At 63.6% G+C, this 57671-nt stretch carries 51 protein-coding genes and 1 pseudogene (1 of these 52 running past the window's edge); 34 read left to right on the top strand and 18 right to left on the bottom strand.

Going from position 1 to position 57671, the window contains the following annotated elements:
- Positions 1–532: the 3' portion of an ornithine carbamoyltransferase gene (gene argF / locus CRO75_RS08230; protein ID WP_009045370.1), read on the top strand. Its footprint begins 389 nt before the window's first position; the window shows 532 of its 921 coding nt (coding positions 390–921); the start codon falls outside the window, past its left edge; it ends in the stop codon at positions 530–532.
- Positions 529–1638, top strand: coding sequence for an ABC transporter ATP-binding protein (locus tag CRO75_RS08225; protein WP_097134955.1), 1110 nt, complete (start codon positions 529–531; stop codon positions 1636–1638). The genes argF and CRO75_RS08225 overlap by 4 nt, the downstream gene beginning before the upstream one ends.
- 43 nt (positions 1639–1681) lie before the next feature.
- On the opposite strand, the gene CRO75_RS08220 is transcribed toward CRO75_RS08225, so the two are convergent.
- Positions 1682–2464 (bottom strand): PhzF family phenazine biosynthesis protein, encoded by a 783-nt coding sequence (locus CRO75_RS08220; RefSeq protein WP_097134954.1) that lies wholly within the window; start codon positions 2462–2464, stop codon positions 1682–1684.
- A gap of 115 nt (positions 2465–2579) precedes the next feature.
- A complete protein-coding gene (gene ybaK / locus CRO75_RS08215; protein ID WP_097134953.1) occupies positions 2580–3050 on the bottom strand; it encodes a Cys-tRNA(Pro) deacylase in 471 nt (156 codons plus the stop codon).
- A 374-nt stretch (positions 3051–3424) separates the two neighbouring features.
- On the opposite strand from ybaK, the gene CRO75_RS08210 reads away from it, so the two are divergent.
- From CRO75_RS08210 to CRO75_RS08145, 14 genes are all read left to right on the top strand, one after another.
- Positions 3425–4276, top strand: a complete 852-nt coding sequence (locus tag CRO75_RS08210) for an MIP/aquaporin family protein (RefSeq protein ID WP_009045374.1) — start codon at positions 3425–3427, stop codon at positions 4274–4276.
- Positions 4277–4354: 78 nt separating this feature from the next.
- Positions 4355–5860 (top strand): glycerol kinase GlpK, encoded by a 1506-nt coding sequence (glpK, locus tag CRO75_RS08205; protein ID WP_097134952.1) that lies wholly within the window; start codon positions 4355–4357, stop codon positions 5858–5860.
- A 95-nt stretch (positions 5861–5955) separates the two neighbouring features.
- A complete protein-coding gene (locus CRO75_RS08200; RefSeq protein ID WP_007922413.1) occupies positions 5956–6711 on the top strand; it encodes a DeoR/GlpR family transcriptional regulator in 756 nt (251 codons plus the stop codon).
- Positions 6712–7007: 296 nt separating this feature from the next.
- Entirely contained in the window at positions 7008–8546 is a 1539-nt protein-coding gene (gene glpD / locus CRO75_RS08195) for a glycerol-3-phosphate dehydrogenase (RefSeq protein WP_097134951.1), read from the top strand.
- A 437-nt stretch (positions 8547–8983) separates the two neighbouring features.
- Positions 8984–9898, top strand: a complete 915-nt coding sequence (locus tag CRO75_RS08190; RefSeq protein WP_097134950.1) for a glutamate/aspartate ABC transporter substrate-binding protein — start codon at positions 8984–8986, stop codon at positions 9896–9898.
- Positions 9899–10087: 189 nt separating this feature from the next.
- Positions 10088–10834: an amino acid ABC transporter permease gene (locus CRO75_RS08185; protein WP_038576239.1), complete on the top strand. Its 747-nt coding sequence runs from the start codon at positions 10088–10090 to the stop codon at positions 10832–10834.
- Positions 10834–11505 (top strand): ABC transporter permease subunit, encoded by a 672-nt coding sequence (locus CRO75_RS08180; RefSeq protein WP_038576238.1) that lies wholly within the window; start codon positions 10834–10836, stop codon positions 11503–11505. Before CRO75_RS08185 ends, CRO75_RS08180 begins: the two co-directional genes overlap by 1 nt.
- A complete protein-coding gene (locus CRO75_RS08175) occupies positions 11502–12236 on the top strand; it encodes an amino acid ABC transporter ATP-binding protein (protein ID WP_007927141.1) in 735 nt (244 codons plus the stop codon). The genes CRO75_RS08180 and CRO75_RS08175 overlap by 4 nt, the downstream gene beginning before the upstream one ends.
- A gap of 145 nt (positions 12237–12381) precedes the next feature.
- Positions 12382–14283: a sensor histidine kinase gene (locus tag CRO75_RS08170; protein ID WP_097134949.1), complete on the top strand. Its 1902-nt coding sequence runs from the start codon at positions 12382–12384 to the stop codon at positions 14281–14283.
- Positions 14280–15605, top strand: a complete 1326-nt coding sequence (locus CRO75_RS08165) for a sigma-54 dependent transcriptional regulator (RefSeq protein ID WP_007927143.1) — start codon at positions 14280–14282, stop codon at positions 15603–15605. The genes CRO75_RS08170 and CRO75_RS08165 overlap by 4 nt, the downstream gene beginning before the upstream one ends.
- A gap of 30 nt (positions 15606–15635) precedes the next feature.
- The gene (locus tag CRO75_RS08160) at positions 15636–15965 is read left to right on the top strand and encodes a GlpM family protein (protein WP_162096444.1); all 330 of its coding nucleotides are present in this window, start codon (positions 15636–15638) and stop codon (positions 15963–15965) included.
- Positions 15966–16206: 241 nt separating this feature from the next.
- Entirely contained in the window at positions 16207–17127 is a 921-nt protein-coding gene (locus CRO75_RS08155; protein WP_097134948.1) for an arginase, read from the top strand.
- Positions 17124–17498 carry an EamA family transporter gene (locus tag CRO75_RS08150; RefSeq protein WP_053262459.1) on the top strand — a complete coding sequence of 125 codons (375 nt, stop codon included), beginning with the start codon at positions 17124–17126 and terminating at the stop codon, positions 17496–17498. The genes CRO75_RS08155 and CRO75_RS08150 overlap by 4 nt, the downstream gene beginning before the upstream one ends.
- Before the next feature lie 31 nt (positions 17499–17529).
- A complete protein-coding gene (locus CRO75_RS08145) occupies positions 17530–17928 on the top strand; it encodes an EamA family transporter (protein WP_097134947.1) in 399 nt (132 codons plus the stop codon).
- Between the two features lie 169 nt (positions 17929–18097).
- On the opposite strand, the gene CRO75_RS08140 is transcribed toward CRO75_RS08145, so the two are convergent.
- Both CRO75_RS08140 and CRO75_RS08130 read right to left on the bottom strand, forming a co-directional pair.
- Positions 18098–18964, bottom strand: a complete 867-nt coding sequence (locus tag CRO75_RS08140; protein WP_097134946.1) for a fatty acid desaturase — start codon at positions 18962–18964, stop codon at positions 18098–18100.
- 207 nt (positions 18965–19171) lie between these two features.
- On the bottom strand, positions 19172–19954 hold the full coding sequence (locus CRO75_RS08130) for a MipA/OmpV family protein (RefSeq protein WP_097134944.1): 783 nt from the start codon (positions 19952–19954) through the stop codon (positions 19172–19174).
- A gap of 230 nt (positions 19955–20184) precedes the next feature.
- On the opposite strand from CRO75_RS08130, the gene CRO75_RS08125 reads away from it, so the two are divergent.
- Genes CRO75_RS08125 through CRO75_RS08100 form a run of 6 tightly spaced genes read left to right on the top strand, consistent with a single transcriptional unit; the run spans position 20185 to position 27486 of the window.
- Positions 20185–20904 carry an MtnX-like HAD-IB family phosphatase gene (locus CRO75_RS08125; protein ID WP_097134943.1) on the top strand — a complete coding sequence of 240 codons (720 nt, stop codon included), beginning with the start codon at positions 20185–20187 and terminating at the stop codon, positions 20902–20904.
- On the top strand, positions 20897–22291 hold the full coding sequence (locus tag CRO75_RS08120; protein WP_097134942.1) for an aminotransferase class III-fold pyridoxal phosphate-dependent enzyme: 1395 nt from the start codon (positions 20897–20899) through the stop codon (positions 22289–22291). The genes CRO75_RS08125 and CRO75_RS08120 overlap by 8 nt, the downstream gene beginning before the upstream one ends.
- Complete coding sequence (locus CRO75_RS08115; protein ID WP_009045387.1) at positions 22288–23169, top strand: alpha/beta fold hydrolase; 882 nt, start codon at positions 22288–22290, stop codon at positions 23167–23169. The genes CRO75_RS08120 and CRO75_RS08115 overlap by 4 nt, the downstream gene beginning before the upstream one ends.
- 14 nt (positions 23170–23183) lie before the next feature.
- Complete coding sequence (locus tag CRO75_RS08110) at positions 23184–24311, top strand: GNAT family N-acetyltransferase (protein ID WP_097134941.1); 1128 nt, start codon at positions 23184–23186, stop codon at positions 24309–24311.
- The gene (locus CRO75_RS08105; protein ID WP_097134940.1) at positions 24308–26092 is read left to right on the top strand and encodes an ATP-binding protein; all 1785 of its coding nucleotides are present in this window, start codon (positions 24308–24310) and stop codon (positions 26090–26092) included. The genes CRO75_RS08110 and CRO75_RS08105 overlap by 4 nt, the downstream gene beginning before the upstream one ends.
- Positions 26089–27486, top strand: a complete 1398-nt coding sequence (locus tag CRO75_RS08100; protein ID WP_097134939.1) for a sigma-54 dependent transcriptional regulator — start codon at positions 26089–26091, stop codon at positions 27484–27486. The genes CRO75_RS08105 and CRO75_RS08100 overlap by 4 nt, the downstream gene beginning before the upstream one ends.
- A 17-nt stretch (positions 27487–27503) precedes the next feature.
- Here the strand turns inward: CRO75_RS08100 and CRO75_RS08095 are convergent, their stop codons facing one another.
- The 4 genes from CRO75_RS08095 to metE all read right to left on the bottom strand — a co-directional run bounded on the left by CRO75_RS08095 (position 27504) and on the right by metE (position 32904).
- Positions 27504–28409 (bottom strand): hypothetical protein, encoded by a 906-nt coding sequence (locus CRO75_RS08095; RefSeq protein WP_097134938.1) that lies wholly within the window; start codon positions 28407–28409, stop codon positions 27504–27506.
- Entirely contained in the window at positions 28406–29101 is a 696-nt protein-coding gene (locus CRO75_RS08090) for a hypothetical protein (RefSeq protein ID WP_009045392.1), read from the bottom strand. Before CRO75_RS08090 ends, CRO75_RS08095 begins: the two co-directional genes overlap by 4 nt.
- A gap of 221 nt (positions 29102–29322) precedes the next feature.
- Positions 29323–30357 carry an alpha/beta hydrolase gene (locus CRO75_RS08085; RefSeq protein WP_097134937.1) on the bottom strand — a complete coding sequence of 345 codons (1035 nt, stop codon included), beginning with the start codon at positions 30355–30357 and terminating at the stop codon, positions 29323–29325.
- Between the two features lie 234 nt (positions 30358–30591).
- Complete coding sequence (metE, locus tag CRO75_RS08080) at positions 30592–32904, bottom strand: 5-methyltetrahydropteroyltriglutamate--homocysteine S-methyltransferase (protein ID WP_097134936.1); 2313 nt, start codon at positions 32902–32904, stop codon at positions 30592–30594.
- A gap of 108 nt (positions 32905–33012) precedes the next feature.
- Here metE and metR point away from each other — a divergent pair, with 108 nt between their 5' ends.
- A complete protein-coding gene (gene metR / locus CRO75_RS08075) occupies positions 33013–33930 on the top strand; it encodes a transcriptional regulator MetR (protein ID WP_007930536.1) in 918 nt (305 codons plus the stop codon).
- A gap of 33 nt (positions 33931–33963) precedes the next feature.
- Here metR and CRO75_RS08070 read toward each other — a convergent pair whose 3' ends face one another.
- The 4 genes from CRO75_RS08070 to CRO75_RS08055 all read right to left on the bottom strand — a co-directional run bounded on the left by CRO75_RS08070 (position 33964) and on the right by CRO75_RS08055 (position 36123).
- Positions 33964–34473, bottom strand: coding sequence for a GNAT family N-acetyltransferase (locus CRO75_RS08070; protein ID WP_007930535.1), 510 nt, complete (start codon positions 34471–34473; stop codon positions 33964–33966).
- Positions 34474–34512: 39 nt separating this feature from the next.
- Positions 34513–35151, bottom strand: a complete 639-nt coding sequence (locus CRO75_RS08065; RefSeq protein WP_007930534.1) for a LysE family translocator — start codon at positions 35149–35151, stop codon at positions 34513–34515.
- A 27-nt stretch (positions 35152–35178) separates the two neighbouring features.
- Positions 35179–35613 carry an NUDIX domain-containing protein gene (locus CRO75_RS08060; protein WP_097134935.1) on the bottom strand — a complete coding sequence of 145 codons (435 nt, stop codon included), beginning with the start codon at positions 35611–35613 and terminating at the stop codon, positions 35179–35181.
- A 237-nt stretch (positions 35614–35850) separates the two neighbouring features.
- Entirely contained in the window at positions 35851–36123 is a 273-nt protein-coding gene (locus tag CRO75_RS08055) for a type B 50S ribosomal protein L31 (protein ID WP_009045397.1), read from the bottom strand.
- 134 nt (positions 36124–36257) lie between these two features.
- Between CRO75_RS08055 and CRO75_RS08050 the strand changes: the two are divergent.
- The 3 genes and pseudogenes from CRO75_RS08050 to CRO75_RS08040 form a co-directional block, all read left to right on the top strand.
- Positions 36258–36418: pseudogene (locus CRO75_RS08050) on the top strand (LuxR C-terminal-related transcriptional regulator); the annotation flags it as partial.
- Between the two features lie 129 nt (positions 36419–36547).
- Entirely contained in the window at positions 36548–38167 is a 1620-nt protein-coding gene (locus tag CRO75_RS08045) for an FMN-binding glutamate synthase family protein (RefSeq protein ID WP_009045399.1), read from the top strand.
- Positions 38168–38233: 66 nt separating this feature from the next.
- A complete protein-coding gene (locus tag CRO75_RS08040) occupies positions 38234–38518 on the top strand; it encodes a putative quinol monooxygenase (RefSeq protein ID WP_097134934.1) in 285 nt (94 codons plus the stop codon).
- A gap of 22 nt (positions 38519–38540) precedes the next feature.
- On the opposite strand, the gene CRO75_RS08035 is transcribed toward CRO75_RS08040, so the two are convergent.
- From CRO75_RS08035 to CRO75_RS08025, 3 genes are read right to left on the bottom strand one after another with little or no spacing between them, the layout of a single operon-like run.
- Complete coding sequence (locus tag CRO75_RS08035; protein ID WP_097134933.1) at positions 38541–40049, bottom strand: glucosyltransferase domain-containing protein; 1509 nt, start codon at positions 40047–40049, stop codon at positions 38541–38543.
- A 1-nt stretch (position 40050) separates the two neighbouring features.
- Positions 40051–40992 carry a glycosyltransferase family 2 protein gene (locus tag CRO75_RS08030; RefSeq protein WP_097134932.1) on the bottom strand — a complete coding sequence of 314 codons (942 nt, stop codon included), beginning with the start codon at positions 40990–40992 and terminating at the stop codon, positions 40051–40053.
- Positions 40989–41363, bottom strand: coding sequence for a GtrA family protein (locus tag CRO75_RS08025; RefSeq protein ID WP_062824766.1), 375 nt, complete (start codon positions 41361–41363; stop codon positions 40989–40991). The genes CRO75_RS08030 and CRO75_RS08025 overlap by 4 nt, the downstream gene beginning before the upstream one ends.
- 370 nt (positions 41364–41733) lie before the next feature.
- Here CRO75_RS08025 and CRO75_RS08020 point away from each other — a divergent pair, with 370 nt between their 5' ends.
- Together CRO75_RS08020 and CRO75_RS08015 are read left to right on the top strand one after the other, a co-directional pair.
- Positions 41734–42330, top strand: coding sequence for a papain-like cysteine protease family protein (locus CRO75_RS08020; RefSeq protein ID WP_009045403.1), 597 nt, complete (start codon positions 41734–41736; stop codon positions 42328–42330).
- Positions 42331–42340: 10 nt separating this feature from the next.
- On the top strand, positions 42341–42940 hold the full coding sequence (locus CRO75_RS08015; RefSeq protein WP_097134931.1) for a hypothetical protein: 600 nt from the start codon (positions 42341–42343) through the stop codon (positions 42938–42940).
- A gap of 125 nt (positions 42941–43065) precedes the next feature.
- On the opposite strand, the gene CRO75_RS08010 is transcribed toward CRO75_RS08015, so the two are convergent.
- Positions 43066–44487 (bottom strand): amino acid permease, encoded by a 1422-nt coding sequence (locus tag CRO75_RS08010; protein WP_007923136.1) that lies wholly within the window; start codon positions 44485–44487, stop codon positions 43066–43068.
- Positions 44488–45069: 582 nt separating this feature from the next.
- On the opposite strand from CRO75_RS08010, the gene CRO75_RS08005 reads away from it, so the two are divergent.
- From CRO75_RS08005 to CRO75_RS07995, 3 genes are all read left to right on the top strand, one after another.
- Positions 45070–48177, top strand: coding sequence for a transglycosylase domain-containing protein (locus tag CRO75_RS08005; RefSeq protein ID WP_097134930.1), 3108 nt, complete (start codon positions 45070–45072; stop codon positions 48175–48177).
- Positions 48178–48477: 300 nt separating this feature from the next.
- Positions 48478–49053 carry a PadR family transcriptional regulator gene (locus CRO75_RS08000; protein ID WP_009045406.1) on the top strand — a complete coding sequence of 192 codons (576 nt, stop codon included), beginning with the start codon at positions 48478–48480 and terminating at the stop codon, positions 49051–49053.
- Entirely contained in the window at positions 49050–49835 is a 786-nt protein-coding gene (locus CRO75_RS07995; protein ID WP_097134929.1) for a siderophore-interacting protein, read from the top strand. Before CRO75_RS08000 ends, CRO75_RS07995 begins: the two co-directional genes overlap by 4 nt.
- Before the next feature lie 71 nt (positions 49836–49906).
- Here the strand turns inward: CRO75_RS07995 and CRO75_RS07990 are convergent, their stop codons facing one another.
- Complete coding sequence (locus CRO75_RS07990; protein WP_097134928.1) at positions 49907–50575, bottom strand: Pr6Pr family membrane protein; 669 nt, start codon at positions 50573–50575, stop codon at positions 49907–49909.
- 9 nt (positions 50576–50584) lie between these two features.
- Positions 50585–50815, bottom strand: a complete 231-nt coding sequence (locus tag CRO75_RS07985; RefSeq protein WP_007923118.1) for a VF530 family protein — start codon at positions 50813–50815, stop codon at positions 50585–50587.
- A 349-nt stretch (positions 50816–51164) separates the two neighbouring features.
- On the opposite strand from CRO75_RS07985, the gene CRO75_RS07980 reads away from it, so the two are divergent.
- The 3 genes from CRO75_RS07980 to CRO75_RS07970 all read left to right on the top strand — a co-directional run bounded on the left by CRO75_RS07980 (position 51165) and on the right by CRO75_RS07970 (position 57432).
- On the top strand, positions 51165–53204 hold the full coding sequence (locus CRO75_RS07980) for a TonB-dependent receptor (RefSeq protein WP_097134927.1): 2040 nt from the start codon (positions 51165–51167) through the stop codon (positions 53202–53204).
- Positions 53205–53507: 303 nt separating this feature from the next.
- A complete protein-coding gene (locus CRO75_RS07975; RefSeq protein ID WP_097134926.1) occupies positions 53508–54881 on the top strand; it encodes a carbohydrate porin in 1374 nt (457 codons plus the stop codon).
- Between the two features lie 130 nt (positions 54882–55011).
- Positions 55012–57432, top strand: a complete 2421-nt coding sequence (locus CRO75_RS07970; RefSeq protein WP_097134925.1) for a glucose/quinate/shikimate family membrane-bound PQQ-dependent dehydrogenase — start codon at positions 55012–55014, stop codon at positions 57430–57432.
- Positions 57433–57671: the final 239 nt, after the last annotated feature.

The following is a 57671-nucleotide window of genomic DNA, read 5'->3' as shown; positions in this document are numbered from 1 at the left end:
GCACCCGTGCCAGTTGCTGGCCGACATGCAAACCTTCCTCGAACACCGCGGCTCGATCCAGGGCAAGACCGTGGCCTGGATCGGCGACGGCAACAACATGTGCAACAGCTATATAGAAGCGGCGATCCAGTTCGACTTCCAACTGCGCATCGCCTGCCCCGAAGGCTACGACCCCAACCCTGAATTCGTCGCCCGCGCCGGCGACCGGGTGAGCATCGTGCGCGATCCGCAAGACGCGGTGATCGGCGCCCACCTGGTGAGCACCGACGTCTGGACCTCCATGGGCCAGGAAGAAGAAACCGCCCTGCGCCTCAAGCTGTTCGCGCCGTTCCAGGTCAATCGCGCGTTGCTCGACCTGGCCGCCGAAGACGTGCTGTTCATGCACTGCCTGCCCGCCCACCGCGGCGAAGAAATCAGCCTCGACCTGCTGGACGATCCACGCTCCGTAGCGTGGGACCAGGCAGAAAACCGTCTCCACGCACAAAAGGCCCTGCTCGAGTTTCTGGTCGAGCCGGCGTACCACCACGCATGAGCCAGCCATTACTGCTTAACCTGCGCAATCTCGCCTGCGGCTACCAGGACCAACGGGTCGTGCAGAACCTCAACCTGCACCTCAACGCCGGCGATATCGGTTGCCTGCTCGGTTCCTCCGGCTGCGGCAAGACCACCACCCTGCGCGCGATTGCCGGTTTCGAGCCGGTGCACGAAGGTGAAATCCAGCTGGCCGGCGAAACCATCTCCCGCGCCGGCTTCACCCTGGCGCCGGAACGTCGGCGGATCGGCATGGTGTTCCAGGACTACGCCCTGTTCCCGCACCTGAGCGTGGCGGACAACATTGCCTTCGGCATCCGCAAGCACCCGCAGAAGAACCGGGTGGTCGAGGAGCTGCTGGAACTGGTCAACCTGAAGAACCTCGGCAAGCGCTTCCCTCACGAGCTGTCCGGCGGCCAGCAACAGCGCGTCGCACTGGCCCGGGCCCTCGCGCCGGAGCCGCAGTTGCTGCTGCTCGACGAACCCTTTTCCAACCTCGATGGCGAACTGCGGCGCAAGCTCAGCCACGAAGTGCGCGACATCCTCAAGGCTCGGGGCACCAGTGCGATACTGGTGACCCACGACCAGGAAGAAGCCTTCGCCGTCAGCGATCATGTCGGGGTGTTCAAGGAAGGCCGCCTGGAGCAATGGGACACGCCATACAACCTCTATCACGAACCGCTGACACCGTTCGTGGCGAGCTTTATCGGCCAGGGCTATTTCATCCGTGGCCAGCTGGACAGCCCGGAATCAGTGCAGACCGAACTCGGCGTACTGCGCGGCAACCGTGCCTACACCTGGCCCCCCGGCGGCGCGGTGGATGTGCTGCTACGCCCGGACGACATCGTTTATGCACCGGACAGCGCCCTCAAGGCGCGGATCGTCGGCAAGAGTTTCCAGGGCGCGTCGACCCTGTACCGCCTGCAGCTGCCGACCGGCAGCCAGCTCGAGTCGATCTTCCCAAGCCATGCCGATCATCTGATAGGCGCTGACGTCGGAATCCGCGTCGCCGCCGAACACCTGGTGCTGTTCCAGGCCTCTGGCAGCACCGCGGCGCAGCTGCCACAGGCTGAATCGGGCGTTCGCCGCTACAGCAGCGCCCACTGATCCAGCGGAAAGCGCAGGCGCCGCTCAACCGGCGCCTGCGGTTTCAATCCAGGAACAACTTGCCGCTGGCCACCAACGTCGCCTGGCCGCCAATCTTCACCCGCTCCCCCTCCAGTCGACAGAACAACGCCCCTCCGCGCTTCGAGCATTGATAAGCCGTCAGGCTCGCCTTGTCCAAGCGTTCGGCCCAATACGGAATCAGGGCGCAGTGGGTCGAGCCGGTGACCGGGTCTTCGTTGATGCCAATGGCCGGCGCGAAATAGCGCGAGACAAAATCATGCTGGCTGCCCTGCGCGGTCACGATCGCGCCAGGCCAGGGCAGCTTGGCCAGCGCCGCCATGTCCGGCTGACAGTCGAGCACCGCCTGCTCGGACTCCAGCACCGCGAACAACTCGTTGGCCCCCAGTAACGCCACGACCCTCGTGCCCAAAACGCGCTCCAGCTGTTCACGGCCATCGATCGCGCGCGGCGCACGAACCGGGAAGTCCAGCCAAAGCTGCGCGCCTTCGCGACTGACGCTCAAGGAGCCTGACTGGCAGATGAAGTCGATACGCGGCCCCTGTTCGCCATACACCTCGAACAGTACATGGGCGCTGGCAAGGGTGGCATGGCCGCATAAGGCGATTTCGGTGGTCGGGGTAAACCAGCGGATACGCCAGCCTTGAGGCTCGCGCACGACAAAAGCGGTCTCCGCCAGGTTGTGCTCGGCGGCGATGTTCTGCATCAACTCATCGGCCGGCCAGGCCGGCAGTCGATAGACCATCGCCGGGTTGCCGCTAAATGGACGATCGCTGAACGCGTCGACCTGATGAAACTCAAGCTGCATAACATTTCTCCTTGAACATGCCGCGCAAGCATGGGGCTGCCCGTCCTGACGCCGACAGCCACAGAGAAGGTTATTTTTTGCCATACAGCGCCGATACTTATCGGCGCACTGACGGTCAGTCGCGCCCGATATCGGCGAAGGTCGCCTGAGTGTGCTCGGCCAGCACCGCAGCCGAGAGTTCGACCTCAAGCCCACGCCGACCGGCACTGACGAAGATGCTGGCAAAGGGTTGCGCACTGTTATCGATAAAGGTGCGCAGGCGCTTTTTCTGGCCCAGGGGGCTGATCCCGCCCAGCAGGTAACCGGTCGCTCGCTGCGCGGCGGCCGGGTCGGCCATCTCGGCTTTTTTCACCCTCGCCGCGTGCGCCAGGGCCTTGAGGTCGAGACTTCCGACGACCGGCACCACGGCCACCAGTAATTCGCCCTTTTCACTGCTGGCCAACAGTGTCTTGAACACCTGCGCCGGGTCGAGACCAAGCTTTTCCGCTGCCTCCAGACCATAGGAGGCCGCCTTCGGGTCATGTTCATAACTGTGCACCCGATGTTCGGCGCGAACTTTTTTCAGCAGATCCAGTGCAGGGGTCATGGCAACTCCATAGGCAGGGAAAAGAACACCGGCGATTCTAGGATATCCGCCAACAAAAGGCTCTATTCCAAGGTCCATACCTCAGCCTCGGCAGCCGCCGGCACCAGGCTGGCCGCGCCTTTTGCCCAAAACCCATGCGCTTCCCGCAAGATCATTCACACAACTGATAGTTATAAAATGACCAATGGTTCACTTTCGACCTTTGACAGTAATGTTTCTTGTCTATATTTTTTCGTTTGCGAATATCATGTGGTAGATCCAATAGCCGTACCCAGCAGTAAGCCGCGTCCAGGATGGGGATCCTGCCGACGGTGAAAATCGCGCTCGGCGCCCTTCACGCCAGTGCCAGACAACAACAAAAACCGAGGTTTTCCATGACAACTGCGTTACAACAACCGTCGCTTTCCGGCCAGTGCATGGCCGAGTTCCTGGGTACAGCCTTGTTGATCTTCTTCGGTACCGGTTGCGTCGCCGCGCTCAAGGTCGCGGGCGCCAGCTTCGGCCTGTGGGAAATCAGCGTCATCTGGGGGATCGGCGTGAGCATGGCGATCTACCTCACCGCCGGCGTTTCCGGCGCGCACCTCAACCCCGCGGTCAGCATCGCGCTGTGCATCTTTACCGACTTCGAGAAACGCAAACTGCCGTTCTACATCGTCTCCCAGATCGCCGGCGCCTTCTGCGCGGCGCTGCTGGTCTACACGCTGTACAGCAACCTGTTCTTCGATTACGAACAAGCCCACCAGATGGTCCGCGGCTCCCAGGCCAGCCTTGAACTGGCGTCGGTATTCTCCACCTATCCCAACCCGGCGCTGTCCACCGCCCAGGCGTTCCTGGTCGAAGTGGTGATTACCGCAATCCTGATGGGCGTGATCATGTCCCTGACCGACGACAACAACGGCTTGCCGCGCGGCCCGATGGCGCCGCTGCTGATCGGCCTGCTGATCGCCGTGATCGGCAGCGCCATGGGGCCGCTGACTGGTTTCGCGATGAACCCGGCGCGGGATTTTGGCCCTAAACTGATGACATTCTTCATGGGTTGGGGCGAGGTTTCCTTTACCGGCGGCCGCGACATTCCGTACTTCCTGGTTCCGATTTTCGCGCCGATTATCGGTGCCTGCCTCGGCGCCGTGGCTTACCGCGGGCTGATTGCCCGCCATCTGCCAACCGTCGCCCCTGCTCCAACGGATGCCGAAAAAGCCATTGACGGCAAAGTAAGAACTTCTTGAAACCGGCGGCGCAAGGTCCTGCCCAACCCCGACCTGCGCCTCTTGCCCACTTCCTTATTTTTGTCCAAGGCAATCGTCATGACCGACATTCAGAATAAGAACTACATCATTGCCCTCGATCAGGGTACGACCAGCTCGCGCGCGATCATTTTCGATCGCGACGCCAACGTCGTGTGCACCGCCCAACGCGAATTCGTCCAGCATTACCCGCAAGCCGGCTGGGTCGAACATGACCCGATGGAAATCTTCGCCACCCAGAGCGCGGTGATGGTCGAGGCCCTGGCGCAAGCCGGCCTGCACCATGACCAGGTCGCCGCCATCGGCATCACCAACCAGCGCGAAACCACCGTGGTCTGGGACAAGACCACCGGCCGGCCGATCTACAACGCCATCGTCTGGCAGTGCCGCCGCAGCACCGAGATCTGCCAGCAGCTCAAGCGTGACGGCCTGGAAGAGTACATCCGCGACACCACCGGCCTGGTCACCGACCCGTATTTCTCCGGCACCAAACTGAAGTGGATCCTCGACAACGTCGAAGGCAGCCGCGAACGCGCGCGCAACGGCGAACTGCTGTTCGGCACCGTCGACAGCTGGCTGATCTGGAAATTCACCGGCGGCAAGACCCACGTCACCGACTACACCAACGCCTCGCGCACCATGCTCTTCAACATCCACACCCTGGGGTGGGATGCGAAGATGCTGGAAGTGCTGGATATCCCGCGGGAAATGCTGCCGCAAGTGAAGTCCTCCTCGGAAATCTACGGCCGCACCAAAAGCGGCATCGCCATCGGCGGTATCGCCGGCGACCAGCAGGCGGCGCTGTTCGGCCAGATGTGCGTCGAGCCGGGCCAGGCGAAGAACACCTACGGCACTGGCTGCTTCCTGCTGATGAACACCGGCGACAAGGCGGTCAAGTCCAAGCACGGCATGCTCACCACCATCGCCTGCGGCCCTCGCGGCGAAGTGGCTTACGCCCTCGAAGGCGCGGTGTTCAACGGTGGTTCCACCGTGCAGTGGCTGCGGGACGAACTGAAGATCATCAACGATGCCCACGACACCGAATACTTCGCCAGCAAGGTCAAGGACAGCAACGGCGTGTACCTGGTCCCGGCCTTCACCGGCCTGGGCGCTCCGTACTGGGACCCCTACGCCCGTGGCGCGCTGTTCGGCCTGACCCGTGGCGTGCGCGTGGACCACATCATCCGCGCCGCGCTGGAATCGATCGCCTACCAGACCCGCGACGTCCTCGACGCCATGCAGCAGGACTCCGGCGAACGCCTCAAGGCCCTGCGCGTGGACGGCGGCGCGGTCGCCAACAACTTCCTCATGCAGTTCCAGGCCGACATCCTCGGCACCCAGGTCGAGCGCCCGCAAATGCGCGAAACCACGGCCCTGGGCTCGGCCTACCTGGCCGGCCTGGCCTGCGGCTTCTGGGGCAGCCTGGAAGAGCTGCGCGGCAAGGCGGTGATCGAGCGCGAGTTCGAACCGCAGTTGGCCGAAACCGAGAAGGAAAAACTCTACGCCGGCTGGAAAAAAGCCGTCAGCCGCACCCGCGACTGGGAACCGCACGAAGGCGCTGAATAAGCCAGGTCGCGGATTCGTATCGGGTTGTAACTGGTCGGGAGCGGATTCCTGCGGCATCATGGGCAAATTTTGCACGGCAGCCCAAAGGAAGCCCCATGAATCTGCCTCCCCGTCAGCAGCAAATCCTCGAGCTGGTCCGCGAACGCGGTTATGTCAGCATCGAGGAAATGGCCCAGCTGTTCGTCGTTACACCGCAAACCATCCGCCGCGATATCAACCAGTTGGCGGAAGTGAACCTGTTGCGTCGCTACCATGGCGGCGCAGCCTACGACTCCAGTGTCGAAAACACCGCCTACGCCATGCGCGCCGATCAGATGCGCGACGAGAAACAACGCATCGGCGAAGCCATCGCCGCGCAGATCCCCGATCACGCCTCGCTGTTCATCAACATCGGTACCACCACCGAATCCATTGCCCGGGCGCTGCTCAATCACAGCCACCTGAAGATCATCACCAACAACCTGCACGTGGCTTCCATGCTCAGCGCCAAGGACGATTTCGACGTGCTGCTGACCGGTGGCAATGTGCGTCGCGATGGCGGCGTGGTCGGCCAGGCCAGCGTCGACTTCATCAACCAGTTCAAGGTCGATTTCGCTCTGGTCGGCATCAGCGGTATCGACGAAGACGGCAGCCTGCTGGACTTCGACTACCAGGAAGTGCGGGTATCCCAGGCGATCATCGCCAATGCCCGGCAGGTGATCCTGGCCGCCGACTCCAGCAAGTTCGGACGTAATGCCATGATCCGCCTCGGCCCCATCAGCCTGATCGATTGCCTGGTCACCGACCAGCAGCCGGTTCCGGCGCTGACCCAGTTGCTGCAGCAACACAAGATTCGCCTGGAAGTCGTCTGACCCCCTCCCCGTGTAGCCGCTGCCGCAGGCTGCGATAAGGCCGAAGGCCTTCAGCGAACTGGAGATCCTGCGCCCCCTTCGGGCGCGATCGCAGCCTTCGGCAGCGGCTCCAGCTCGCTCCTCCGCAAGCCGCGGACACCTCGCGTCCGACAATGTTCGTAAATTTTCCTTTCCCTGCCTTTCGATGAGTTTTTTCAATCGAATCCCACTGGCTGTCGGCGTGTTTCTGCGCTAGTATTTTCGCAAATGAACATTAATGTTCGATTTCAAATACCAGAAGAACACGAGGCCAGTCGATGCCCACTTCCACCTTGCCCGCGCCCCCTCTCGCCGAGATTTATGACATTGCCGTGATCGGCGGTGGGATCAATGGCGTCGGCATCGCCGCCGATGCCGCCGGGCGTGGCCTGTCCGTGTTCCTTTGCGAAAAAGACGACCTGGCCAGCCATACTTCCTCGGCCAGCAGCAAGCTGATCCACGGTGGCCTGCGCTACCTCGAACATTACGAGTTCCGTCTGGTGCGCGAAGCCCTGGCCGAACGCGAAGTGCTGCTGGCCAAGGCCCCGCATATCGTCAAGCCCATGCGTTTCGTCCTGCCGCACCGCCCGCACCTGCGTCCGGCGTGGATGATCCGCGCCGGCCTGTTCCTGTATGACCACCTGGGCAAGCGGGAAAAACTCGCCGGTTCCAAGAGCCTCAAGTTCGGTGCCGACAGCCCGTTGAAAGCCGAGATCACCAAAGGCTTCGAATACTCCGACTGCTGGGTAGACGACGCTCGCCTGGTGGTGTTGAACGCCATGGCCGCCCGCGAAAAAGGCGCCCATGTGCACACCCAGACCCGCTGCATCAGCGCCCGCCGCAGCAAGGGCATGTGGCACCTGCACCTGGAGCGCGCCGACGGCAGCCTGTTCTCGATTCAAGCCAAGGCCCTGGTGAACGCCGCCGGCCCATGGGTCGCCAAGTTCATCAAGGACGACCTGAAGCTGGATTCGCCTTACGGCATCCGCCTGATCCAGGGCAGCCACCTGATCGTGCCGAAGCTGTACGAAGGCGAACATGCGCACATCCTGCAGAACGAAGACCAGCGCATCGTCTTCACCATTCCGTACCTGAACCACTTCACCCTGATCGGCACCACCGACCGCGAGTACACCGGTGACCCGGCGAAGGTGGCGATTACCGAAAGCGAAACCGACTACATCCTGAAAGTGGTCAACGCCCACTTCAAGAAGCAGCTGAGCCGCCAGGACATCGTGCACACCTACTCCGGTGTGCGCCCGCTGTGCAACGACGAATCCGACAACCCGTCGGCCGTGACCCGCGACTACACCCTGGCGCTGTCCGGCAATGCCGACGAAGCGCCGCTGCTGTCGGTGTTCGGCGGCAAGCTGACCACCTACCGCAAGCTGGCCGAATCGGCCATGGCCCAGCTGACGCCGTTCTTCAAGAACATCAAGCCGAGCTGGACCGCCCACTCGACCCTGCCCGGCGGCGAAGACATGAGCACCCCGCAGGCACTGGCCGAGGCGATTCGCCAGAAGTTCGACTGGGTACCCAGCGAAATCGCCCGCCGTTGGGCCAGCAGCTACGGCAGCCGCACTTGGCGCCTGCTGGAAGGCGTGCACAGCCTGAACGACCTGGGCGAGCACCTGGGTGGCGGCCTGTACACCCGTGAAGTCGATTACCTGTGCAGCGAAGAATGGGCAGTCAACGCCCAGGACATCCTGTGGCGCCGCAGCAAGCTGGGCCTGTTCACCACACCGGCAGAGCAGGAAAAACTGCAGCATTACCTGCAGAAGGTCGAGCAGAACCGGGCGAAGATCGAAGCCGCCTGATCGCCCCTCCTATAAAGAAGCCCCCGCGCCATACGGCCCGGGGGCTTTTTTTGGCCGCAGCTTCTGTAGCAGCGAGGCTTGCCCGCGATGAACGATGACGCAGTCCAACAGGTACACCGCAGCGCCCGGATTGCGGGCAAGCCTCGCGTCTACAGGGGAATGAGCCCGGCCGTGCTGGGCATTCGGTTTTCCGAACGCGACTTTCGGGTCGATTCGGATAACCGGATAAAGACCGCCGACAATATCCGCCATAAATATTTAATAGCCTTTCAAATCAAGGCCTTGATACGGGCCAGCTGGCCTGGCACGACTCATGCTCTACACTCTCCGACGAATGCCTGATGCGCCAACACACATCAGGAGCCGTCAAGGCATTCGCTGTATAAGAGAGCCGTCGAACTGGCTTCATAAAAAAAACAAATGTCGAGGAAATATTGATGCGCATCGTTCCCCATCTGTTGGGCGCAGCCATTGCTGCTGCTCTGATTAGCACTCCAGTGGTCGCCGCCGAACTCACCGGCACGCTGAAGAAAATCAAAGACTCCGGCACCATCACCCTCGGACATCGCGACGCTTCCATTCCGTTCTCCTACATCGCGGATGCATCCGGCGTTCCAGTCGGCTACTCCCACGACATCCAGCTGAAAATCGTCGAAGCCCTGAAAAAAGACCTCGACATGCCGGATCTCAAGGTCAAATACAACCTGGTTACCTCGCAGACCCGTATCCCGCTGGTGCAGAACGGCACCGTGGACATCGAGTGCGGTTCCACCACCAACAACGTCGAGCGTCAGCAGCAGGTCGACTTCTCCGTAGGCATCTTCGAGATCGGCACCCGCCTGCTGTCCAAGAAGGATTCGCCTTACAAGGACTTCCCGGACCTCAAAGGCAAGAACGTCGTGACCACCGCCGGCACCACGTCCGAGCGCATCCTCAAGGCGATGAACGCCGACAAGCAGATGGGCATGAACGTGATCTCGGCCAAGGACCACGGCGAGTCCTTCAACATGCTCGAAGGCGGCCGCGCCGTAGCCTTCATGATGGACGACGCGCTGCTGGCCGGTGAAATGGCCAAGGCCCGCAAACCGAGCGAGTGGGCCGTGACCGGCACCGCGCAATCCTATGAAATCTACGGCTGCATGGTTCGCAAGGGCGACGCACCGTTCAAGAAGGCCGTGGACGACGCCATCATCGCCACCTTCAAGTCGGGTGAGATCAACAAGATCTACGACAGATGGTTCCAGTCGCCGATTCCACCAAAAGGCCTGAACCTGATGTTCCCGATGAGCGACGAGCTCAAGGCCCTGATCGCCAACCCGACCGACAAAGCGGCTGACGATAAAAAGTCCTGATTCCTGACTAACCTTGTCTCCTGAAAGGGCGCGGCCCTTTCAGGAGCCTGTCACTACCTGCTGGCTTTTTTTGGAAACACTCGAACCGGTGGTTGTCGAGCCGATCGTGTGTGCCTGGGCGTCATCCAGGCGGGAACGGATTTCCCCAAGCGGGTGCTTGTACATCGATCGATCAGAGGGGAGACCCTAATGAATTACAACTGGGACTGGGGCGTGTTCTTCAAGTCCACCGGCGTGGGCAGCGAGACCTATCTCGACTGGTACATCGCGGGCCTGGGCTGGACCATCGCCATCGCCGTGGTGGCCTGGATCGTCGCGCTGCTGCTGGGCTCGATCCTGGGCGTCATGCGGACCGTGCCGAACCGCCTGGTGTCGGGCATCGCCACCGTCTACGTGGAGATCTTCCGTAACGTACCGCTGCTGGTTCAGCTGTTCATCTGGTACTTCCTGGTACCGGACCTGCTGCCGCCAGACCTGCAGGAGTGGTACAAGCAGGACCTCAACCCGACCACCTCGGCCTACTTGAGCGTCGTCGTGTGCCTGGGCCTGTTCACCGCCGCCCGTGTCTGCGAACAGGTGCGCACCGGTATCCAGGCGCTGCCACGCGGCCAGGAATCCGCGGCCCGCGCCATGGGCTTCAAGCTGCCGCAGATCTACTGGAACGTGCTGCTGCCCCAGGCCTATCGGATCATCATTCCGCCGCTTACCTCGGAATTCCTCAACGTCTTCAAGAACTCCTCCGTGGCCTCGCTGATCGGCCTGATGGAGTTGCTGGCGCAGACCAAGCAGACCGCCGAGTTCTCGGCCAACCTGTTTGAAGCCTTCACCCTGGCCACGCTGATCTACTTCACCCTGAACATGAGCCTGATGCTGCTGATGCGCATGGTCGAGAAGAAAGTCGCGGTGCCCGGCCTGATCTCCGTGGGGGGCAAATAATGGATTTCGACTTCACTGGCGTCGTCCCGGCCATTCCCGGCCTGTGGAACGGCATGCTGATGACCCTCAAGCTGATGGCCCTGGGCGTCGTCGGCGGGATCATCCTCGGCACCATCCTGGCGTTGATGCGTCTGTCCCACAGCAAACTGCTGTCGAACATCGCTGGCGTCTACGTCAACTACTTCCGCTCCATCCCGCTGCTGCTGGTGATCACCTGGTTCTACCTGGCGGTGCCCTTCGTGCTGCGCTGGATCACCGGCGAAGACACCCCGATCGGTGCGTTCGGCTCGTGCATCGTCGCCTTCATGATGTTCGAGGCGGCGTACTTCTGTGAAATCGTCCGCGCCGGCGTGCAGTCGATTCCCAAGGGCCAGATGGGCGCCGCCCAGGCACTGGGCATGAGCTATGGCCAGATGATGCGCCTGATCATCCTGCCCCAGGCGTTCCGCAAGATGACCCCGCTGCTGCTGCAGCAGAGCATCATCCTGTTCCAGGACACCTCGCTGGTGTACACCGTGGGCCTGGTGGACTTCCTCAATGCCTCGCGCTCCAGCGGCGACATCATCGGCCGCTCCAATGAGTTCCTGATCGTTGCCGGTCTGGTGTATTTCACAATCAGCTTTGCCGCCTCGCTGCTGGTCAAGCGTCTGCAAAAAAGGTTTGCCGTATGATCTCTATCAAGAACATCAACAAGTGGTATGGGGACTTCCAGGTGCTGACCGATTGCAGCACCGAGGTCAAGAAAGGCGAAGTGATCGTGGTGTGCGGACCGTCCGGCTCCGGCAAATCCACCCTGATCAAATGCGTCAACGCCCTGGAGCCGTTCCAGAAAGGTGACATCGTGGTCGACGGCACCTCCATCGCCGACCCGAAGACCAACCTGCCGAAACTGCGCTCGCGCGTGGGCATGGTGTTCCAGCACTTCGAGCTCTTCCCGCACCTGACCATCACCGAAAACCTGACCATCGCGCAGATCAAGGTGCTGGGCCGCAGCAAGGAAGAAGCCACCAAGAAAGGCCTGCAATTGCTGGAGCGCGTAGGTCTTTCGGCCCATGCCCACAAGCATCCAGGCCAGTTGTCCGGCGGCCAGCAGCAACGTGTGGCGATCGCCCGCGCGCTGGCGATGGACCCGATCGTCATGCTGTTCGACGAACCGACTTCCGCCCTCGACCCGGAAATGGTCAACGAAGTGCTGGACGTGATGGTGCAACTGGCCCACGAAGGCATGACCATGATGTGCGTGACCCACGAAATGGGCTTCGCCCGCAAGGTCGCGGACCGGGTGATCTTCATGGACGCCGGCAAAATCATCGAAGACTGCCCGAAAGAGGAATTCTTCGGCGACATCAACGCCCGCTCCGAGCGTGCGCAGCATTTCCTCGAGAAAATCCTGCAGCACTAAAGCACAGCCTGTAGCCGCTACCGCAGGCTGCGATCGGCTCCGAAGGAGACGTGCTCTTCGGATCCGGAGAAGGTCCTGCGGACCTTATCGCAGCCCGCGGCAGCGGCTACAGGAATCGTGCAGTGGTTGACCCAAGGCATCTGTGATGAAATGCGACCCCACTCTCTATCGCGCCGCGCCGCCATCACTCGCCGTGAAACCCCGTCTGATCCGCCACCTGTTCCTGCCGCCACTGGTCATCGCGCTGATGATCGGCCTGGGCTATGTCGGCTTTTGGATCAGCGAGCACTACGGCATCCGCAGCCTCAGCGAGAACGGCGAACGCCAGCTGGAATTGCACGCCCGCGCGGTCGAAAGCGAGATCAGCAAATACACCTACCTGCCCAGCCTGCTGGAACTCGAATCCAGTGTGTCGCTGCTGCTCAACGAGCCGACGCCGGAGCACCGGCAGACCGTCAACAATTACCTCGAAGGCCTGAACCGGCGCAGCCGCAGTCGGGCCATTTACGTGATGGACACCACCGGCCGCGTGCTGGCCACCAGCAACTGGCGCGACGTCGACAGCTACCTGGGTGAAGACCTGTCGTTCCGGGCCTATTTCCAGAATGCCGTGCGCGGCCAGCCCGGGCGCTTCTACGGCATCGGCAGTACCAACGGCGAGCCCGGCTACTACCTGGCCCACGGCCTGGAAGAACAGGGCAAGATCATCGGCGTGGCGGTGGTCAAGGTACGCCTGGAGGCCCTGGAAGAACGTTGGCAACGCGCCCGCCTGGAAGGCTTCGTCAGCGACGAGAACGGCATCATCATCCTCTCCAGCGACCCGGCCCGGCGCCTCCGCTCGGTACGCCCGCTGAGCGACGACACCAAGGAGCGCCTGGCGCGCAGCCTGCAATATTACTGGTTCACCCTCAACGAACTGGAGCCGCTGGCCCGCGAACGCCTGGCCGAAGGCGTGGAGAAACTGACCTTCCCGGCCAACACCGAGCTGGTGTCCGACGACAAGGAAATCAGCTACCTGTCCCAGACCCGGCCCCTGAGCGATACGCCCTGGAACTTTACCCTGCTGACCCCGCTCAAGGACCTGCGTCGCGAAGCCATCAACCAGGGCATCCTGGTGGCCGTGGCCTTCGCCCTGGTGGCTTTCCTGCTGATTGCCTGGAACGAGCGGCGCAAGGTCATCGCCACCCGCCTCGCCGCCCGCGAAGCCCTGCAGGAAGCCAACAACCAGCTGGAACGGCGAATCGCCGAACGCACCAGCGACCTGCGCGCCAGCAACGAACGGCTCAAGGGTCAGATTCGCGAACGCCGCCAGGCCGAGGAAACCCTGCGCCGCGCCCAGGACGAACTGGTCCAGGCCGGCAAGCTCGCCGCCATCGGCCAGATGTCCACCAGCATTGCCCATGAACTGAACCAGCCACTGGCCGCCCTGCGCACCCTGTCCGGCAACACCGTGCGTTTCCTCGAGCGCGGCGCCCTGGACACCGCCAGCACCAACCTCAAGACCATCAACGAACTGATCGACCGCATGGGCCGCATCACCGCCAGCCTGCGCTCCTTCGCCCGTCGCGGCGAGGACCAGGGCGAAGCCAGCCTCGGCAAGGCCGTGGACGCAGCCTTGCAACTGCTCAACGCGCGCCTGGAAAACCTGCCGCTGCAATTGCACCGCGACTTCAACGAAGTCCAGGTGCGGATCGACCAGACCCGCCTGGAGCAGATCCTGGTCAACCTGATCGGCAACGCCCTGGACGCCATGCAGGCCCAGCCGCGACCGGAGCTGTGGCTGGAAGGCGAAAGCGTCGAAGGCAAATACCGCCTGCGGGTGCGCGACAACGGCCACGGCATCGACGCCGAGGCGCGCAAGCACCTGTTCGAACCCTTCTTCACCACCAAACCCGGCGAGCAGGGCCTGGGCCTCGGCCTGACCCTGTCCGCCAGCCTGGCCGCCGCCACGGGTGGCAACCTGGGCGTCGAGCACCCGGCCGACGGCGGTACCGCCTTCGTCCTCAGCCTGCCCCTGGTCAGCCCTACACAAGCCGAGCCGCTATGAACAACGACCTTACCGTCCTGATCGTCGAAGACGACCCCCATGTCCTGCTCGGCTGCCAGCAGGCCCTGGCCCTGGAAGACATTCCCTGTGTCGGCGTCGGCAGCGCCGAAGAAGCCCTGGAGCGGGTCGGCGACAACTTCGCCGGGATCGTCATCAGCGATATCCGCCTGCCGGGCATCGACGGCCTGGAACTGCTGACCCGCCTCAAGGCCCGCGACCGCAGCCTGCCGGTGGTGCTGATCACCGGCCACGGCGATATCTCCATGGCCGTCGGCGCGATGCAGAAAGGCGCCTATGACTTCATGGAAAAGCCCTTCTCCCCCGAGCGCCTGGTGGACGTTGCCCGCCGCGCCCTGGAGCAGCGTGGGCTGGCCCGGGAAGTGTCGTCGCTGCGCCGCCAGCTGGCCGAGCGCGACTCCCTCGAAGGACGGATCATCGGCCGTTCGCCGGCCATGCAGCACCTGCGGGAGCTGATCGCCAACGTCGCCGACACCTCGGCCAACGTGCTGATCGAAGGCGAGACCGGTACCGGCAAGGAGTTGGTCGCCCGCTGCCTGCATGACTTCAGCCGCCGCCACACCCACCAGTTCGTCGCCCTCAACTGCGGCGGCCTGCCGGAAAACCTGTTCGAAAGCGAGATCTTCGGCCACGAGGCCAACGCCTTCACCGGCGCCGGCAAGCGGCGCATCGGCAAGATCGAGCACGCCCACGAAGGCACGCTGTTCCTCGACGAAGTGGAAAGCATGCCGATGAACCTGCAGATCAAACTGCTGCGGGTATTGCAGGAGCGCACCCTGGAGCGCCTCGGTTCGAACCAGAGCGTGGCGGTGGATTGCCGGGTGATCGCGGCGACCAAGTCCGACCTCGACGAACTGGGGCGCGCCAACCAGTTCCGCAGCGACCTGTATTACCGCCTGAACGTGGTGACCCTGGAGCTGCCGCCGTTGCGCGAACGGCGCGAGGACATCCTGCAGCTGTTCGAACACTTCCTGCAGCAGTCGTCCCTGCGCTTCGACCGCGCCGCGCCGGAGCTGGACAACCAGACCCTGTCGAATCTGATGAGCCATGACTGGCCGGGCAATGTGCGCGAGTTGCGCAACGTCGCCGAACGTTTTGCCCTGGGCCTGCCGGCGTTCAAGAAATCCAGCGGCAACGCCGCGCAGGGCCTGGGCTTTGCCGAGGCGGTCGAGGCCTTCGAGCGCAACCTACTCAACGACGCCCTGCAACGCAGCGGCGGCAACCTGACCCAGGCCAGCCAGGAACTGGGCATGGCCAAGACCACGCTGTTCGACAAGGTCAAGAAATACGGCCTGAGCCACTAACCAACGCCTGCGAGAAGTACCGTGGATTTATTGCTCAAAGCCTGCCTGGGCGCCGCCGTGGTGGTGATCCTCGCCGCCCTGGCCAAGACCCGGAATTACTACATCGCCGGCCTGGTGCCGCTGTTCCCGACCTTCGCCCTGATCGCCCACTACATCGTCGGCAAGGGCCGTTCTATTGACGACCTGAAGACCACAATCGTGTTCGGCATGTGGTCGATCATTCCCTACTTCGTGTACCTGGCGACCCTCTACGTGATGGTCGACCGCCTGCGCCTGGAAGCCTCCCTGGCGGTGGCCGCGGTGGCCTGGCTGATGGCCGCCACCGTGCTGGTCAGCGTCTGGGTGCGCGTCCACGCCTGACGCCCCCTGTAGCCGCTGCCGCAGGCTCGGGCCGCGTTCGGACGATAAGGCCTTCAGCGATCTCAAGACCTCTGCGCCCCCTACGGGGGCGATCGCAGCCTCGCGGGCCCGGCAGCGGCTACAGGTGCCGTTCAGCGCCCTGGCCCGTCCCTTGCATTTACCCTGTAAAGCCCGCTCTGCCTGCGTTTGCGACCTGTGACGCAGGCTTTTCCGAGGGGCGCTGCCATGGGTAAATCCTGCTTTGAACATTCTCGATCTCGACCACAGCCTGACCGCCCAGGAGCCTGTCCAACGCCGGCTGCGCAGCGGCCAGGCGCGACGCCTGGACCTGCTGGACCTGGGCCCGAAACTGCGGCTCTGGTCCACCGAACGCACCTACCGCCACTTCACCGAGCGCCTGCGGCAAAGGCCCGCCCACAGCGGCCCGCAGCCGGAAATCTTCTTTGTCGGCTCCGGTGACTACCACCACCTGACCCCGGCCTTCCTCGCCGACCTGCAACAGCCGGTCAGCCTGATCCACTTCGACAACCACCCCGACTGGGTGCGCTTCGCGCCGCGCCGGCACTGCGGTTCCTGGGTCAACCGAGCGCTGCAGATGCCGCACATCCAGCGCATCGTCACCCTCGGGCCGTGCAGCGACGACCTGCACAACCCGCAGCTGCGCGGCGGCAATCTCGGCACGCTGCGTCATGGCAAGCTGCAGCTGTTTCCCTGGGAGCACGCGCCCTCCAAGGTCTGGGGCCGGGTCGGCGACGGCGCCGGGCACCAGCAGCAGGAAAACCACCTGCACTGGCGCAACCTGGCCGGGCTCGACTGGCCAGCCTTCCTCGACCAGTTGATCGCCAGCCTGCCGACCCAGGCGATCTGGATCACCATCGACAAGGACGTGCTGGCCAGTGCCGACGCCGCGACCAACTGGGACCAGGGCGGCATGCGCCTGAGCCACCTGCTGCAGGCCCTGCGCAGCCTGGCGGCGGGCAAGCGCATCCTCGGTATCGACATCTGCGGCGAGTTCGCCGCGCCGGCCTTCAGCAACGCCTTCAAGCGCTGGGAAGCACGCTCCGACCAACCGCCGGCCGAACGCTGGAGCGCGGCCGACCTGCTGCGCAATTCGACCACCAACGAAGCCCTGATGGCGTTGTTCGAGGAGCTGTTCCCGTGACCCTGACCGTCGTCTTGCTGGTGGCGTTTTCCATTGTCCTGGACGTGATCGGCCAGCTGTGTTTCAAGCTCGGCCTGGACCGTTTGCCGGAGCTGGAAGGCGGTTTTCGCCTGAATGCCTTCTGGGGCCAGGTGTTCAACGCGCCGCTCTTGTGGTGCGGCATCGGCGCCTATGTGATCGAGTTTTTCGTCTGGCTCGAAGCCCTGTCCCGCGCGCCGCTGAGCCTGCTGTTCCCGGCGGCGGCCCTGGCCTATTGCGGCGTGGTCCTGGCCGGCAAGCTGATTCTCGGCGAGCACGTCAGCCGCCGGCGCTGGCTGGGCACCCTGGTCATCACCCTCGGCGTGATGCTGGTGTGCGTCGCCAGCACCTGAGCCTCCTCAACGCTTCACAAGGAAAGATTTCATGACTGCACAGACTCACGGCTGGCTCCACGGGCGCCTCGGCACCCTGGTGCTCTGGGTCCTGCTGATCGGCTTCGAAAGCGCCGGCCAGATCGCCACCAAGGTCGGCGGCGACCAACTGGGCCAGATGGATTTCAACCTGCAATGGCTGGCCGCGGTGGCGGTCAACCCGGGGGTGCTGCTGGCGATTGCCTGCTACATCGGCGCGTTCTTCGTGTGGATGCTGATCCTGCGGCGCAGCAGCCTGTCCCTGGCCTTCCCCCTGAGTTCGCTGGTGTTCGTGGTGGTGTTGCTCGGTTCCTGGCTGGGCCTGGGCGAGCAGATCAGCCTGCTGCACTGGGTCGGCGTGCTGGTGATAGTCAGCGGGATCGCCCTGCTGGCCGAGGGCGAGGAGGCCTAGGATAGGGGGGCGCATAACGCCCCTGTAGCCGCTGCCGAGCCCGCGAGGCTGCGATAAGGCCCGCAGGGCCTTGGTTCCCAATCTCCCGCCGAACCTTTCGCGGTCTTCAGAACGCCACGACCGTACCGGTCGATCGCAGCCTGCGGCAGCGGCTACAGGTACGCGGGTGTCAGCGCTTGGGATGTTTCAGCAGAAAGCCCAGGCCATGGGCCAGCGGAATCACCTTCACCCCCGCCGCCCGCTGCTGCTCGCGGATCTCGCGGTGGAAGGCCTTGACCCGGGTCCAGTGCATCTTCGGCCGGTAGTGGTGTTCGGCGTGGTAGCCGTTGTTCATCCAGATCAGGTTGTAGAGCCGGCTGTAGCTACTCACGCCCCAGGCGATCGGCAGGTCCGGGTTGCCGCCCAGGTGCTCGTAGTAGCCATTGAGCGAGGACAGCGACTGTCCCAGGTACCAGAACGGCAGCAGCACCAGCAGCGCATGCCAGTCGTATAGCGCCAGCGCCGCGTAGGCCAATACCGTCACGCCGATTTCCACCTTGACCCAACGCGCGTCCGCCGGGCGCTTGCGCTGCATTTCCTGGTAGATGGCCTTGGGGTCGTCGCGGAAAAAACTCAGGAAGGTGTAGGCCCAGACATTGTCTGGCTGGCCGTTGCGGCCATGCAGGTAGATCGACAGCGGATCGACCGTGGTGCCGTCCGGGCCGGGCCGATCCGAGTTGCCACGGTGATGGCGGTTGTGGATATCGCGGTACAGGGTCTGGGAAAAACCGATGGTCACCGACAGCAGCAGATCGAAGCCGCGGTTCAGCCACGGCAGGCTGAAATAGGCGTTGTGGATCTGGTTGTGGGAAATGCTGTTGATGCTCCACGACAGGCTGAGCGCATACAACGACGCCGCTGGCAGGATCACCCACCAGGACAGGCTGTGAAAGGCCAGCACCAGCCACAGGACGAAGGAGAAATGCGCCAGGGCCATCAGGATCGGGACAAGGTCCCACAGCGAATGGGCAAGCAGGCGATAAGCGGGACGAGCCATGAAGAACTTCCTGAAAAATGGGTTCATGGCGGTGATTGCAAAGGCCGGACCAGCCTTGCTTGCTGTAGCCGCTGCCGCAGGCTGCGATAAGGCCCGAAGGGCCTTCGGAGGCCCTCAAGAGCAACCCCTGCTGCGTCGGAGTGCCGCCCAAGTCGATCACCGCCTCCGGCAGCCGCTACAGGAGCGACGGATTCAGCAGGGCCGGCCTCAGAACTGGTAGCTGAGGGCGGTCTGGACCTGGCCCTGGTTCACTTCGCCGCGCTCGCGCACCAGGGTGCTGTCGGCCGCCGAGCCTGTCAGGTGAATCCAGCTGGCGCTGCTCATCCACGACCAGTTGCCGCCCAGGGGCACCTGCAGGTTCTGGGTCAGGGTCAGGTTCTGCAAACCGCCGCCGGCGCTGTAGCGGCCGATGCCCGTCGCCTGGGCTTCGGCGTCGCTGATGCCAAAGAAGGTCTGGGTTTGCCGGGCGTCGACGAAATGCGCGGTGAGGTTGCTGCTGCCGATGATCCCCAGGCCCAGGGGATAACCGATTTCGCCGCCGACCTTGCCCAGCAGGCCGCCCTGGCCGGAGCCCGCGGCCACTGCGCTGCCGAGGGAGGCGAACAGGCGCCAGAAGTCGTCCGGCGCGTACTGGATGTAGCCGCCGACATCGGCCATGTTCGGCACATCCCGCAGGCCGCGCAGCGAGCCGTTGGCGTTGCGTCCCGGCAGGTAGTTGATATAGGGCCCGGCGCTAAAACCCTTGGCCTTGAAGGCGTCCCAGGTCAGGCCGTCATCGGTGTCGAGGCTGACATCGCCCCACTCCAGATCGACATAGGGCAAGGGCACGGTGTCATGCCGGCTGCCGCTGGGGTCATGGGGCTGGTAACCGATGCCCAGGCCCAGCGCGCCGCTCAATCCATCCTGGCCTCCGTCCTCGGCGAAAGCCCCGCAGACAGCCCCCAGAGACAGCAGGGCGGCAAGCAGGGCGGAGCGTGTGAAGCTGAACATGGCGCGGGGTTCCTTAAGTGAAGATGCGCGCATCAATCACCACCGCGCCCCTTCCCCGCAAGCACTGATGTTGTTTGTAGCGAGCTACAAAATTTGTAGCTCCAACCCGCCCATCCAACGCCTTGTTCCCGCGCAAAGCCCGGCCTGCCTGGGCTTGAGCCACTTGGCACAGTCCCTGCTCCAGTGCCTGGCATGCGCAAAGTGCGCTCCTCTACAACAGGTAACTGCAGATGATGCACTGGCATATCGTGTGTGACTTCGACGGGACCATCACCCGCACCGACGTGATCGACAACGTCCTCCAACGCTTCGCCGACCCGAGCTGGGAAGACATCGAGCAACAATGGCTGGACGGCCATATCGGCTCCCGGGAATGCCTCAGCCGCCAACTGGCGCTGGTCAAGGCCTCGCCCGCCGAATTGCTGGCCTACTTCGACAGCGTCGAGATCGATCCCGACTTCCCCGACTTCGTCGATCACGTGATCGGCCTGGGCGCGTCCCTGGAAGTGGTCAGCGACGGCATCGAGCAAGGCATCGCGCGCATCCTCGCGCGCCACTACGTGAGCCTGCTGCCGATCCTCGCCAACCGTCTGCGCCAGGTCGACCAGCACAGCTGGCGCATCGACTTCCCGCATTCCAGCGACGCCTGCCGCGCCGCGTCCGGCAACTGCAAATGCAAATCCACGCCCAAGGGCAAGCGGGTGCTGGTGATCGGCGACGGCCAGTCCGACATGTGCGTGGCCGCCAGCGCCGACTTCGTGTTCGCCAAGGGTCGCCTGGCCGAGTACTGCCAACGCCACGCCATTCCCCACGCGACCTTCGATTCCTTCGCCGAACTGCCGGCACTGCTGGCGCTGTTGCCCAACGACGCGGCCAACGCCGGCACCTTCACCCTCGACAACACCACCGAACATTGCGTACCCACTCAGGAACTCTTCCACCATGTCTGACATTCGTATCGCGACCGCCGAAGACCAGATGCTTCTGGAAAAAGAAGCCAAGTACTGCTCCTACGGCGACACCGTCCACTACATCGAACCGCCACGGATCTTCAGCCGCTGCGAAGGCTCCTACGTCTGGGACACCAGCGACCAGGCCTACCTCGACCTGCAGATGTGGTACTCGGCGGTGAACTTCGGCTATGCCAACCCACGCCTGAACAACGCCCTCAAGCAACAGATCGATACCCTGCCGCAGATCGCCAGCCAGTACCTGCACAAGGGCAAGATCGAGCTCTCGGAAATGATCGCGGTCGATGCCAAGAAGAAGTTCGGTCTCGACGGCCGCGTGCACTTCAACGTCGGCGGCTCGCAGTCCATCGAGGACTCGCTGAAAGTCGTGCGTAACGCCACCAACGGCAAGAGCCTGATGTTCGCCTTCGAAGGCGGCTACCACGGCCGTACCCTCGGCGCTTCGTCGATCACCTCCAGCTACCGCTACCGTCGCCGCTACGGCCACTTCGGCGAGCGCGCCAACTTCATTCCCTTCCCCTACCACTTCCGCGGCCCCAAGGGCATGACCAAGGAAGAGTACGGCAGCCACTGCGTGCAGCAGTTCGCCCGGCTGTTCGAGACCGAATACAATGGCGTGTGGGACCCGAAAGTCGGCCAGAGCGAATACGCCGCCTTCTACGTCGAGCCGATCCAGGGCACCGGCGGCTACGTGATCCCGCCGATGAACTTCTACAGCGAGCTCAAGCATGTGCTCGACCAGCACGGCATCCTGATGGTGGTCGACGAGATCCAGATGGGCTTCTACCGCACCGGCAAGCTGTGGTCGATCGAGCACTTCGACGTCAAGCCGGACGTGATCGTCTTCGGCAAGGCCCTGACCAACGGCCTCAACCCCCTGGGCGGCATCTGGGCCCGCGAAGAGCTGATCAACCCCAAGGTGTTCCCGCCGGGTTCGACCCACTCGACCTTCGCCTCCAACCCGCTGGGCACCGCGGTGGGCCTGGAAATGTTCAAGATGACCAGCGAAATCGACTACGGCGCGATGGTCATGGACAAGGGCAAGTACTTCCTGGCCGGATTGCAAGACCTGCAGAAGCGCTACCCGATCATCGGCGACGTCGACGGCCTGGGCCTGGCGCTGCGCTGCGAGATCTGCGCCACCGACGGTTTCACCCCGGACAAGGCGACCCTGGACTACATGGTCGAGGAAGGCATGAAGGGCGACATCGAAATCAATGGCCAGCGCCTGGGGCTGATTCTCGATGTGGGCGGCTACTACAAGAACGTCATCACCCTGGCCCCCTCGCTGGAAATCAGCTACGCGGAGATCGACCTCGGCATCGCCCTGCTCGACCGTCTGCTGGACCGGGCCATGAAGCGATGAGCGCACTGATCGATCTGGACGAAGGCATCGACCTGGGCCAGGGCGATGCCGGGTTCGTGCTCGGCAGTGGCGAGGTCGCGGTGTTGTTGATCCACGGCCTCACCGGCACCCCGACGGAACTGCGTCGGGTGGCCGTCGGCCTGGCCAACGCGGGGTGCACGGTGTACGTGCCGACCCTGGCCGGGCACTGCGGCAACAACGCCGACCTGCAGGCCACCGGCTGGCAGGACTGGTACGAGGGCGTGCGCCGGACCTTCGTCGGCATCCGTCGCCGCCACCGGCAGGTGTTCGTCGGCGGCCTGTCGATGGGCGCCGTCATGTCCATGTACCTGGCCTCGGAACACCCGGGCCAGGTCAGCGGCCTGCTGATGTATTCGACCACTCTCAAGTACGACGGCTGGAGCATCAACAAGCTGGCGTTCCTCACCCCGCTGCTGATGAAGATCCCGTTCGGCGTGCACATCTGCAGCTTCGAGGAGAAGCCGCCGTACGGCATCAAGAACAAGCGCCTGCGGGCGGTGGTCGAGCGGCAGATGAAGGCCGGCGAAAGCAGCAGTGCCGGCCTGCTGACCATGGAAGGGGTGACCGTGCGCGAACTGCACCGGATGAACGCGGTGGTGAAAAAACGCATGCCGTCGATCACCACTCCAGCCCTGGTGCTGCACTCCATCGAGGACGACATCACCAGCCGCTGGAACGCCGACTATGTCGAGCGCAAGCTCGGCGGCCCAGTGGTCAAGGTGCTGCTGGACAACTGCTACCACATGATCACCGTCGACCTGCAGTACCGCCGGGTGGTGGAGTTGAGCGCGGACTTCATCGAAAGGCAGGCAGGCCCGCGGCCCGTGGCGTACGACGACCTGCGCCAGTTCGCCTGATTCAAGGACCGCACGTGATCACCAGCCAAGTCTTTTCGAGCATCCAGGCCATCGACCGCAACGCCTGGAACGACTGTTTTCCCGGCGCCCTGGAAGATTGGGATTATTACCTGGCGGTACAGAACGCCGGCATCGAGGGCTTCAGTTGGCGCTACCTGGCGGTGTTCGAAGATTCGAAGCTGGTGGCCGTCGCTCCGGCCTTCACCACCTGCTATCGCCTGGACACCACCGTCTCGGGCCCGGCCAAGCGCCTGAGCGAACGCCTGCAACGCTGGTGGCCTGGGCTGCTGCAACTGCGCCTGTACGCCATCGGTTCGCCGGTGGCCGAACAATGCCATGCCGGCACCGCCAGCCATATTCCCGCGGTGCGCCGCCAGGCCTTGCTGGCGCAACTGCTGCACCTGGCCCGGCGCGACGCCAACGCCCAGGGCATCGGCCTGCTGGCGGTCAAGGATGCCGCCAGCCAGGATCGGCAATGGGCCGCCAGCTGCCAGGCGTTCGGCCTGCAAGCCATGCCCAGCCTGCCCAGCGCCCTGTTGCCGGTGCCCTTCGGCTCGCTGGATGCCTACCTCGGCACCCTGGGCAAGTCCACGCGCAAGGACCTGCGCCGCAAGTTGCGCGCGCCCGGGCTGCGAATCGAATGGCGACACAACATCGACGATGTGCTGCCCGAGGCCATGCGCCTGTACGAAGCCACCCTGCGGCGCAGCGAACTGCAATTCGAATGCTTACCCGCGCCCTATTTCACCGGTATCCTCCAGCAGTTGGGGGAACGGGCCGCCTGCGTGCTGTACTGGGTCGACGACCAACTGGTGGCCTTCAACCTGGTGCTGCTGGACGAGCACCGGCTGATCGACAAATTCTTCGCCCACGATCTGGATATCAGTCGTGAGCACAACCTGTATTTGCGCAGCTGGATGGCCAATGTTGACTACTGTATCCAGCACCGGATCGCGCTCTACGAATGCGGCCAGGCCGGTTATGCCAGCAAGCTGCGCCTGGGCTGTACCTTCACCGGCAACAGCCTGTTTTTCCAGCATCGCAACCCGCTGCTCGACACCCTGCTCAAAGGGCTGAAATATGTTCTCCGGCCGGATCGCACCGACCCTGCCATGGCTGCTGCACTAAGCGAAAGTTCATGACCAGAAAAGACCGCCGCGCCCCTCGCCCTTTCGCCATCTCCTGCTGGAGCCTGCAGCGCAAGCTGGTGCTGGCATTCTGGATGGTCAGCGTAATCCCCACCATGATCGCCGCCGAGCTGGCGGCCACCACCCTGTCGCAGATCTTCGACAGCAACGTGCGCATCTGGCTGCAGGAGTCGACCAAGATCGTCGAGGACGAAATCACCGAGACCCTGCACGACAACGCGCGCATCGCCCAATTGTTCCTGCGTTATGCCAGGCCGCCCACCGACCGCAACGCCGCCAAGCACGACAAGCTCACCGCCGACATCGCCGACTCCATGGGCATCGATGTGGTGGCGCTGATCCGCAAGCGCGACCAGCAGGTGGTGTTCAGCACCGCCGCCGACGATATCGTCGGGCAGATCAGCCTGGCCCATAACGCCGTGCTGCAGACCCTGCAGGTCGGCGGCGTGGCCACGGGAGCGGTGGTCTCGACCTTCCAGACCACCCTCGACGGCATCGACTACCAGCTGCTGATCGCCACCTACCTGGACGCCAGCTTCCTCACCAGCGTGGCCGACGTGCACTCCCTCGACCTGCGCCTGTACCTGGCCAAGGCCAACGACTTCGCCGAGATCTTCGCCACCCAACGCTTCGAGGACCACCCGACCCAGGTGCCGGAAAAGATCGAGACCATCCTGCGCGACACTCGCCAACCCACCGAGCAGTTCACCAGCCGCTACAGCGGGCTGTACCGGCCGATCTTCAACGACAGCGGCGAACTGGTGGGGGTGATTTTCAGCGGCCTGCTGCGCCACAGCAGCCTGGTGGGGCTGGTCAACCAGAGCAACCTGTTCATCCTGATCTTCCTGCTCAGCTCGGCAGCGTCGCTGGCCGTCGGCTGGCTGGTGTCGAAACGCCTGACCATGCCCCTGCGCGGCTTGTCCAAGGGGGTCCAGGCGGTGATCGCCGGCGACTACCGGCAACGCGTGCCGGTGATTGGCGGCGACGAACTGGCGGAGCTGAGCAGCACCTTCAACCATATGAGCGAACGCCTGGGCGAACTGCAGCACCTGGAAGCCCAGCTGCGCCGTCGCGACCGCCTGCACGCCCTGGGCGAAGTGGCCATGGGCCTGGCCCACGAAATCCGCAACCCTTTGGGCATCATCAAGACCGCCACCCAATTGCTGCACCGTCGCGCGGACCTGCCCGAAGGCGACAAGCGCCACCTGGAATACGTGATCAGCGAAGTCAGCCGGATCAACGACCTGATCACCGACTTCCTCGACTTCGCCAAACCCAGCGCGCCGATCCGCTCGACCCTGCTGGCGCGGCCGCTGGTGGAGGAACTGATCGGCTTCTGCGAGCCGGAACTGGCCAGCCACAAGATCGACGCCCGGATCGACGACCAGGCGCCGGGCGCGACCCTGTACGCCGACGCCCGCCAGCTCAAGCAGGCCTGCCTGAACCTGATCCTCAACGCCATCGACGCCATGCCCGCCGGCGGACGCCTGACCCTGGGCATCGCCCAGGACGCCGAGCACACCATCCTGCGGGTCGCCGACACCGGCCAGGGCATCGAGCCGGACATGCTCGAACGCATCTTCACCCCCTTCGTCACCACCAAGGCCTCGGGCACCGGGCTGGGCCTGGCCAAGGTGTTCTCGATCATGGAAAACCATGACGGGCACATCGAATGCAGCAGCGAAATAGATGCCGGCGCCACCTTCAGCCTGTACATTCCGGCCAAAGGTGAGGACGACGAAGATGATCAAGACGAGCAAAAGGCCCAGCCATGACGCATAACCTGCTGGTGGTCGACGACGAGCCCAAGCTTTGCGACCTGCTGTCCTCGGCGCTGAGCCAGGACGGCATCCAGGTGTTCACCGCCGGCAACGGCCTGCATGCGCTCAAGGTATTGGAGCAGGAAGAGATCGACCTGGTGATCAGCGACTGGCGCATGCCCGGCATGGACGGCCCGCAGCTGCTGGCCGAGATCAAGCAGCGCTACCCGCAGATCCCGGTGATCGTCATGACCGCCTACAGCACGGTGAAAAACGCCGTGCAGTCGATGCGCAACGGCGCCTACGACTACATCGCCAAGCCCTTCGACATCGACGAGCTGGACATCACCGTCAGCAAGGCCCTGCAGTTTCGCGACATCCTCAAAGACAACCAGCGCATGCGCGCCGAGCTCGACGAGCACCGGCAGTTCGACAGCCTGGTGGGCGACAGCCCGACTTTCCGCCAGGTCCTGCAAGCGGTGGACTCGGTGCGCGAAAGCAACGCCACCATCCTGCTGACCGGCGAAAGCGGCACCGGCAAGGAGATGGTCGCCCGGGCCATCCACCAGCACGGCAACCGCGCCAACAAACCCTTTGTCGCGGTCAACTGCGCGGCGATCCCCGAAGGCCTGCTGGAAAGCGAAATGTTCGGCCATCGCAAGGGCGCCTTCACCGGCGCCGTGGCCGACCGGGTCGGGCGCTTTCAGCAGGCGGACAAGGGCACGCTGTTCCTCGATGAGGTCGGCGACATGCCTCTGGCCCTGCAGGCGAAGATCCTGCGCGCCTTGCAGGAGCGGGTGATCGAGCCGGTGGGCGACCCGCGCGAGCGCAAGGTCGATGTGCGGGTGATCGCCGCCACCAACAAGAACCTGCTGGAGGCGGTGGCCAACAAGGAGTTTCGCGAAGACCTGTATTACCGCCTCAATGTCTTCCCGATCCCCCTGCCCGCCCTGCGCGAGCGGGTCGAGGATATCGCCCCCCTGGCCCGGCACTTCGCCCACACCCTGGGCGCCACCGCCGGCAAACGCATCACCGGCTTCAGCCCGCAGGCCCTGCTGGCCATGGCCAATTACGCCTGGCCGGGCAATATCCGCGAACTGCAGAACTGCGTCGAGCGCGCGACCATAGTCGCTGCGGGCGCGGTGATCGAGGAAAGCGATCTGCCGGGTTATCTGTTCAGCTCACCGCCGATGAACGCCGGAGCCAGTGCCCTGCCCGGCGACAGCCTCAGCGTGCCCAGCGACCTGGACGCGGCCCTGGCCGAAGTGGAGAAAGCCTACATCCTCGCCGCCCTGCAACAGAGCAACGGCGTGCAGGCCGCCGCCGCGCAGCTGATCGGCATTTCCGAACGCAGTTTCTGGTACCGCCTGAAAAAACTCGGGATCCAGGTCGACAAGATCGTTCGCTAAGGGCTCAGCACGGAGTTCTACTGTCCGTAGATTTTCTGCAGTTGCTCTTCGGTGAGCGCATCCTCGAAGGCCACCGGCACTGACTTCACAGCGCCCTGCAGATTACGGTAGCGCGAGTAACTGCCATTACCCGCCAACTGATAACCACGCTCGACCACCCGCTGACCGTCAAGCACGTAACGCAGGGTTTCCTGGGCCGCCGGCCTCGCCGGCTGGCTCAGATCGGCCGCCAGCACACGCATCGACTCCTCGACACACTCGTCGAGCAAGGCCAGCACCTTATCCAGTTCCAGACCGCCGTCATCGATGCACTGCGCACCGCAGCGACGGAATGGCTGGCTGACCACTTCGATCCGGGTGCGGTACAGCGCGGAGCCCGCGATGTCCTCGATCCGAACCTGATTGATCAGCACAAAACTGCCGCGATCAGGCCCCAACATCAGCTTGGGCTCGACAAGCAAACGGGCGGTGATTGCCCCTTCGCCCTGCTTCAGGCCAGCGGCTTGTGAAGCCTCCTGATAGCGCTGTTGCAGGCGTGTCTGCAACGGCATCCCACCGAGCAACGTGGCCATCGGCCGTGACTCGTTGTGCGCGGCCTGTTCGGCCTCGCGCTGCAAACTGCCGCTGCCCATTTGCGTATTGATCAGGCTGGCCACCAGCACTCCGGCCAGGCCAGCACTGGCCCCGGAGCTTTGCAGCAGTGTATTGCTGGCAGACGCAGCGCGGGTCGCGTCCTTGATATCGATCACAGTGCTGGCGCCGACGAAGTCCTGCTCGTTGAGCAGCACCTCGAGCTTGAGCCCATGCTTCTGCACATAGGGCAACGCCCCCTGATCCTTGAAGCCGGCCGGCGGCAGTGCTTTCTGCGCACAGCCACCTGATGCCAGCAACAACGCCAGGGCAACAGTCAACCAGCCTTTCATTGCGAGAACGGCGTAATCATTTGCTGGCGGCTGTTATCAATGGCCTGGTAGAAAGCGTTGGACAGGTTGGCGTAGTTCGGCTCATCCCATTCGCCCTGGGCCGCCTGCACTGCGGCGAACGGCTGGAACCACAGCAGTTTGTTGTCAGCCAGATCGACCACCATGCCCTGCCCACCCACCTGGGCCATCGGCACGCTGGTCGGGACGAGGCTGTAGTAGCTACGGGTGGCACCGGTTACAAAAACGTTCACCAATAACAGACGATCGACCCCATACATGGCTTTCATCGGAGTCATGTCCTTGGTCATATAGCCTTCGCGGAACGAGATGTTTTTGTAATTCTTCAGGTCGATCTGGTCGATGATGCGCTTGGCCTTGTAGCCCTTGGCTTGCAACTTGGCCACGATCACGTCCGGCAGGGTGTCGAGGTCGCGCACTTCCCAGGTTTTGACGTTGTCGCTGAGCTTGCTGTTGACGCCCTTGTTGATAGCCACATCCAGCAACCCCTGGCTACCCGTCAGCATGAGCTCGGGAGCAGGCAACACAGTGATGGCCACGCCGATAGTCGGCTCCTTGGCCCCCCAGAACTGCTGGTCCAGGGCAATCGGTTGCTGCACGTTGGCACAGCCGGTAAGTGCCAGGCAGGCCAACAAAGTCAGCACACCCCAAGTACGTAAGATACGAAAACTCATGAATCAAGTCCCTATGAATTAAGAATGACGCTGCCTGTGTCGGCTGTCATTGCAAAAACCATAGTGGCATATTGATATATTTTCTATTCACCCCCAGGTGCGGCCTGCCGTTCCAGCCAACTGATCCAACTGTAGGAACGAAGCTTACCCCCGATAGTGGTACTCCAGACACGCAGCGGTGCCTGCATCGCCCGCAAGCCTGGCTCCTACGGAAGCCGGGGTCAGAGCAGGTTCGGCGCAGGCAGCGGCTCGATCTGCGCCCAGTGCGAAGTGTCTTCGCGATGGCGTTGCAGGTACGGCAACACCGCCGCCAGCAACGGCGCCTTGAAGGCTTCCTGGAAACGATGGGCCAGGCCCGGAATCAGCTTCAATTGGCTGCCCTGGATATGCGCGGCCAGGTGCACGCCGTGCATCACCGGCAGCAGCGGATCGGCGGTGCCATGCACCACCAGGGTCGGCACGCGCAGCTGGTTGAGCAGGGCCACCCGGCTCGGTTCGGCGAGGATCGCCATGATCTGGCGCTTCACCCCTTCCGGGTTGAAGGCCCGGTCATAGGCCTCCGCCGCCTGATGCAGCAGCGCCTGCCGATCGTCGGTGACCTGCGGGCTGCCGAGGGCGGCCAGCAGGTCGGCCTGTTGCTCCAGCGCCACCTCACGGTTCGGCGCGCCGCGCCGCGACAACAGTTGCACCAGCGCCGCATTGGGCGCCGGCAGGCCTTCGGCGCCGGAGCTGGTCATGATCAGGGTCAGGCTCTCGACCCGTTGCGGCGCCATGGCCGCCAGGTGCTGGGCGATCATCCCGCCCATGCTCGCGCCCAGGACATGGAATTGCTCGACCTGCAGGGCATTCATCAGGCCCAGGGCATCGTCGGCCATGTCGGTCAGGCTGTAGGGCGCGGCCACCGGCAGGCCGAGCTTGTAGCGCAGCACCTCGAACGTCAGGTTGGCGCTGACCGGCGCCTGGCGCCAGGTGGACAGGCCGACGTCGCGGTTGTCGTAACGGATCACCCGAAAACCCTGCTGGCACAGGGCAACGACCACTTCGTCCGGCCAGTGGATCAACTGCCCGCCCAGGCCCATCACCAGCAGCAGGGCCGGATCGGAGGCACGGCCGATGCTCTGGTAGGCCAGGCTCACCTGCTCCAGTTCGACCCGTTGGGTCGGTACGTTGACATCACAGCGAGACGCCGCCTGAGACGGCAGGCCGAGCAACAGCGCAGCCAGGAAAACAGTCGTTGAAAAAAATCTTGCCCACATGAAGAAACACCGAAACGCAGAAGCCCAGTAGAACGCGAGTCTGATGAACTTTGATCGAGCGCGCTGCCACAGTTACGTGACAGTTTGATGAAGATCGCCCAGCGGTCATAAAACCCTGTAGCCGCTGCCGCAGGCTGCGATCGGCCCGAAGGGACGTAGCGATCTTGAGTTCGCTGAAGGCCCTTCGGGCCTTATCGCAGCCTTCGGCAGCGGCTACAGGGGCTATGGGTGCATTCAGGCCTGCTGGTTACGCAACTGACGGGCGGCGGCGACCATGTTGACCAGGGCGGCTTCGGTCTCCGGCCAGGCGCGGGTCTTCAGGCCGCAGTCCGGGTTGACCCACAAGCGCTCGGCGGGGATGCGCCGGGCCGCCTTGCTCATCAGCTTGACCATCTCGGCGGTGTCCGGCACCCGCGGCGAGTGGATGTCATACACCCCCGGGCCGATGTCGTTCGGGTAGTCGAAGGCTTCGAACGCCTCCAGCAACTCCATGTCCGAACGCGACGTCTCGATGGTGATCACGTCGGCATCCATGGCCGCGATGGCCTGGATCACGTCGTTGAACTCGCTGTAGCACATGTGGGTGTGGATCTGGGTATCGTCGCGCACCCCAGAGGCGGTCAGGCGGAAAGCTTCCACCGCCCAGTCCAGGTACGGCTGCCAGTCCGCCCGGCGCAGCGGCAGGCCCTCGCGGAACGCCGCCTCGTCGATCTGCACGATCTTGATCCCGGCCTTTTCCAGGTCCACCACCTCATCGCGCAAGGCCAGCGCCAGTTGCCGCGCCTGTACTTCACGCGGCACGTCCTCGCGGGGGAAGGACCACATCAGCATGGTCACCGGCCCGGTGAGCATGCCCTTCATCACCTTGTCGGTCAGGCTCTGGGCGTAGCTGATCCAGTCAATGGTCATGGCCCGCGGGCGGCTCAGGTCGCCGTAGATCACCGCTGGTTTCACGCAGCGCGAACCGTAGCTCTGCACCCAGCCGAAGCGGGTGAACAGGTAGCCGTCCAGTTGCTCGGCGAAGTACTCGACCATGTCGTTGCGCTCGGCCTCGCCGTGCACCAGCACGTCCAGCCCCAGGCGCTCCTGGACCTGCACCGCATGGCGGATTTCGCAGCGCATGGCATCGGTGTAGTCGTTGTTCGACAGCTTGCCCTGCTTGAATGCCTGGCGGGCCAGGCGGATCGAGGCGGTCTGCGGGAACGAACCGATGGTGGTGGTCGGGAACACCGGCAGCTTCAAGCGGGCATGCTGCCGGGCAATGCGCTGGGCAAAGGGCGAATGACGCTGGCTATCGGCGGCGCTGACCGCCTTGAGCCGCGCCTGGACCTCGGCCTTGTGGATGCGCGGCGACCGCGCGCGGCTGGCCTGCACCTGGCGGCTTGCGACCAGGGCCGCTTGCACCGCCGGGGCCTGGGGATCGTTCAGGGCGTCACGCAGCACCGAGATCTCACCGCATTTCTGCACGGCAAAGGCCAGCCAGCTTTTCAGCTCGGCATCCAGCTGGTCTTCCCGGGACAAGTCCACCGGGCTGTGCAACAGGGAGCAGGAACTGCTGACCCACAGGTTGTCGCCAAAACGTTCCTGCGCCGCTTGCAGCTGCGCCAGCGCCTGCTCCAGCTCGCAACGCCAGACGTTGCGGCCGTTGACCAGGCCCACGGACAGAATCTTGTAGGTCGGCAGGCGGTCGAGCACCTGGGTCAGTTGCTCCGGCGCCCGCACGGCGTCGATGTGCAGGCCGTCCACCGGCAGGCCGACGGCCAGCCCGAGGTTGTCCTGCAGGCCGCTGAAGTAGGTGGCCACCAGCTTTTTCAGCGGCGAGTACTGGAGGATGTGGTAGGCCCGCTCGAAGGCGCTCTTCCATTCCTGCGGCAGGTCGAGGGTCAGGATCGGTTCGTCGATCTGCACCCACTCCACGCCCTGGGCCTTGAGGCGGTTGAGGATTTCACCGTAGACCGGCAGCAGGCGTTCCAGTAGCTCGAGCTTGTTGAAATCGTTGCCCTTGGCCTTGCCCAGCCACAGGTAGGTCAGCGGGCCGATGATCACCGGCTTGACCCGATGCCCCAGGGCGTGAGCCTCGTCGACCTCGTCGAACAGCTGCTCCCAGCTCAGCTTGAACGACTGGCCGGCGCTGAATTCCGGGACCAGGTAGTGGTAGTTGGTGTCGAACCACTTGGTCAGTTCCTGGGCGTACTGGGTCTTGGCGTGATCGCCGCCACAGCAGCCCGCCGAGGCACCGCGGGCCATGGCGAACAGGGTGTCGAGGGTCGGCTGGCCCTGGGCGTCCTGGCTGCTGTCGAAGCGCTCGGGAACCACACCGAAGGTCAGCGAGTGAGTCAGCACCTGGTCGTACCAGGCGAAGTCGCCCACCGGCAGCAGGTCGATGCCGGCGTCCTTTTGCAGCTGCCAGTGCCGGGCCCGCAGCTGGCGTCCGACGTCTTGCAGCGCCTGCCGGTCGAGGTCGCCCTTCCAGTAGGATTCGAGGGCTTTTTTCAATTCGCGGTCGGCGCCGATGCGCGGAAAACCAAGGGTGTGGGCCAAGGCCATGAGTGGGTTCCTCCCGGTAAAAGATGGCGCTATTGTCGACAGCCAACCCAACATGAGACAAACTCAACCTTTTCGTGTTGATCACAAAATTTACTCATGGAGCCCCTAGTGCTCGAAATCCGTCACCTGAAGACCCTGCACGCCCTGCGCGAAGCCGACAGCCTGGTCGAAGCCGCCGAACGCCTGCACCTGACCCAGTCCGCCCTGTCCCACCAGTTCAAGGAACTGGAAGAGCGCATGGGCATGCCGCTGTTCGTGCGCAAGACCAAGCCGGTGCGTTTCACCAGCGCCGGCCTGCGCCTGCTGCAACTGGCGGACGCCACCCTGCCGCTGTTACGCGCCGCCGAACGGGACATTTCCCGCCTGGCCGGCGGTACCGCCGGGCGCCTGCACATGGCCATCGAATGCCACAGCTGCTTCCAGTGGCTGATGCCGACCATCGACCAGTTCCGCGACGCCTGGCCGGAAGTCGAGCTGGACCTGGCCTCCGGTTTCTCCTTCGCCCCGCTGCCGGCCCTGGCCCGTGGCGACCTGGACCTGGTGGTGACCTCCGACCCGCTGGAACTGGCGGGCATCACCTACGTGCCGCTGTTCACCTACGAAGCCATGCTGGCGGTGGCCAACCAGCACCGCCTGGCCAGCAAACCCTACATCGTTCCGGAAGACCTGCTCAGCGAAACCCTGATCACCTACCCGGTGGAACGCGATCGCCTGGATATCTTCACCCGCTTCCTGGAGCCCGCCGACATCGAACCGGCCCAGGTCCGCACCTCGGAGCTGACGGTGATGATGATGCAACTGGTGGCCAGCGGTCGTGGAGTGTGCGGCATGCCCCACTGGGCGCTGCATGAATACAGCTCGCGGGGCTATGTAAAGGCCAAGCGCCTGGGGGAAAAAGGCCTGTTCGCCACGCTGTACGCGGCGATCCGCGCCGACATGCTGGATGCGCCCTATATGCGCGACTTCCTGCTGACCGCCAAGGACACCTCGTTCTCGACCCTGGACGGGGTCAGCGCGGTGCGTTGAAAAGCGGTATTCGGCCTGTAGGAACGGGGACTTTCAGAGGGGGGAGACAACTTCACGCCACAGGTGGAGCTTGTCGAAGTACTCGACGCCCACCCGCACCGCCAGCGGCTCCAGGCCGAACTGGACGAAACCGCAACGCTGGTACAGCGCCAGGGCGGCGTCGTTGCCGGCGGTGACCGTCAGCTGTACCAGCCGCACCCCGGGGCGTTTGCGCGCCTCCTGCAGCAGCGCCTGGACCAGCCGGTAACCCAGGCCGCCGTGGCGATAAGGCGGCGCCACATACAGGCCGAACAACGTGGCCTTGTGCCGGGCTTTTTCCCGGACCTCGAACGCCAGGCCGACGATGCCCATCAGTTCGCCATCCTCGAAAGCCCCCAGCAGCAGGTCCAGCGGGCTGCTCAGCCGCGACTCCCACCAACTCAAGGGCATCGCCGCACGTTCGGCGACACTGGAAGTAAAGGCCTGCGGATGATGCTCGTAGGCTTCGAGCATCAGCGCACGGTAGGCAGCGGCGTGACCGGCATCGAGGCGCTGGATGGACATGGTCGGTCGAGGCCCCCGGGCCGCAGGTGAATGAAACGGTCAGACCGTCTGGCGTTGTTCCAGCAGCAGACGCACCGCCAGCCCGGCCAGCACGAAGCCCATGAAATACCGTTGGGTCGCCAGCCACAGCGGGTTGTGCACGAACCAGGCGGCGATGCCCGAAGCGAACAGCGCGATCAGCAGGTTGACGCTGAAGCTCACGCTGATCTGGGTCAGGCCGAGGATGATGCTCTGGGTGAACACCGAACCGTGTTCCGGGCTGATGAACTGGGGAAAGACCGACAGGTAGAACACCGCGATCTTCGGGTTCAGGGCGCTGGTGAGAAAGCCCATCAGGATCAGTTTGCGCGACGAATCCGGCGGCAACTGCTGCGCCTCGAACGGCGAACGCGCGCCCGGCTTCAGGGCCTGCCAGGCCAGCCACATCAGGTACAGGGCGCCGACCCACTTGAGCACTTCATAGGCCACCGGCACCGCCATGAAGACCGCGGTCAGGCCGATCGCCGCGGCGAACAGGTGGACGAAGAAGCCGGCCACCACGCCGACCAGCGAGGTCACGCCTGCCCGGCGCCCCTGGCAGATCGAACGGGAGATCAGGTAGATCATGTTGGGGCCGGGGGTCAGCACCATCAGCAAGGCTGCGGCGATGAAGATCAACATGTCGTGAAGGGGAATCATGATGGGCAATCCTTTGTCCTTGAAAAATCAGGCCGAGGCCAGTTGCGAGGCGCGATAGAACGGCAAGATCAGGTCGCGTGTCAATGGGGCCAATGTGAGCTCGTCGCCAGCCTGCGGATCGATCCAGCAGACCTCCTCGATTTCCGCCGCGGGCTGCACGTCGTGGGTGTCCAGGTCGAGACGAAACAATTCGGCCTCGACCACAAAACCCGGCTCGTTGGCTGCAGGTGCGGAAAAACGTCCCAGGTAACGGGCGTCGGCCGGGGCGATCCGCAGCCCGAGTTCTTCTTCCAGTTCACGGGCCAGGGCCTGGGCCGGCAACTCGTTCGGCTCGATCTTGCCGCCCGGCTGCATGAAAGCCTGGGTGCCGCGCTTGCGCACCAGCAGGGTACGGCCGTCGGGGCCGATCAGCAGGGCCGCGGCGATACGGATAAGGGGGGATGTAGCGCTTGAAAGAGTCATGAAAAACCTGGATCGGTTACGCGAGGCGGCAAGGATCCCATGACTGGCGAGTCGTCGTCACGACACAGTCGGCCGCTGTTTTTTCCATACACCCGGCGCCTCGGGCGGCGGGACGAAGCCACGCCGTCCAGACCTTCCATGGGGGGGTCGTCATTAGAGAGGGGAATGGACGAGAGGATGCCGCCCGCTCCTACAGGGGTGCAGGAACCAGCGGCTGTGCGGCAAGAGCCGGGACCCTCAAGCGTTGCCGGTCTTGCCGGACGAACCGAACGAAGCGAAACGCTTGTTGAAGCCGGCGATCCGCCCTTCGGACTGGGTCTTGCGCTGCTGGCCGGTGTAGACCGGGTGCGAGGCGCTGGAGACGTCGAGGGTGACATAGGGATAGGTGTTGCCATCGCTGTGGCGCTGGGTGCGATCGGTGTCCACGGTGGAACCGATCAGGAAGTACACATCCGCGGCGGTGTCGTGGAACAGTACGGTGCGGTAGGCGGGATGGATATTGGCTTTCATGGCAGTCTCCGAGGGCAGGGTGATGACGCGAATACGTTATACAGTAACATTATATAGCCTTGGAAACGAGAACCAGTTGCAATAAGGAAAGCAGCAAATCGTCTATCGCCCTCGTCAACGCCTGGCACCAGGGCGGACACCTGATGCTCAGCGGTTGCTCCAGCAAGGAGATCGCTCGTAAGCTGCAAACCTTTGCCGAAACCGTGAACATCCATAAGAAACACATCTACGGCAAGCGGGCATCAAGTCCCGGTCCGCACTGTTTTCGATTTTTCTCCAGGCGCGCCATGCCTGACGCCTGAAGCTGCCATGTGCGCACACTGGCTGCGCCACAGCCGTTTTCTACAACAACAAGATCGTTGGCCACACAAGAAGAATGAGTACCCAAAAACGAAATCTATAGAGTCCGAACCAAGGAAACCGTATGAGCCTGTCCCTCCTGAGCCGCTACGCCTTCTTTGCTGCCTGCGTGATTTTCACCCTCGCCAGCTTGCCCTTTCTCGAACATGACTGGCTCTGGCCAATCACCCTGGTCACCTTCCTGCTCAGCCTGCTGGGCATTTTCGACCTGCTGCAAAGCCCCCATGCGGTGCGCCGCAACTACCCGATCCTGGGCAATATCCGCTACCTGGTGGAAGGCATCCGCCCGGAAATCCGCCAGTACCTGCTGGAGTCCGACAGCGACGCCCTGCCCTTCTCCCGGGCCCAGCGCTCGCTGGTCTATTCGCGAGCCAAGAACGAAAGCGCCGACAAGCCGTTCGGCACCCTGGTCGACGTCTACCAGTCGGGTTTCGAATTCATCGGCCACTCCATGCGCCCGGCGCCCCTAAGCGACCCGAGCACCTTCCGCGTCACGGTCGGCGGCCCGCAGTGCAAGCAGCCCTATTCGGCCTCGGTGTTCAACATCTCGGCCATGAGCTTCGGCTCCCTCAGCGCCAACGCCATCCGCGCCCTCAACCAGGGCGCCAAGCTCGGCAACTTCGCCCATGACACCGGCGAAGGCAGCATCAGCCCTTACCACCGGGAAAACGGCGGCGACCTGACCTGGGAACTGGGCAGCGGTTATTTCGGCTGCCGCACCAGCGACGGCCGTTTCGACCCGGAGCGCTTCGCCGTGCAGGCGCAGGACCCGCAGGTGCGAATGATCGAAATCAAGATGAGCCAGGGCGCCAAGCCCGGCCACGGCGGCATCCTGCCCAAGCACAAGGTGACCCAGGAAATCGCCGATACCCGCGGCATCCGCATGGGCGAGGACTGCATCTCGCCATCGAGCCACAGCGCCTTTTCCACGCCGATCGAAATGATGCATTTCATCCAGCAGCTACGTGAGCTGTCCGGCGGCAAGCCCGTAGGCTTCAAGTTCTGCCTCGGCCACCCGTGGGAGTTCATGGGCATCGCCAAGGCCATGCTGGAGACCGGCATCCTCCCGGACTTCATCGTGGTCGACGGCAAGGAAGGCGGCACCGGCGCGGCACCGGTGGAGTTCACCGACCACATCGGCGTGCCAATGCGCGAAGGCCTGCTGTTCGTGCACAACACCCTGGTGGGCCTGAACCTGCGCGACAAGATCAAGCTCGGCGCCAGCGGCAAGATCGTCAGCGCCTTCGACATCGCCAGTGTGCTGGCCATCGGCGCCGACTGGGCCAACTCGGCGCGCGGCTTCATGTTCGCCATCGGCTGCATCCAGTCGCAAAGCTGCCACACCAACAAATGCCCGACCGGCGTCGCCACCCAGGACAACCTGCGCCAGCGCGCGCTGGTGGTGCCGGACAAGGCGCAACGGGTGTTCAGTTTCCACCGCAACACCCTCAAGGCCCTGGCCGAAATGCTCGCCGCCGCCGGCCTGCAGCACCCCTCGCAATTGGAAGCCAAGCACCTGGTACGGCGCATGTCGGCCACCGAGATCAAGCTGTTCTCGCAGCTGCATGTGTTCCTCAAGCCCGGCGAACTGCTCACCGGCGCGGTCAGCGGCGAGTTCTATTCGCGCATGTGGCAACTGGCGCGCGCCGACAGCTTCGAGCCGAACAGCGAAGCCGCGGCCTGACCGGTCACCCTCGACGCTCCGTCGTGCCGGCGGGGCGTTATCCATCATGCAAAGGATGCAACCCCAGTGCTCAAAGTCATCGCCGAAGATTTCATCAAGCCCGAACACCTCGACACCGTGCGCCCCTGGTACGCCGAACTGGTGGAGAAAACCCGCCAGGAACCGAACTGCATCGCCTACGACCTGTTCGTCGACCAGCAAGACCCGGGGCACTTCATCTTTATCGAACAATGGCCAGACCGCGCGGCGCTCGAGGCCCATTGCCAGACCGAGCACTTCACCCGCCTGGTGCCACAGATCAACGCCTTCCAGGCCAGGGAATGCCGTGTGCTGCTGATGGATCAGTTCTGATCCAGCGGATAAGCCCAGCGCCTCACCAGTGCAGCGTCTTGATCGGCGCCGGCTCCTTCATGACGATAAAACCGTAATCGCCCAGCAGGTAGATCCGGTAGTAGCGGCTGTCCACCAGCGGTGGATAGCCCTGGTAACCGACCAGGGTCGCATTGCGCCGCTCCCTTTCCGCGACCACGTTGGTAATGCCCACCTTGGGCAGGTTCTCGGCCAGCATGAAGAAGTCGATGTTCAGCAGGTAGTGCAGCACCGGCATCTGTTTGAACGAGCCCGCGGCCGCCAGCAGCCAGTGATCGGAATAGGTCACCGACATATATATACGCTTGGCCTCACGCAACGGCCGGTGGCTGGTGATGTCGCGCTCAAGGCTCGACAGCGCGCTGGCCACCAGGGTTTTCTGCACCGTCAGCACCCGGCCATAGGCGAACGACAGCGACAGCATCGCCAGCAACGGCACCATCAGCAGCAGCGGCAAGCGCTCATGCAGCGCCGCCAACGCCAGGTGGCTCAGATAGAACAGCAGCACCCACAACACCGCGAAGCCCATCAAGGTCCGGGCGCCTTCATTGAAGTCGCGGAAAAACAGCGCGATCCCCGACACCAGCAAGATCACCAGCAGTAATGCCAGCAGGCAGATCAGCGCCATCACGACCTTTTTCAGGCCGCTGTCCGGCCGCTTGAACAGGTTCATCCCCAGCCGCACGCAACCGGCAAGGGCGCACAGCGCCAGCGCGGCGAACACCCAGGCGAACCCGCCATGAAACAGCAGCACGACTTTTTCCAGCACCCGGCCGATGTTGGCCTGCAGTTGCAGCAAGGGCTGCGCCGACCAATTCAGCAGCAAGGTGCGGGTCTGATCCATGAAGGGGTAGGCGGTGACGCAATAAATCATCCAGCCCAGGGCCGCCTGGGCGACCTTCCAGCCGATCATTTCCCACCAGCGCGGCCAGGCGCTCTTGTCATTGGCGCCGCGGATCACCTCCAGGCAACACAGGCCCAGGAACACATTGATGCTGATCTGATACAGCCCGATGGCCAGCGCCACCAGCAAGGCCGGCACCAGCCATTGCAGCACGCGGTACGGGTTGCGATAGGTGATGGCGTAGATCACTGCCACCAGGCTCAAGGCCATGGCCGGGCCGTCGTATTGATACGACAGGTTCTGCAGAAAGAACGGGTTGTACCAGAGCGGCAACAGCACCAGGCAGCAGGCCGCCGTCGGCTGCGGGTAGTAATGGAACGTCAGGCTGGTCAGGGCCGCGGCCATGGCGACCGTGGCGATCAGCAGCGGCAGGGGAAAGATGTTCGGCGCAGCATGGCTGAAGGTCAGGGCGTTGTAGAACAGCTCGGTAAACAGCCGCCCCTGCTCCGTCCAGGCGGTACCGGCCGACAGCGAGCGCCAGTTGTCATCGATATAGGGAAAGTCCGCGAGGATCAGCGGCAGCACATACAACAAGGTGGCGCACAGAAAAAACAGCCAGGCCTGGCGACGCCCGAGTTCCCCGCTGAGCAAGCGGCCCATTCTGTCCATGCTAGAGCCCCAGGCGGTCTTTGCCGCCGATGACGTCCTTGATCACGTAGCGCGGCCGATGCTTGGCCTCGATATAGATACGGCCGACGTACTCGCCGAGGATGCCGATGCCGATCAACTGCACGCCGCCGAGAAACAGAATGGCGGTCATCAACGAAGGATAGCCGGGCACGCTGTTGCCGAAGAAGATCTTGTCCAGGACCATGTACACCGCGTAGAGCACCGCGAAAATCGAGATGCCGCCACCGATGTAGGTCCACAAGCGCAACGGCACGGTGCTGAACGAGGTGATGCCTTCCAGCGCCAGGTTCCACAGTTTCCAGCCATTGAACTTGCTCTTGCCCGCCACCCGTTCGGCGCGCTCGTACTCCACCACCACCGTGGTGAACCCGGCCCACGACAGGACGCCTTTCATGAACAGCTGATGCTCGGGCAGGGTCCGGATCACATCGACCACCTTGCGATCCATCAGCCGGAAGTCGCCGACGTTTTCCTCGATCCGGGTATACGCGATACGGTTCAGCAGGTGGTAGAACAGCGCCGCGCTGCTGCGCCTGAGAAAACTGTCGGCCGTGCGCCTGCGGCGTTTGGCGAGGACCACATCGGCGCCCTTCTGCCATTCCTCGATCAGCCGCGGGATGACGCTGATCGGGTCCTGCAGGTCGACATCCATGGGAATCACCGCATCGCCGCTGGCGTGCTCCAGCCCGGCGAACAACGCCGGCTCCTTGCCGAAGTTGCGCGAAAAGTTGATCAACAGCACCTGCTCGTCCATCCGCGCCAGGACCTTGACCTCTTCGGCCGTGCGGTCGGAACTGCCGTCGTTGATAAACACGATCTCGACTTCGCCCTGCTCGAACCGCAACTCGCGACGCACCGCCTGGTAAAACAGGCCGATGGCCTGCTCTTCATTGAAGACCGGAACGATCAGCGAGATCTTCATCGTTCACACTCGCGGAACACCAGGAACTTGGCGAACAGAAAACCCGCCACCAGGCTCAGGGCGGAAAACACCAGCACCGTCAGCAAGCCGGGCAGCCGCCACACATCCCCGGCATGCCCGACACCCAGGCTCAGCGCCCCCATGCCCCCCAGAAACAGCAGATAGCCGCCGACCGAGGCCCTGGCGGCGAAGGTGAAGCGCGCATTCATATAGAAAGAAAACGACGCCGCGACGCAAAAGGCCGCCAGGTTGCTGAGCGCCTGGCTGAGGCCAGCCACCAGGCTCAGCAAAAAGAACACCAGCCAGTGGATAAAGGTGTTGGCGATGCCGATCACCGTGTATCTGGAGATTCCCTTCCATAAGAGTCTCATGGGTGACTCTCCCCCGTTGAATATCGCTCAACTTGTATGGCAGGTTTTTCTGCCCATCGATTGGCGAAATCGCTGATCCAGCGGTCTTTCAGACGTGTGGCATCCAGGCCGGCCTGCATGGGCCGTTGTCGTGCAAGCCCCCTCCCAGGCCTCCTCTGGCCTGATTGCCTACCCACAACAAATTGCACAAATGCATATTTATACTTGCACAAACGCATAAAACAACTAAGGTTACCCCTGAGCCCGACCGGAGCAGGCCATCGAGGATGGCGAACCCTACAGGCCGGTCACGGGCTTGCGAAAAACGCTGCATCGCCACACGCAACAACGACGCAAGCTGGACGCTTGTTTTCACTCATGGAGGATGAAAATGTTAACCCTTGAAGACACACCCTTTACCCGCACTGGTCCTGCCGAGGCACTGCCACAGTGCCTGGTCGGCACCCTGCTCAACGCCGGACTGAGCGACGTCGACGACAGCGCGGAACACGCCGCCCTGGCCGCCAGCCTCAACTTCAGCATTCAGCAGCAAACCCAGACCAACTGGTGCTGGGCCGCGCTGTCGGCCTCGGTCGGCAACTATTACCGCACCGGTTCCTGGACTCAATGCGGGGTCGCCAACGCGCAACTGGGGCGCAATACCTGCTGCAACCAGCCGGGGCCATGCAACGTCTACGGCTACCTGGACTCGGCCCTGCAAACCACCCGCAGTTTTGGTGGCATGAGCCAGGGCTCGATCCAACTGTCGGCCATCGACAACCAGATCAACATGGGACGCCCCGTTGGCCTGCGCTGTGCCTGGTTTGGCGGCGGCGCGCACTTTCTGGCGATCTATGGCACCAACGGCAGCTACCTGCTGATTGCGGATTCCATCTACGGCTATTCGACCCGTGCCCTGAACACCTTCCCCCGTTCGTACAACGGCGGCGGCAACTGGACCACCACCTACTTCACCCGGAAAAACTAAGGAGGGCAGCATGCAACTGACTTATCCCAAGGCACCCGCCAACGGCGCTCAGGTACTGCGCCCGGCTCTCCAGGCGGCCCTGCAGAGCAAAGGCTTCGGCGTCAACCGCCAGTTCGCCCAGGCCACCGCCAGCAAAGTGAGCCTGTCCGAGCCCTACCGCGGCTACTCGCTGAGCCTGGAAGACCTGGCCCAAGGCAAAGGCCTGCAGCAGGCCACGCTGGGGGACTGGCATTACCTGGTGTTCAGCGACGGAGTCTCGATTGCCGATGCGCAACTGGCGGAAGTCGCCGGCCAGGTCGAGTTCTCGTCCCTGAACCACGGCGCCCTGGCGTCGGCCACGGTCAATGCGCTGAACCTGGCGGAAAAGGCGCCGCACCTCAAAGGCCAGACCTTTGAACTGCGTGTGTTGTTTGTCTCGGCGCTGCATGTCGCGGCGATCTGGCTGCACGCCAGCGATGAAGACGTGCTGATCCCGATCGAACCAACGCCCAAGCACCTGGCGAGCACCAAGCTGTACAGCGAGGCCGCGTTGCTGGCCCTGCTGGCGCCCGCCGCGCAACAGGCGAAAGCGGCGTTCGATGCGGACACCACGGGGCTGTTGGGGAGCTGACCGTTCACCGGGCTGCGGTGAACGGGCGGTTGCAACACTAAAACCCGGAACCGCAGAAACATAGCCCGCATAAAAAAGCCCCCGGTCACTGACCGGGGGCTTTTGGTTTTAATCACCTGATGGCGTTACGACGCCGAACGCACCGCGCCCTGTTGGGCATTGTTCGGTTGCAGCTTGAACAGGTAGAACAACGCCGTCAGCAGCACCAGGAACGCCGGCCCCACATACAGCGCCACGCGGGTGTCCGGGAAGTAGGCCATCAGCCCCACCACCAGCACCAGGAACGCCAGGGCCAGGTAGGAGCTGACCGGGTACAGCCACATGCGGTACTTCAGGCCGGCACGTTCCGAGGCGCTCAGGCCTTTGCGGAACTTGAGCTGGGCCAGGAGGATCATCACCCAGGTCCAGATCGCACCGAAGGTGGCGATGGAGGTCACCCAGACGAACACTTTCTCCGGCACCAGGTAGTTGAGCAACACGCCCAGCAGCAAGGCGAAGATCGACAGCAGCAGCGCGCGACGCGGCACGCCGTTGTTCGAGGTCTTGGCGAAACCGGCCGGGGCCTGGCCGTTCTGCGCCAGGCTGTAGAGCATGCGCCCGGTGCTGAAAATGCCACCGTTGCAGGACGACAACGCGGCGGTGATCACCACGAAGTTGATGATGCCGGCGGCGGTCTTGATGCCCAGGCGCTCGAAGGTCATCACGAACGGGCTGCCCTGGGTGCCGATTTCATTCCACGGGTAGATCGACAGGATCACGAACAGCGCGCCCACATAGAACAGCAGGATGCGCCAGAACACCGAGCCGATGGCGTTGGGAATGGTCTTCTGCGGGTTGCGCGCTTCACCGGCGGTGAGGCCGATCATCTCCACGCCCAGGTAGGCGAACATCACCATCTGCAGGGACATCAGCACGCCGGTCACGCCGTTGGGCATGAAACCGCCGTGGGTCCACAGGTTGGAGATGCCCAGCGCCACGCCGTCATTGCCGAAACCGAAGGCAATGATGCCGACGCCACCGATGACCATGGCGATGATGGTGACGATCTTGATCAGGGCGAACCAGAACTCGAACTCACCGAAGGCCTTGACCGCGATCAGGTTGATCGAGCCCATGCTCACCAGGGCCGCCAGAGCCCAGATCCAGCGCGGCACGTCGGGGAACCAGATGCCCATGTACACCGCCACCGCGGTGATTTCCGCAACGCAGGTCACCAGCCACAGGAACCAGTAGTTCCAGCCAGTGAGAAAGCCCGCCAGCGGGCCGAGGTAGTCTTGCGCGTAACGGCTGAAGGAACCTGCGACCGGGTTATGCACGGCCATCTCGCCGAGGGCGCGCATAATCACCAGAATCGCCAGGCCGCCGAGGATGTAGGACAGCATGATGGCCGGGCCGGCCATTTCAATGGCCTTGGCCGAACCGAGGAACAGGCCGACACCGATACAGGCGCCAAGCGCCATCAAGCGAATATGCCGTTCGCCGAGTTCGCGTTTCAGCGGGCCGCCTTGAGCGGTCTCGCCTTGGGGCAGGTGGTTGCCAACTGGCATAGGGATACAACCTCATCTTGTTATTGGATATGAGCCACCGAGCCTGTGAGGCACGGACGGATAATCCGTGCCAACCAGATCGGATCGACCTTGTGGGCCGACACGTCTTGTAGGACAAATCCTGCAAGATCAGTGGGGCGTGCAGTATAAAAAGCTGACGGCAGGCTTTTTCACTCTATAAACAGCTAAATTCAGAGAGAAATCTCGGTATTTTCCGGTTTTGCGGAGTGGCATTACCTGGAATTTTCGCCGTTTGTCATTTTTGAACGGCGCCGAGTATTGCACAGCCATGGTGCAGCGTCATGCCCCTACCTAGGACCTATTTACCGGTCGCGATAGCTCTATCTCAAGCTTCTTTCGCCTCGCCCCATGCCCTGCAGGAGCGAGCTTGCTCGCGATAAACCCGAGGGCGCCGCGATGCTTCGGATACACCGAATCATCGTTGACGACCGTCGCGAGCAGGCTCGCTCCTACAGGGGGGAGGTGAATGCTTTCAGGTTGCGCACAAATTTTTCACCATTGCCCACCACCGTCTAAGCTTCAGACAAGTCCGATCAATCTGCGTGAATGGATCAGTCGACTATGGGTGCTTTGTGGCAGACCGATTCGAGTAAAAAAGTAGTGCCAACTGATCGCGTGGAAGAAGCGCCTATCCCTGAGAAATCCCATTCAAGCCGGCTTTGGTGGCGGCTGTTCTGGCTATTGCTGCTGATGGCGCTGGTCGCCCTGGGCTTCGCCGCGTCCAAGGAAATGCGCACCTCGAAACTGCAGGCGCGCGAGCTCAGCAAGTTCGCCGCGGACCTGAGCTATTCCATGGCGCCCGGCCCCAGCGATGCCATCGTCTACCCCGGCGCCGGGCCCTTCGACAAGCGCCTGGGCTACAGTGCCCTCGATGACTTTCTGGCGCGCCTGCTCAAGCGCGGTTACGTGGTGGAGGCCCAGACCCGCTTCTCCCCCGCCTTGATGAACTACAGCGAAAACGGCTTCTTCGTACCCTATACCGAGAAGATTCAGGCCGGGCTGTCGATCACCGATTGCCGCGCGGCGCCGCTCTATCAATTCAAGTACCCGCAGCAGCTCTATTCGAGCTTTGCCGCCATCCCGCCGGTGATGGTGCGCAGCCTGCTGTTCATCGAAAACCGCGAGTTGCTCGACCCCGACCAGCCCCTGGCCAACCCGGCGGTGGACTGGCCGCGCTTCGCCAAGGCCGCCTGGTCGCAAGTGGCCAAGCTGCTGCACCTGCCAGGGCAGACGGCGGGCGGCAGTACCCTGGCGACCCAGCTGGAAAAGTACCGGCACTCACCGGACGGCCTGACCGTGTCCGGCGCGGAAAAGATCCGGCAGATGATTTCCGCCAGCGTGCGTGCCTACCAGGGCGGCCAGCAGACCCTCGAGGCCCGGCGGCGCATCATTCGCGACTACCTCAACAGCGTGCCGCTGTCGGCCGTGCCCGGCCACGGTGAGGTGCATGGCATGGCCGAAGGGCTGCGGGTCTGGTACGGCGCCGACTTCACCCAGGTCAACGAGCAGCTGGCGAGCACCGCCAACGATCCGCAGAGCCTGGCGCAACGCGGCCTGGCCCTGCGCCAGGTGCTGTCGTTGATGATCGCCCAGCGCCGGCCTTCGCATTACCTGTCCAAGGGCCGCCAGGAGCTGGCCGAACTCACCGACAGCCATATCCGCGTGCTGACCCAGAATGGCGTGATCGATACGCCGCTGTCCGAAGCTGCCCTGGCCAGCAAGGCCACCTTCCGCGACTGGGTGCAGCAACCGACGATCCAGCCGATCGAAACCAATAAGGGCATCAGCGTCGCCCGCAGTCGCCTGGCCGGCTTGCTCAACCGGCCGCTGTACGACCTCGATCGCCTCGACCTGTCCGCCACCAGCACCCTGCAAAGCGACCTGCAACGCCAGGCCACCGAGTACCTCAAGCACCTGGCCGACCCGGTGTTCGCCGCCGAGATCGGCCTGCTCGGCGAACGCCTGCTGACACCGACCAGCACCACCCAGGTGCGCTACAGCTTCACCCTGCTCGAGCTGACGCCGGACGGTTCGCGGGTGCGGGTCCAGACCGACAGCACCGACCAGCCCTTCGACATCAACGAAGGCAGCAAGCTGGAGTTGGGCTCCACCGCCAAGCTGCGGGTCCTGACCACCTACCTGCAGATCATTGCCGAACTGTACGAGCAGTACGGTGCCGAAACCCCGGCGGTACTGAAGAAAGTCGAGATCGCCGAACAGGACCGCCTGAGCCGCTGGGCCGTGGACTACCTGATCCAGAACAGCGACCGCAGCCTGCCGAAAATGCTCGAGGCGGCCCTGGACCGCAAATACTCGGCCAGCCCCGGCGAGAGTTTTTTCACCGGCGGCGGGCTGCACACCTTTCATAACTTCCGCAAGGAAGACAACGGCCGCATGCCGGCCCTGCGCGACGCCCTGCGCGAATCGATCAACCTGCCCTTCATCCGCCTGATGCGCGACCTGGTGCGCTACAGCACCTACGCCGGCCCGAGCAACAGCGCCGCCCTGCTCAAGGACGACGGCGACCCGCGGCGCCAGGAATACCTGGCCAAGTTCGCCGACCGCGAGGGCACTTCTTTCCTCCTGCGGTTCTGGAAGAAATACCGCAACAAGGACACCCAGGCGCGCCTGGACACCTTCCTCGACAGCATGCACCCGACGCCGATCCGCCTGGCGGCCGTGCACCGCTACCTGCTGCCGGAAGCCAGCCAGGAGAGTTTCAACAGTTTCGTGCGCTCGCACCTCAAGGGCGCCAAGCTCACGGAGAAACTCACCGACGAACGCCTGGACAAGCTCTATTACAGCTACGGCCCCGGCTCCTACGACCTGCCCGACCAGGGCTACATCGCCAAGGTGCACCCGCTGGACCTGTGGCTGCTCGGCTACCTGCTGAACCACCCCGACGCCAAGTTCAGCGAGATCGTCAAAGCCAGCGAATTCGAGCGCCAGGAGGTCTACAGCTGGCTGTTCAAGAGCCGGCACAAGAGCGCGCGGGACAGCCGCATCCGCACCATGCTGGAGATCGAGGCGTTCCTCGACATTCACCAGCGCTGGCAGAAAGTCGGTTATCCGTTCGATCACCTGGTGCCCTCGCTGGCGACCGCCATCGGCAGTTCCGGCGATCGCCCCGCGGCGCTGGCCGAACTGGTCGGCACCATTCTCAACGACGGCGTGCGCATGCCGACCCTGCGCATCGACAGCCTGCACTTCGCCGCCGATACGCCGTATGAAACCAAGCTGGTCAACGACCCGGCCGAGGGCAAGCGGGTGATGCCTTCTGAAGTGGCCACGGCGCTGCGCGGCGCCCTGTCGCAAGTGGTGGATGCCGGTACTGCCAAGCGCCTCTCCGGCAGCTTCAAGCTGGCCGACGGCACGCCGCTGGCCATGGGCGGCAAGACCGGCACCGGCGACAACCGTATCGAGGCCATCGGCTCCGGCGGACGGATCCTCAGTTCGAAATCCATCAACCGCACCGCCACCTTCGTGTTCTATATCGGCGAACACCACTTCGGCACCCTGACCGCCTATGTGCCGGGCGTCTCGGCGCAAGCCTTCAAGTTCACCTCGGCCTTGCCGGTCCAGGTGCTCAAGGGCATGGCGCCGATCCTCACGCCGTACCTGCAACCGGGCAGCAATACCCAATGCCTGGGCAGCCTGGCCCAACGCTGAAATCTCCCCCCGCAACGTAGCCGCCTTGTAGCCGCTGCCGAGCCCGCGAGGCTGCGATCGGCTGCGATCGGCTGCGTAGCGGCCGCAAACCGGGCAACCCCGTTGCTCCAGGAATCACTGCGGAGGCCGTTTTGCGAGGACTGCGTCCTCGATCGCAGCCTCGCAGGCTCGGCAGCGGCTACGGACTGTCTCGATTCTCCCCCTCTGCGACAAACGGCTGATGCGGCCAGCACGGAAGTACTTGCGCGGCTTTTAAGATATATCTTAAGTTATGTCTTAACCGCACAGGAGAAAGAGAAAATGAGAGAACACCACCACCCCCACCGTGAGTACGGCGACGGCCACGACGGTTTTGAAAAACGCCCCGGGCGCGAACGCGGCGGCCGTGGCCCGCGGGTCTTCGCCCCCGGCGACCTGAAGTTGCTGCTGCTGGCGCTGATCGCCGAGCAGCCGTGCCACGGTTATGACCTGATCCGCCAGATCGAAGGCATGTTCGATGGCGCCTACAGCCCCAGCCCGGGCGTGATCTACCCGACCCTGACCTTCCTCGAAGAGAGCGAACTGATCAGCGGCGACGCCGAAGGCGGGAAAAAACGCTACAGCGTGACCGAGGCCGGCCGTCTGTCCTTACAGGACCAGGCGATTGCCCTGGATGGCGTGCGCATGCGTATCGACGTCAGCAAGCGCTCGCTGCGCGGCCACGATCGCCCGGCGGAAATCCACGAGGCGGTACACAACCTGCGCCACGCCCTGCAGATGCACCACGGCCGCTGGAACCCGCAAGAAATCCTGCGCGTCCGCGACCTGCTGAACAATACCGCCCGCGCCATCGTCGACGGCCCGGCCCCCTCTTCCACTCAGGAGTCAGCTGAATGACCGCAGACAATTCGCCATCGATTCATCGGGTCAGCCACGAGATCAAACGCCGCCGCCTGGAAGTGCTGCGGGTGGTCGACCTGACCCCGCGCATGCGCCGCATCACCCTGGGCGGGCCGGAACTCGCCGGTTTCATCAGCCTGGGCGGCGACGACCATATAAAGCTGCTGTTCCCGCAGAACGCCGAACAGCAGGCGGCCCTGGAAACCCTGGTGCTGGGCCCCGGCAAGGACAACGGCGCAATGCCGGCCATGCGCGACTACACGCCACGGCGCTACGACCTGGACATCGGTGAACTGGATATCGATTTCGTGCTGCACGGCGACGGCCCTGCCTCGACCTGGGCCGAGCAGGCCAGGCCCGGTCAGTTCCTGCATATCGGCGGGCCGCGCGGCTCGATGATCGTGCCGGACATCTTCGACAGCTACCTGCTGATCGGCGATGAAACCGCGCTGCCGGCGATTGCCCGGCGCCTGGAAGAATTGCCGGCCGGGCGCCGGGTGCTGGCGGTGATCGAGATCCAGGACGCCGCCGAGCGCCAGGTGCTGGCGAGCGCGGCGCAGGTCGAGGTGATCTGGGTCGAGCGCGACGGCGGCCAGCAGGACCTGATCGGCACCGTGCGCGGGCTGCAGGTACCCAGCGGCAAGCTGTATGCCTGGGTGGCCACGGAAAGCAAAGTCTCGCGGCAGATTCGCCGGGTACTGCTGGACGAGCACCGGCTCGACGACGAGTTCGTCAAGACCGCCGGTTATTGGCGCCTGGACAGTAGCGAAGAAGAATAAGCGGCGGTTTTGCCGCCTTTCGCGGGCAAGCCTCGCTCCGACCTAGGAACGAGGCTTGCCCGCGAAAGCATTCAGCCGGACGATACCGAGCCAGCCCCCCGCCACCGATCAATACCCACCAACAGCAGCGCCACCAGCACGAATCCCGCCAGAATCCCCAGCGCATTCACGAACGCCTGCGCATAGCCCAGCTTGTCCACGTCGACAAAAGGATAGGGATACAGCCCCAGCACATGCCCGCGCAGCAGCACATAAGCGAAGTACAGCAGCGGGTAGAGCATCCACCCGGCGACATGTCGCAGCCCCAGGCGCCCCTTGGGCACGCAGCACCACCAGTAGACGAGAAACAGCAGCGGCATCACGTCGTGCAGCAACTCGTCCGCCACGAACTGCCAGCCCTGGGGATGCCACAGGTGACGCAGCAACAGGCTGTACGCCAGCCCCACTACCACAATGCTGACCGCGATGCCGCTGCTGACCCAGGGTTGCAGAAAGAACCGCTGCCCGCGCGAGCTGCGCAGGTCCAGGGCACAGGTCAGCACCACCGCCACCAGGGTGTTGGTGAGCACGGTGAAGAAACTGAAAAAGTTGATCAGCCCGCCCAGCAGGCTGGCGTCCACCGTCCAGCGCAGATGAAGGATCAGGTACAGCTGGATCGTCAGCCCCACCCAGCCGAGCAACGCGGCCAGCGCGGTGAACAGCCGTTTGCCGCCTGAAGGAAAAACCGGCTCGACAGCCATCGAAGGTCCTTAGAGCGGGCGTTTGGTGCGCTGCAGTTTCACGTACAGCTGCTCGACTTTCTCCCGCGCCCAGGGCGTCTTGCGCAGAAAGGTCAGGCTCGACTTGATGCTCGGGTCGCTCTTGAAGCAACGAATATCGATGCGCTCGGCCAACCCCTGCCATTCGTAATGTTCCACCAGCGCCTTGAGGATCTGTTCCAGGGTGACGCCGTGCAGCGGGTCGTTGTTCGTTGCAGTCATGCCGGGCCTTTGAGCAAGAGAAAAAGGAAGTCGCGCACCTTAGCCGAGGGTTCGATCCGGTGGAAGGGCGAACACTCATCAACTGTAGCCGCTGCCGCAGGCTGCGATAGCGCCGAAGGCGCTCATGCACCTGAGATCGCCGCGAGCGTTCCGCTCGATCGCAGCCTGCGGCAGCGGCTACATCGGAACGAATGCCCCCTCTCCTGAAAAAGTTCCTTCCTTTTTGCGCCAAAAGAGATGTTATATTGTATCAATACAAAACAAACCCCTGATCCAGACACCTCGCCGTGTCACGCCTGTTCTCTTTTGACTCAAAGCGCATAGCCTCGCGCTTGCCAAGGAATGACCGATGTCCCTCTCTGCCCCCCGCCCTTCTCGCTCTTTACTCTGGCGCCTGACGCCGCTGTCCGCCGCCTTGCTGCTCGCCTCCCAGGCCCACGCCCTGGAGTTGCAACCGCAGGTCATCACCGCCAACCCCCTGGGCAGCCAGCAAACGGCAGCGCCGAGCACGGTACTGGAAGGTGACGACCTGACCCTGCAACAACAAGGCAGCCTCGGCGAAACCCTGAATAAACAGCCGGGCGTGTCTTCGTCCTACTTTGGCCCGGGCGCCAGCCGGCCGATCATTCGCGGCCTGGACGGCGATCGCATTCGCCTGCTGCGCAACGGTGTCGGCGCCCTGGATGCGTCGTCGCTGTCCTACGACCACGCCGTGCCGCTGGACCCGGTCAACGTCGAGCGCATCGAGATCATCCGCGGCCCGGCCGCCCTGCTGTATGGCGGCAGCGCCATCGGCGGCGTGGTCAACACCTTCGACAACCGCATCCCCACCGCCGCCATCGAAGGCATCCACGGTGCCGGTGAATTGCGTTATGGCGGTGCCGACACCACCCGCAGCAGCGCGGGCAAGCTGGAAGCCGGCAACGGCACCTTCGCCTTGCACCTGGATGCTAACTCGCGGCAGTTCAACGACCTGAAAATCCCCGGCTACGCCCGCAGCCGCCACGCCCCAGCGAGTGAAGACGGCGACGGCAAAAAGGGCCGCCTGGGCAACAGCGACGGCCGCCAGGACGGCGGCGCCATCGGCGGTTCCTACACCTGGGACGACGGTTACGCCGGGCTGTCCTACAGCAACTACGACTCCAACTACGGCTCGCCCGCCGAAGACGACGTGCGCATCCGCATGAAGCAGGATCACTACGCCTTCGCCTCGGAACTGCGCAACCTCGACGGCCCTTTCAGCTCGCTGAAGTTCGACGCCGGCTACACCGATTACGAGCACCGCGAAATCGAAGGCGGCGAGACCGGCACCATTTTCAAGAACAAGGGTTACGAAGCCCGGGTCGAAGCGCGCCACCAGCCCCTCGGCCCGCTCAATGGGGTGATCGGCACCCAGGTCAGCCGCAGCGAATTTTCCGCGCTCGGCGAAGAAGCCTTCGTTCCCCAGACCGATACCGACAGCGCCGCGCTGTTCATCCTCGAAGAATTGCAGGCCACCGAGCGCCTGAAACTCAGCCTCGGCGGGCGCCTGGAACACACCCGCGTCGACCCGGACAGCAAAGGCAACGAGCGCTTCAGCCAGGCCGACAGCTCCAACAGTTTCACCGCCGGCAGCCTGTCGTCCGGCGCGGTCTACACCCTGACGCCGATCTGGTCCGTGGCCGCCACCCTGGGCTACACCGAACGCGCGCCGACCTTCTACGAGCTGTATGCCAACGGCGCCCACGTGGCCACCGGCACCTATGAAGTCGGCGACGCCAACCTGTCGAAAGAAAAAGCCGTGTCCAGCGACCTGGCCCTGCGTTTCGACAACGGCACCCACAAAGGCAGCGTCGGGGTGTTCTACAGCCACTTCTCCAACTACATCGGGCTGCTCGGCAGCGGTCGCACCCTCAACGATGAAGGCGAGGAGGACGCCGGTGGCATGCCGGAATACACCTACTCCGGGGTCCGCGCGCGGTTTGCCGGGATCGAGGCCCAGGATCACTGGAAGCTCGGCGAAAGCGCCTACGGCAAGTTCGCCCTGGAACTGTCCGGCGACTACACCCGCGCCAAGAACCTGGACAACGGCGAAGCCCTGCCACGCATCGCACCGCTGCGCCTGAACAGCGGCCTGCTGTGGGAGCTGGATCGCTGGCAGGCGCGCATCGATGTCGAACACGCCGCCAGCCAGCGTCGCGTGCCGGACAACGAAAGCGGCACCGACGGCTACACCACCCTGGGCGCCAGCGCCGGTTACCACTTCGACATCGGCAGCAGCCAGTGGCTGGCCTTCGTCAAGGGCGAGAACCTGACCAACCAGACCGTGCGCTACGCCAGCTCGATCCTGCGCGACATCGCCCCGGCCCAGGGGCGCAGCATCGAGGTCGGCTTGCGCACCACCTTCTGAGGCTCTGACCCGCGACGGCCTGCAACGGGCCGTCGCGCCACGGCTTTCCTGGCGTTCACCGCGCCAGCAGGCCCCGTGCTCCAGGCGGCGACGCAGTACTGTTACCGAATCCGAAATGATTCATGTCAACAAAAGCCCTTTCTCTCGCCTGGCCCCTGATTTATTCTTCGCGCCGCTCAGGCTGAAACCTTTAATCCTGCCCTTTGAATCAGCTGTATTAACGTGCTCGCGCTGCCGCGAACCGAGCCACGTCGAGCCTTTGCTTGCCTGCCCATTTCCTTGAATAAGACCAAGACTTCACCTATGCCAGACGTTCAAACCTTTAAAGACAGCGCTGTCTCTCGCTCTGCCGCCCTGCACCAAACCATGACCCTGCTCGGCGCCCTCGGCCTGGCCACCTGCGCCCAGGCCGCGCCGGCCTTCGACAGTGAGTCCCCGTGGATGCTCGGCGACTGGAATGGCAACCGCACCGAGCTGGCGAAAAAAGGCTACGACTTCAAGATCGACTTCGTCGGCGAAATGGGCGCCAACCTGCATGGCGGTTACGACCATGACCGTACCGCGCGCTTCAGCGACCAGTTCGCCTTCGGCAGCCACCTGGACCTGGGCAAGATCCTCGGCTGGAACGATGCCGAGTTCCAACTGACCATCACCAAGCGCGACGGCGACAACATCAGCAACGACCGCATCAACGACCCGCGGGTCGGTGGCTTCACCTCGGCCCAGGAAGTCTGGGGCCGCGGCCAGACCTGGCGCCTGACGCAGATGTGGTACCAGCAGAAATTCTTCGACCAGAAACTCGATATCAAGGTCGGCCGGTTCGGCCAGGGCGAAGACTTCAACAGCTTCCCCTGCGACTTCCAGAACCTCGCGTTCTGCGGCTCCCAGGTCGGCAACTGGGCCGGTAGCGTCTGGTACAACTGGCCGGTCAGCCAGTGGGCGCTGCGGGTCAAATATCACCTGACCCCTGAGCTCTACGCGCAGATCGGCGCCTATGAGCAGAACCCGTCCAACCTCGAGCGCGGCAACGGCTTCAAGCTCAGCGGCAGCGGCACCCAGGGCACCCTGCTGCCGGTGGAACTGGTGTGGATGCCGAAACTCAACGGCCTGCCGGGTGAATACCGCGCCGGCTACTACTACAGCAGCGCCAAGGCCAGCGATGTGTACAAGGACAGCAACGGCCAGCCGGCGGCCTTGAGTGGCGAGGCCTATCGCAGCAGTTCGAGCAAACACGGCCTGTGGCTGGGCGCGCAACAGCAGATCACCAGCCTGGCCAGCGACCACTCGCGCGGCTTGAGCCTGTTCGCCAACGCGACGATGCACGACAAGAAGACCAACGCCATCGACAACTACGTCCAGGCCGGCCTGGTCTACAAGGGCCTGTTCGATGCGCGCGCCAAGGACGACATCGGTTTCGCCATGGCCCGGGTCCACGTCAACCCGGCCTACCGCAAGAACGCCGAAGCGACCAACCAGGCCAACCTCATCCAGGACTACGACAACCCGGCCTACCTGCCGCCCCAGGACACCGAATACAGCGCCGAGCTGTACTACGGCGTGCATGTCACTAACTGGCTGACCGTGCGCCCGAACCTGCAATACATCCGCCACCCGGGTGGCGTGGACAAGGTCGACGACGCGCTGATCGGCGGGATCAAGATCCAGAGCTCGTTCTGAGGCGCACCAGCAACGCGCCTAATCTGAATAAAACTGTTTTTCCCAAACACTGCTGAACCATGCCCGCGCCTGATCGTCATCTACAGTGAACAAGCGCGGGACTACCTTAAACGTCACGGAGAACCACACTATGAGCACTGATGGTGCTTCAAGTCCGAGCCGCCTGCTGCCGAGCCTGCTCGGTATCTTGCTGCTGCTAATGGGCCTGGCCATGCTGGCCGGGGGGATCAAGCTGAGCATGCTCGGCGGCTCGCTGTACTACCTGTTGGCCGGTATTGGCCTGATCGTCAGCGGCGTGCTGCTGCTGGCCGGTCGTAGTGCCGCGCTGCTCGTCTACGGGGTGGTGCTGTTCGCCAGCTCCGTCTGGGCACTGTGGGAAGTCGGCCTGGACTGGTGGCAACTGGTGCCACGCCTGTCGCTGTTCTTTGCCCTGGGTGTGGTTCTGCTGCTGCCATGGTTCCGTCGTCCGCTGCTGCGCAACGGCCCGGCGCCTGTGAGCACCGCGGTACTGGGCGTGGCCGTGGTCCTGGCCGGTGGTGCCGCGATCAACAGCCAGTTCACCAATCCGGGCGAGATCTCGGGCGAACTGGGCCGTGCAAGCGCCGACACCACCAGCGCCGCGCCGACCATGCCCGAAGGCGACTGGCAGGCATATGGCCGCACCGAGTTCGGCGACCGCTACTCGCCGCTGACCCAGATCACTCCGGCCAACATCGGCAAGCTGCAGGAAGCCTGGCGCATCCGCACCGGCGACATGCCGACCGCCAAGGACCCGGTGGAAATCACCAACCAGAACACCCCGCTGAAGGTCAACGGCATGCTCTATGCCTGCACCGCCCACAGCCAGGTGCTGGCGCTGGACCCGGACACCGGCAAGGAAATCTGGCGTTTCGACCCGAAAATCCAGGGCCCGAACGGCGATGACTTCCGTGGCTGGGCACACATGACCTGCCGCGGCGTGTCGTACTACGACGAAGCCAACTTCAACAAAAGCGACGCCATCAGCACCCCGGCCAGCCTCTCGGCCGCCGGCCAGGCGATCGCCGCCAGCTGCCCGCGTCGCCTGTTCCTGCCGACCGCCGACGCGCGCCTGATCGCGATCAACGCCGACACCGGCAAGGTCTGCGAAGACTTCGGCAACAAAGGCGCCGTGGACCTGAAGGCCGGTATCGGCCCGTTCACCCCGGGCGGCTACTACTCGACGTCGCCGGCCGCCATCACCCGTAACCTGGTGATCATCGGCGGCCACGTGACCGACAACGAGTCGACCAACGAACCGTCCGGCGTGATCCGCGCCTTCGACGTGCACGACGGTCACCTGGTGTGGAACTGGGACGCCGGAAACCCCGACGTCACCACGCCGCTGCCGGAAGGCCAGACCTACACCCGCAACTCGCCGAACATGTGGTCCCTGGCCAGCGTCGACGAGAAGCTGGGCCTGGTCTACCTGCCGCTGGGCAACCAGATGCCTGACCAATGGGGCGGCAACCGCACCGCGGGCGCCGAGAAGTTCAGCGCCGGCACCGTGGCCCTGGACATCGATACCGGCAAGCTGCGCTGGAACTACCAGTTCACCCACCATGACCTGTGGGACATGGACGTGGGCAGCCAGCCGACCCTGGTGGACATGAAGACCGCGGACGGCATCAAGCCGGCGCTGATTCAGCCGACCAAGCAAGGCAGCCTGTATGTTCTGGACCGTCGCGATGGCACCCCGATCGTGCCGATCCAGGAAGTACCGGCGCCGGGCGGTGCGGTCGAAGGTGACCACACCGCGCCGACCCAGGCCCGTTCGGACCTGAACCTGCTGCCGCCGCCGCTGGAAGAAAAAGGCATGTGGGGCGCCACGCCGTTCGACCAGATGCTGTGCCGCATCCAGTTCAAGGAACTGCGCTACGAAGGCCAGTACACCCCGCCGTCGATCCAGGGCAGCCTGGTCTACCCGGGTAACGTCGGTGTGTTCAACTGGGGCAGCGTGTCGATCGACCCGGTCCGCCACCTGCTGTTCACCAGCCCGAACTACATGGCCTTCGTTTCCAAGCTGGTGCCGCGCGCCGAAGTCGCCGCCGGCAGCAAGCGCGAAAGCGAAACCTCCGGTGTGCAACCCAACACTGGCGCGCCGTACGCGGTGATCATGCATCCGTTCATGTCGCCGTTCGGCGTACCTTGCCAGGCCCCGGCCTGGGGCTACGTGGCCGGTATCGACCTGACCACCAACAAAGTGGTGTGGAAGCACAAGAACGGCACCAGCCGCGACAGCTCGCCGGTACCGATCGGCCTGCCCATCGGCGTGCCGAGCATGGGCGGCTCGATGGTCACCGCCGGTGGCGTGGGCTTCCTCAGCGGCACCCTGGACCAGTACATCCGCGGTTATGACGTGAACAACGGCAAGGAACTGTGGAAGTCCCGCCTGCCAGCGGGCGGCCAGGCCACGCCGATGAGCTACACCGGCAAGGATGGCAAGCAGTACGTGCTGGTGGTCGTGGGTGGCCACGGCTCGCTGGGCACCAAGATGGGCGACTACATCATCGCCTACAAACTGTCGGAATAAGCGTTACCGGCGGTGAATGAAAAGGCGGCTACCTGCGGGTAGCCGCCTTTTTTTGTGGGTGGCGTTTGGGGGGAGTGTCTTTGGCCTTTCATTTTGTATTGCCCGGCCTGACGTCATCGCGAGCAAGCTTCGCTCCTACAAGGACGGTGCAATACCTGTAGGAGCGAGCTTGCTCGCGATAGGGCCCACCCAACCACCACAAGGCGCCCAGGCGATAACGATTCATGTAGCCGCTGCCG

The sequence above is a fragment of the Pseudomonas sp. LAMO17WK12:I10 genome (genome assembly GCF_900215185.1).
Taxonomy (GTDB): Bacteria; Pseudomonadota; Gammaproteobacteria; order Pseudomonadales; family Pseudomonadaceae; genus Aquipseudomonas; species Aquipseudomonas chlororaphis.
This window is presented reverse-complemented; position numbering and strand designations above follow the sequence as displayed.

Excerpts from the sequence above, each read along its gene's own strand:
- CRO75_RS08070 (WP_007930535.1), bottom strand. The coding sequence starts at position 34,473 with ATGTCCATCCAGCGCCTCGATGCCGGTCACGCCGCTGCCTACCGTGCG.
- CRO75_RS07970 (WP_097134925.1), top strand. The coding sequence starts at position 55,012 with ATGAGCACTGATGGTGCTTCAAGTCCGAGCCGCCTGCTGCCGAGCCTG.
- CRO75_RS08170 (WP_097134949.1), top strand. The coding sequence starts at position 12,382 with ATGAAATGCGACCCCACTCTCTATCGCGCCGCGCCGCCATCACTCGCC.
- CRO75_RS08115 (WP_009045387.1), top strand. The coding sequence starts at position 22,288 with ATGAGCGCACTGATCGATCTGGACGAAGGCATCGACCTGGGCCAGGGC.
- CRO75_RS08035 (WP_097134933.1), bottom strand. The coding sequence starts at position 40,049 with ATGGACAGAATGGGCCGCTTGCTCAGCGGGGAACTCGGGCGTCGCCAG.
- CRO75_RS08200 (WP_007922413.1), top strand. The coding sequence starts at position 5,956 with ATGAATCTGCCTCCCCGTCAGCAGCAAATCCTCGAGCTGGTCCGCGAA.
- CRO75_RS08100 (WP_097134939.1), top strand. The coding sequence starts at position 26,089 with ATGACGCATAACCTGCTGGTGGTCGACGACGAGCCCAAGCTTTGCGAC.
- CRO75_RS08045 (WP_009045399.1), top strand. The coding sequence starts at position 36,548 with ATGAGCCTGTCCCTCCTGAGCCGCTACGCCTTCTTTGCTGCCTGCGTG.
- CRO75_RS08060 (WP_097134935.1), bottom strand. The coding sequence starts at position 35,613 with ATGACTCTTTCAAGCGCTACATCCCCCCTTATCCGTATCGCCGCGGCC.
- CRO75_RS08055 (WP_009045397.1), bottom strand. The coding sequence starts at position 36,123 with ATGAAAGCCAATATCCATCCCGCCTACCGCACCGTACTGTTCCACGAC.
- CRO75_RS08025 (WP_062824766.1), bottom strand. The coding sequence starts at position 41,363 with ATGAGACTCTTATGGAAGGGAATCTCCAGATACACGGTGATCGGCATC.
- metE (WP_097134936.1), bottom strand. The coding sequence starts at position 32,904 with ATGGCCTTGGCCCACACCCTTGGTTTTCCGCGCATCGGCGCCGACCGC.
- CRO75_RS08220 (WP_097134954.1), bottom strand. The coding sequence starts at position 2,464 with ATGCAGCTTGAGTTTCATCAGGTCGACGCGTTCAGCGATCGTCCATTT.
- CRO75_RS08095 (WP_097134938.1), bottom strand. The coding sequence starts at position 28,409 with ATGAAAGGCTGGTTGACTGTTGCCCTGGCGTTGTTGCTGGCATCAGGT.
- CRO75_RS08190 (WP_097134950.1), top strand. The coding sequence starts at position 8,984 with ATGCGCATCGTTCCCCATCTGTTGGGCGCAGCCATTGCTGCTGCTCTG.
- CRO75_RS07980 (WP_097134927.1), top strand. The coding sequence starts at position 51,165 with ATGTCCCTCTCTGCCCCCCGCCCTTCTCGCTCTTTACTCTGGCGCCTG.
- CRO75_RS07985 (WP_007923118.1), bottom strand. The coding sequence starts at position 50,815 with ATGACTGCAACGAACAACGACCCGCTGCACGGCGTCACCCTGGAACAG.
- CRO75_RS08010 (WP_007923136.1), bottom strand. The coding sequence starts at position 44,487 with ATGCCAGTTGGCAACCACCTGCCCCAAGGCGAGACCGCTCAAGGCGGC.
- CRO75_RS07995 (WP_097134929.1), top strand. The coding sequence starts at position 49,050 with ATGACCGCAGACAATTCGCCATCGATTCATCGGGTCAGCCACGAGATC.
- CRO75_RS08020 (WP_009045403.1), top strand. The coding sequence starts at position 41,734 with ATGTTAACCCTTGAAGACACACCCTTTACCCGCACTGGTCCTGCCGAG.
- CRO75_RS08175 (WP_007927141.1), top strand. The coding sequence starts at position 11,502 with ATGATCTCTATCAAGAACATCAACAAGTGGTATGGGGACTTCCAGGTG.
- CRO75_RS08145 (WP_097134947.1), top strand. The coding sequence starts at position 17,530 with ATGACTGCACAGACTCACGGCTGGCTCCACGGGCGCCTCGGCACCCTG.
- CRO75_RS08130 (WP_097134944.1), bottom strand. The coding sequence starts at position 19,954 with ATGTTCAGCTTCACACGCTCCGCCCTGCTTGCCGCCCTGCTGTCTCTG.
- CRO75_RS08125 (WP_097134943.1), top strand. The coding sequence starts at position 20,185 with ATGATGCACTGGCATATCGTGTGTGACTTCGACGGGACCATCACCCGC.
- CRO75_RS08105 (WP_097134940.1), top strand. The coding sequence starts at position 24,308 with ATGACCAGAAAAGACCGCCGCGCCCCTCGCCCTTTCGCCATCTCCTGC.
- CRO75_RS08140 (WP_097134946.1), bottom strand. The coding sequence starts at position 18,964 with ATGGCTCGTCCCGCTTATCGCCTGCTTGCCCATTCGCTGTGGGACCTT.
- CRO75_RS08030 (WP_097134932.1), bottom strand. The coding sequence starts at position 40,992 with ATGAAGATCTCGCTGATCGTTCCGGTCTTCAATGAAGAGCAGGCCATC.
- CRO75_RS08225 (WP_097134955.1), top strand. The coding sequence starts at position 529 with ATGAGCCAGCCATTACTGCTTAACCTGCGCAATCTCGCCTGCGGCTAC.
- CRO75_RS08185 (WP_038576239.1), top strand. The coding sequence starts at position 10,088 with ATGAATTACAACTGGGACTGGGGCGTGTTCTTCAAGTCCACCGGCGTG.
- CRO75_RS08180 (WP_038576238.1), top strand. The coding sequence starts at position 10,834 with ATGGATTTCGACTTCACTGGCGTCGTCCCGGCCATTCCCGGCCTGTGG.
- CRO75_RS07990 (WP_097134928.1), bottom strand. The coding sequence starts at position 50,575 with ATGGCTGTCGAGCCGGTTTTTCCTTCAGGCGGCAAACGGCTGTTCACC.
- CRO75_RS08005 (WP_097134930.1), top strand. The coding sequence starts at position 45,070 with ATGGGTGCTTTGTGGCAGACCGATTCGAGTAAAAAAGTAGTGCCAACT.
- glpK (WP_097134952.1), top strand. The coding sequence starts at position 4,355 with ATGACCGACATTCAGAATAAGAACTACATCATTGCCCTCGATCAGGGT.
- CRO75_RS08015 (WP_097134931.1), top strand. The coding sequence starts at position 42,341 with ATGCAACTGACTTATCCCAAGGCACCCGCCAACGGCGCTCAGGTACTG.
- CRO75_RS08065 (WP_007930534.1), bottom strand. The coding sequence starts at position 35,151 with ATGATTCCCCTTCACGACATGTTGATCTTCATCGCCGCAGCCTTGCTG.
- ybaK (WP_097134953.1), bottom strand. The coding sequence starts at position 3,050 with ATGACCCCTGCACTGGATCTGCTGAAAAAAGTTCGCGCCGAACATCGG.
- CRO75_RS08085 (WP_097134937.1), bottom strand. The coding sequence starts at position 30,357 with ATGTGGGCAAGATTTTTTTCAACGACTGTTTTCCTGGCTGCGCTGTTG.
- CRO75_RS08165 (WP_007927143.1), top strand. The coding sequence starts at position 14,280 with ATGAACAACGACCTTACCGTCCTGATCGTCGAAGACGACCCCCATGTC.
- CRO75_RS07975 (WP_097134926.1), top strand. The coding sequence starts at position 53,508 with ATGCCAGACGTTCAAACCTTTAAAGACAGCGCTGTCTCTCGCTCTGCC.
- CRO75_RS08210 (WP_009045374.1), top strand. The coding sequence starts at position 3,425 with ATGACAACTGCGTTACAACAACCGTCGCTTTCCGGCCAGTGCATGGCC.
- CRO75_RS08090 (WP_009045392.1), bottom strand. The coding sequence starts at position 29,101 with ATGAGTTTTCGTATCTTACGTACTTGGGGTGTGCTGACTTTGTTGGCC.
- glpD (WP_097134951.1), top strand. The coding sequence starts at position 7,008 with ATGCCCACTTCCACCTTGCCCGCGCCCCCTCTCGCCGAGATTTATGAC.
- CRO75_RS08000 (WP_009045406.1), top strand. The coding sequence starts at position 48,478 with ATGAGAGAACACCACCACCCCCACCGTGAGTACGGCGACGGCCACGAC.
- CRO75_RS08120 (WP_097134942.1), top strand. The coding sequence starts at position 20,897 with ATGTCTGACATTCGTATCGCGACCGCCGAAGACCAGATGCTTCTGGAA.